Here is a 56,198-nt window from a genome sequence, read left to right on the forward strand (position 1 = left end):
GGGCAAGCCCATCTCGCAGTAATAGCCTGACACGTCGCAGCCGGGATGTGAACAGCCACGGTCCTTGGCGTACAAGATAATTCGTTGACCCGGCGACGCGAGGCGCTTGGTGTGGTACAGCGCCAACGCCTTGCCCTTGTCGAAGATCGCGAGGTAATGGTGGGCATGACGGGCCAGGCGGATAACGTCCGACATCGGCAGGATGGTGCCGCCGCCGGTCAAACCCCTTCCGGCGGCGGCCTCGAGCTCGGTGAGTGTGGTGGTCACGATGATGCTGGCCGGTAATCCGTTGTGCTGCCCCAAGTCTCCACTGGCCAGCGTCGCCCGCAGCGCCGCGTTGAGCCCGTCATGGTTGCGCTGGCCCGGCGTGCGGGTATCGCGTTGCACCGCCTCCTCCGAGGGGGCACCGTCGACGACCGGCGTGCCATCGTCAGGGTTGCACATGCCGGGGGCGGCGAGCTTGGCCAGCACCGCCTCGAGGGTGGCTCTGGCTTCGGGGGTCAGCCATCCGCTCAGGCGTGACATGCCGTCGGCCTGCTGATTGCCCAGCACCAGCCCGCGCAACCGCGCCCGGTCGGCGTCGGTGTAGCTGCCGTCGGGATTGAGGCAGTCCATCAGGCGGCGGGCCAGTTTGGCGAGCTGATCGGGCCGGAACTCGGCGGCCCTGGCCGCCAGTTGTCTCTCGGCGTGCACAGAGGTCTCGAGGTCGACGGACTCGGGCAGCTGGTGGAAAAACCGCCGGATCACCGCCACGTGGTCGGCCCCGATCGCCCCGTCACGCTGGGCCGCGGCGGTGGCGGGCAGCACCGGCGCCAACGGCTCGCCCGTAAGCGCGCGGCGCGGGCCCAGGTCGGCGGCCTCGCTGATCCGGCGGCCGGCCTCGGCCCGGGTGATGTGTAGCCGGTCGGCCAACACCCAGGACAGCTTGCCGCCCAACTCCGTCGAATCCCCTTGCTCACCAAGCTGATTGATGAGCTGATGACTTGGCGCCTGGAGTTTGCGTGCTACGCGTTCGAGTGTCTCCAAAATTCCGAGGCGTTCCGGGTTGGTCAGCGCAGCATAGGAATGCTCCTGGAAGCGGGACGCTACAGCGCACAACGCGTCAACGTCCGCCTGAATCTGCTCGCGGTCGCTAATCGAACCCATGTTCGAATACTAGGGCGGGCTACCGACAAAACCCGTCCCCCCGAAACCACTGAAACAAAAGTGGCACAAGTGATTTGGGTTTGCCGATTCAACGCGTCAAATCGCGGAGCAATGTGGCTCTTGCGCTGCCGAGAACAATGGGTCCAAGTGGCGACTGCGCTGCGGCGCGGTGGCCCGGATGGATCAGAGGTGGGTGAGAGCCATGGCCCCGTTGCTCATGGCCTGCGGCGGGTTCCTGTTCGCCGTCTTGTGGATGGACTTGATCTTCGACGTCCAAGTTCTCCGCTACCGGAAGTCACCGGCCGAACTGCCCGAGGCCGTGCTCGCGTCCATCGCCGCCTACTACCACCGCGCGACGACCACGTCGCGCCCGATGAACCGCCTGATCGCGCTCGTCATGCTCACGTTGCTGGGAACGCTTGTGCTGCAGGCCGCGCGCGGACACGACCCAGGCTGGCTGCTGGTGACCTCGACGCCGATTGCCGGCGTCCCGACCATGTTGGCGTTGACGCACACCGTTCCCGATGCGGTACAACTCGGGCGCCGCGCGGACAGCCCATCCGAGCAGACGCGACTGGCGCGATCGATCTGCCGCGACCATCTGCTCTCCGCGGTCTGCATGCTCGCGTTTCTCGTCCTGTGGGTGGCGAACAGCGTTGCGATCTGAGCCACACGACGGGCCGTAGTAATAACGCGCAGGTCAGGACCCGCTGGCCACGTCAGTGCGCCACGTACTAAACTAGAACACGTTCCAATTCGGCGAGCTCCCAGGAGTTGTAATGCACACCCCTATCTGCGACGAACTCGGGATCGAGTTTCCGATTTTCGCCTTCACCCACTGCCGCGACGTTGTCGTGGCGGTCAGCAAGGCCGGGGGGTTCGGCGTGCTCGGAGCGGTCGGCTTCACGCCCGAGCAGCTCGAGATCGAGCTGAAGTGGATCGACGAGAACATCGGCGACCACCCGTACGGGGTCGACATCGTCATCCCGAACAAGTACGAGGGCATGGACTCCCACCTGTCGGCGGAAGAGCTGGCCGAGACGCTGCGCAAGATGGTGCCGCAGGAGCACCTGGACTTCGGGAAGAAGATCCTCGCCGACCACGGCGTGCCGGTCGAGGACAGCGATGGCGACACCCTGCAGCTGCTCGGCTGGACTGAGGCCACGGCCACGCCCCAGGTCGAGGTGGCGCTCCAGCATCCGAAGGTGAAGATGATCGCCAACGCGCTGGGCACCCCGCCGGCCGAGATGATCAAGCACATCCACGACGCCGGGCTCAAAGTGGCGGCGTTATGCGGCTCCCCCTCGCAGGCTCGCAAGCATGCCGACGCGGGCGTCGACATCATCATCGCCCAGGGCGGTGAGGCCGGCGGGCACTGCGGCGAGGTGGGCTCGATCGTGCTGTGGCCACAGGTCGTCAAGGAGGTCGCCCCGGTTCCGGTGCTGGCGGCGGGCGGCATCGGCAGCGGTGAACAGATCGCGGCCGCGCTGGCGCTCGGTGCGCAGGGCGCGTGGACCGGATCGCAGTGGCTGATGGTCGAGGAGTCTTCGAACACCCCGGTCCAGCAGGAGGCCTACGTCAAGGCGGGCAGCCGCGACACCGTCCGCAGCCGCTCGTTCACCGGCAAGCCGGCCCGCATGCTGCGCAACGACTGGACCGAGGCATGGGAGGCGCCGGACAACCCCAAGCCGCTCGGAATGCCGTTGCAGTACATGGTGTCTGGCATGGCCGTCCGCGCCACCAACAGGTACCCCAACGAATCCGTCGACGTGGCGTTCAACCCCGTCGGTCAGGTGGTCGGGCAGTTCACCAAGGTGGAGAAGACCTCGACGGTCATCGAGCGCTGGGTGCAGGAGTACCTGGAAGCCACCAACCGGCTCGATGAGCTCAACGAGGCCGCCTCCGTATAACGCGCGCCTAGACCTCGTCGACGTCGTCGCGGCCGGTGAACACTTCCTTCGTCCGGTCAAACGCGTAGGTGCCGATGTCGATCGAATTCTGAACGATGCCGCTGGCGCCGCCGGCGAGGTCGCCGCGGATGATGTCGCTGGCGTGTTCGACGATGTCGGAGGCTTTCTCGACGGCGTTGGTCGCGATGTCCCTCGCCGCGTCGACTGCATCTTTGGGATTGAAGGCCATCTCGAGTCTCCTTTTGTTACCGGGCGGTCGCTCTGACTCTAGACGGCGTCACGCACCATTTCTCGTCGGCGTCGCGGCCTGGTAGTGCACCAAGGAACGCCAGTAGTCTTCGGGAATCTCGGCCCCCGAGCGCATGATTCGGGCCAGCCCGATGGCCATCGCGATGCCCAGCAGTCCCAGCCACAGCCCGGCCAGTGCGATGACGCCCCACAGCACGGCGGTGACCGTGGGCCAGGGCGAGAGCACCGCGAGCACCGGCGCGAAGAAGAAGCCCGTGCCGATGTACCACGCCGATCCGGCGCGATCGGAGGCCAGCACGAAACGCAGCCAGCGCGGAATCGGATCTTGGGCCTGCGGGTGCTCGCGCATCGTCGTTATCCCGACGGCGGGAAGAACCCTGCCCCGGTGAACCAGCCTTCTTGCCACCCTTGGTCTCCCAGGCAGAGCATCGGAAGCCCGCGGTCCGACTGTGCCGCCGACTGCGGGCCGGGGCATTTCGCGCCGGCCTGCTGAACCCCGTAGAGCGGGTAGGAGATCACCCAGTAACCCGTGGTGGCTGCCGGGAACTGATTCGGCGGCGGGAAATGACACGCCTCGGCCTGACCGCTGGGCCCCCGCCCGAAGATGAAGCTTTCGTAGTTGTCGCACGGCGCGCCCAACGAGGCCTGATAGTTCATCCCCGGCACGTCGCCGTCATATCCGGCGGCCGCGCACGGCGCCAAGCCGATCGTGATGCCCGCTATCGAAGCGGCGCTGAGCAGTTCCCGAATCATGTCCTACCCCGCCTGTCGTCGCCGATGACCTGCACCAAAGCATATCGGTCGGACTGTCGGCCACAAGACCGTTTCGGCGTGCGACCGCGATCGCCGGCCCCGACCCGCTCCTCGGTGCAAAACCGCCGGTGAAGAACACGTTCCAATTCGCACCCGGGGATCTTGAGGCAATGCTTCCCAACCAAGGTGCGGCAGTGGTTTCCTTGCACAAGGACGACTAGACCACTTCGTCATCGAGGAGCGGGCCATGCCAAGCGTCGAGCCAACCGCCGAGCCAACCGCCAAGCCGGTCCCCAATCTGCCTCCCGGCTTCGACTTCACCGACCCGGACATCCACGCCGAGCGACTCCCGGTGGAAGAACTGGCCGAGCTGCGCCGCACCGCGCCGATCTGGTGGAACGAACAGCCGGACGGGGTGGGCGGATTCGACGACGGCGGCTTTTGGGTGGTGTCCAAGCACAAGGACGTCAAAGAGATTTCGCGGCGCAGCGACGTCTTCTCCAGCCTGGAGAACACCGCCCTGCCCCGCTACAGAGAGGGCACGGTGCGCGAGCAGCGCGAGACCGGCAAGTTCGTGTTGCTCAACATGGACGCCCCGCAACACACCCACCTCCGCAAAATCATTTCCCGCGGGTTCACCCCCCGCGCCGTCGAGCTCCTGCGCGATGACCTGAACGAGCGCGCCCGGCGCATCGTCGCGGCCGCGGCCGCCGAGGGTTCCGGCGACTTCGTCGAGCAGGTGTCCTGCGAGCTGCCGCTGCAGGCGATCGCCGGGCTGATGGGGGTGCCGCAAGAGGACCGCATGAAGCTGTTCCACTGGTCGAACGAAATGGTGGGCGATCAGGATCCCGAGTTTGCCCGCAACGACGCGATGGGCGCCTCGGTCGAACTGATCACCTACGCCATGCAGATGGCCGCCGACCGTAAGCAACACCCCGGAGACGACATCGTCACCAAGCTGATCGAGGCCGACGTCGACGGGCACAAGCTCTCCGACGACGAGTTCGGCTTCTTCGTGATCCTGCTGGCCGTCGCGGGCAACGAGACCACCCGCAACTCGATCACCCAGGGCATGATGGCCTTCACCGACTTCCCGGATCAGTGGGAGCTGTACAAGCGAGAGCGCCCCGCCACCACCGCCGACGAGATCGTGCGCTGGGCGACGCCGGTCACCTCATTCCAGCGGACCGCGTGCGAGGACTACGAGCTGTCCGGCGTGCAGATCAAGAAGGGCCAGCGGGTCGTAATGGTCTATCGCTCAGCCAATTTCGACGAGGACGTGTTCGAGGACCCGTTCACCTTCAACATCCTGCGGGATCCCAACCCGCACGTGGGCTTCGGTGGCACCGGTGCGCACTACTGTCTCGGGGCCAACCTGGCGCGGATGACCATCGACCTGATGTTCAACGCGATCGCCGACGCCATGCCCGATCTGGAATCGGCCGGCAAGCCCGAGCGACTGCGGTCGGGCTGGCTCAACGGAATCAAGCACTGGCAGGTCGACTATCACACCAGCGGTGCCGAGAAATGTCCTGTCGCGCATTAGGCGCAGGGGTGACAAGCTAGGGACATGCCCACTCATCGAGCCGTCCATGTCTCGTCCGCAGGTGCAGCTTTGGAGCTGGTCGACGCCGAAACCAAACCACCGGGTCGCGACGAGGTACGGCTGACGGTCGCTGCGTGCGGCATCTGCGGCACCGACGCCCACTTCGTCAATGGCGGGTTCCCCGGCATGTCGTGGCCGCTGACCCCCGGGCATGAAATCGCCGGCAAGATCGCCGAGATCGGCGATGGCGTACAGGATTTCGCGATCGGTGATCGCGTCGCGGTCGGCTGGTTCGGCGGCTGTTGCCAACGCTGCAACCAATGCCGTAAGGGCCTGTTCATCCACTGCGAGAACGGCAAGGTGCCGAGTTGGCAGTATCCCGGTGGATACGCGGAGTCGGTGACCGTGCCGGTCAGCGCGCTGGCCCGGATCCCGGACGAACTCTCCGACGCCGAGGCCGCCCCGATGGGGTGTGCGGGCGTGACCACCTACAACGCCTTGCGCCACACCAAGGCCCTGCCCGGCGATCGGGTAGCGATTCTCGGTGTCGGCGGACTGGGCCATCTCGGCGTGCAGTTCGCCCGGGCGATGGGCTTCGAAACCATCGCGATCAACCGGGGTACCGGCAAGGCCGACGATGCCCGCAAGCTGGGCGCCCACCACTACATCGACTCGACCGCCACCGATCCCGCGGAGGCGTTGAAGGACCTCGGCGGCGCGACCGTCGTGTTGGCCACCGCCGGCAATTCAAAAGCCATGGCCGCCACGGTCGGTGGCATACTCCCCCAAGGCGAACTGGTCACCATCGGGGTCACGCCCGAGCCGCTGCCGATCAGCCCGGTGCAACTGATCACCCCCGGCATCAGCGTCGTCGGCCATCCCTCCGGGACGGCGAAGGACGTCGAAGACACCATGCATTTCGCTGTCTTGTCCGGCGTGCGGGCGTGGATCGAGGAACTTCCGCTGTCGCAGGCCAAGGAGGGCTATGCGGCCCTGGAAGAGGGCCGGGCGCACTATCGCACCGTTTTGACCATGTGACACAGTCGGTCCGTGACCTCCCACGAAAACTCGGTGTGGACGATCAGTCCGGCCGACGGTGAATTGTTGTTGCACACCGGTGTTGCCGGCAGGGCGGCACGGATGGGTCATCGCCTCACCATCGCGATGACGCGCTGGCACGCCACCGTAAGCTGGTCCGATTCTCGGCCCGTCGGCGCAGAACTCGTCGTCGAGACCGAGTCATTCGAGGTGCTGCGGGGCGACGGCGGAGTCAAGGGGCTGTCCGGGGCCGAGAAGGCGGTGGTGCGGTCGAACGCGCTGAAGTCTTTGTCCGCCAGTCGATTCCCCGAGATCCGCTACACCGCGGGCGTCATCGAGGAGGCCGGTGACGGCTACCGGCTGAGCGGCACGCTCGCGATCCGGGGAAAGTCGCGAGACCACGTGATCGAGGTGCGCACAGAGGATCTCGGGGGCTCATGGCGGATGTCGGTCGAATCCACCATTCGTCAGTCCGACTACGGCATCAAGCCCTACTCGCTGCTGATGGGTTCGGTCCAGGTCGCAGACGAGGTTGCGTTGACTTTCTCCGCGGTTCGCGCCCAAGACAATTGAGTGCTACCGGCGCGGCGTCGGAAGGAAGATCAGGGCTGCGGGTCGGTCGCCGCGCGCGGGGTTGAATCGGCCGCCGGTTCGCCGGTGTCGCCGGGAATGTGCTCCAGCACCCGCGTCAGGTAGGGCTGTCGGTCACCGGTGCTCGGCTGCTCTTCCGGGGCGCTCGGCTCCGAAACCGGTTCCCCGGCAGGGGGCTTGGCCTGCGGGGCTGCCGGCTTGGTCGGTGGCGCCGCCGGGAGCGGCGCGACGGCCGTGACCGCCTCGGCGACCTGCGGTGTCGGGGGGTGCGTGGCGTGCTTCGGCGTGGGCGCCGCGCTGGCGGGGCCGACGTGGATCCCCACCGCGAGTGACACCGAGCCGACGAAGGTGATGGCGCCGGCGGCCAGCGCGGTCACCGCCCCGGCGTAGGACAACTGCCGCTTCTGGGCGGGTGCCGGAACGGGCTCGCCGACCTCCTCCACCAACTGCTCGTCGGTGAACTCGGTGCTGCGGGCCGCGGACAGCGCGGCGCCGCGCGCGATGGTCACCTGGGCCATCGACTGCACGAAAACCGGTACCGGCAAAGTCTTTTCGAGTTGCCAGGAGAATCCGTCGATGTCGTCGTGGGCGCCGACGACCACAACGCCGCCCGGCTGCCATCCGTTGCGCTCGAACATGCCGGCCAGCCAGCGGGTCAGGCCGTCGAAGCCGCCGCGCACGTGCTTGGTCGCCGTCTGGGTCTCCCCGTCATGGGTGTCGACCATGACGACGGTCGTCGCGTCGTGATCGAGAATGCAGACCGCCGTCTGCTCGTAGCCGATGACGGGCGAAATGGCCTCAGCCAACGTCTCGACGGCGTCCAGGAACCGGATGGGCACGACGTTGTCGAATCCCGCGTCGGTCAACGCCTCCAGCACCAGCGCGGCCTGTGCGGATGCTTCGTCGTTCCAGGTCACTCCGATGACACGCAAGCGGCGATCGCTTGCCGCCGCCGCCGTGTCGACCCGCAATACCTCGTCTACTACCTGCTCTGCGGTACCCACGGCGCGAACGCCGTGGCCTGTGTGCAGCGTCAACTCCTGGTGATCCAGGATCGTGCCGTCCGCGCCGTGTCCTTCAGCGAGGACCCAACCGACGGTGGTCGGCGTCACTGACAGGCCAAGAACCGTGTCCAAATCTATGCCCCAATCGGTCCCGCGCCCGACGCCCTCCGCCGCACCGACGCGCACCATGAAGCCGCAGGTGCGGTGATTCGTGAGAGCCGGAACAGACACGGGATAGCGTGGTCTTCATCGGCTTGCTCCGAGAGAGCCTACGCGGTCGGCGCAAGTCCGGCTGCCCCGGTCAGGCCTCGCCCGGGAATCGCCAGATCAACGGGCGGCGCCGGGAACGGCCAAACCGCCGGACGACGCGCCACCGATGGGGCGGCGCGTTGTCCGGCGGCAAAAGCCGCATCGTTTTATCGGCAAAGAAAATATTTATCGGCTGTCGCTGCGCGAGGCGACGCGCCTTCAAAGGGTCAAAGATGCGTCGCGCAGCTGTCCGGTCGCGACGCGCGCTCGAAAATCCGCAGTCGCCTTCATTTCGGGTGCTTTCTATTAGGTGGCGTATCGCGGGGTGCTCGTCTACACGCGCCCGCGGGACGGTGCTGCCTGGCATTTTCGCCCCGACGGGTTGGACCGTCGTCGAGCGGGTACGCGTCGCCTGTCGCCGCTCGGGTGTTCCGGGTGGCGAATTCATGAGGTGAAAAGAGATGCCGAAACGAGACGCGTTCGCGTCCCAATCGACATTTCGCGGACTCACACGGTAAATTCCTGTGAGACCACGATCACACTGACCACATCGACAAGGGGCAGGTATGACAGATCTGAGCGAGAAGGTCCGGGCCTGGGGGCGCCGGCTTTTGGTCGGCACAGCGGCGGCGGCCACACTGCCGGGCCTGATCGGTCTTGCCGGCGGTGCCCCGACAGCCAACGCGTTTTCGCGTCCGGGTCTGCCCGTCGAGTACCTGCAGGTGCCGTCCGCCGGCATGGGCCGCAACATCAAGGTCCAGTTCCAGAGCGGCGGCAACGGTTCTCCCGCGGTGTATCTGCTGGATGGTCTGCGGGCCCAAGACGACTACAACGGCTGGGACATCAATACCCCGGCGTTCGAGTGGTACTACAAGTCGGGCCTCTCGATCGTCATGCCGGTCGGCGGTCAGTCCAGCTTCTACGCCGACTGGTACGGCCCGGCGTGCGGTAAGGCCGGCTGCCAGACGTACAAGTGGGAGACCTTCCTGACCAGCGAACTGCCCGGATATCTGGCCTCGAACAAGAGCGTCAAGTCCAACGGCAGCGCCGTGGTCGGTATCTCGATGTCCGGCTCCTCAGCGCTGATCTTGGCAGTGAACCACCCGGGACAGTTCATCTACGCCGGCTCGCTGTCGGCCCTGATGGACCCCTCCCAGGGGATGGGGCCCTCGCTGATCGGTCTGGCCATGGGCGACGCCGGCGGCTACAAGCCCGACGCCATGTGGGGGCCGTCGAGCGATCCGGCGTGGGCGCGCAACGACCCGACCCTTCAGGTCGGGGCGCTGGCCGGTAACAACACCCGCCTCTGGGTCTACTGCGGTAACGGGACGCCGTCCGAGCTGGGTGGGGCGAACATGCCCGCCGAGTTCCTGGAGAACTTCGTCCGCAGCAGCAACCTGAAGTTCCGGGATGCCTACAACGCGGCCGGCGGCCACAACGCCGTGTTCAACTTCGACGCCAATGGGACGCACAGCTGGGAGTACTGGGGAGCCCAGCTCAACGCCATGAAGCCCGACCTGCAGGGCGCCCTCGGCGCCACCCAGGGCGGCGGCGGATAACCCCTCGCCCGGCTCGTTCACTACTGCGCCTGACAACCTCGTCGGGCGCAGTAGTGCGTTAAGGGGCCGACGGCCGGCGGTTTTTCTCGTTCGGCGACAAAAGATCACTGTGACGGCATCCCGTCGGAGCGTCCCGGCCGGCGGGGCGCCACCGACACGCCAGAATCATCATCATGCGCCGCAGCGTTCGCCCGCCCCGCCTGGCCGCGGCCGCGCGCTGTGGCGCCGTGCTCGGCGGCCTGGCGATGCTTGTGGCGCCGGTTCGGGCCGACCCGGCGAGCCCGCTGACGCCCTTGGTCGACGCCGCCGCGCAACGGCTGCAGGTTGCCGAGCCCGTCGCCGCCTACAAATGGAACCAGCACGGCGCCATCGAAGACCCGGCCCGCGTCGAGCAGGAGCTGGCCAGGCTGGGCGACGAGGCCGACGCCGAACACGTCGACCGCGACTACGTCACGCGGGTCTTCGGTGACCAGATCGGCGCGACCGAGGCCATCGAATACACCCGGTTCGCCGACTGGAAGCTGAACCCGGCGGGCGCTCCGGCCGACGCGCCGGACCTGTCGGCGTCGCGGTCGACGATCGACGCCTTCAATCGGGCGATGCTGGGCCAGATTTCGGCCAACTGGAACCTGCTGCACTCGCCGGAATGCGCCGCGCAACGCGACGCTGCGCGCAGCGTCGTCATCCGGGATCGTCAGCTCGACAGCCTGTACCAAAAGGCCCTGTCATCAGCGACGCAGTCGTATTGCCAGCGATAACTTAATTTTTCCTCACCGATTTCTAACGGTCCGATTTGGCCTGCCGATAAGGCGGTTTCCGCAGATAGATGGCATATCTCGCGCCATTTTCGAATAGGTAACGCTTTGGCCACACGCGCCGAAATCCTGGACATGAAATATCTCTGCAAGCTTCTCGTCAAGTCCGTAGCGGTCGGCGGGTTCGTTGCAGCGTCGATGGCTTCGTCCACGGGTGTGGTGAGCGCGGAACCCGCTCCCAACTGGGACGCGATCGCTCAGTGCGAATCCGGTGGCAACTGGCACGCCAACACCGGCAACGGCGAATACGGTGGGCTGCAATTCAAACCGAGCACCTGGGCCCGCTACGGCGGCGTCGGTAACCCCGCTGCCGCATCCAGGGAGCAGCAAATCGCCGTGGCCAACCGGGTTTTCGCCGAAGAGGGCGTGGAGGCCTGGCCAAAATGCGGTGCGCAGTCCGGCCTGCCGATCGGCTGGTACTCGCACCCGGCCCAGGGCATCAAGCAGATCATCAACGGGCTGATCCAGGCGGCCGTCCCGCACTGATGAAACGCACCTGCGGTCTATGTCCCAGCGGCTAGCTGTGTTTGGATCAGCCCATGGAAGGTTCGGCGACTGTTCATATGGCGGCGCCTGCGGCCAAGATCTGGGATCTCATCGCAGACGTCCGCAACACCGGAAAGTTCTCCCCGGAAGTTTTCGAAGCCGAGTGGCTGGGCGACGCGACCGGCCCGGCCCTCGGCGCGAAATTCCGCGGCCACGTCAAGCGCAACGAGATGGGCCCGGTCTATTGGACGACGTGCAAGGTCACCGCGTGCGAACCGGGCCGCGAATTCGGCTTCACGGTGCTGCTCGGTGACCGGCCGGTCAACAATTGGCACTACCGCCTGGCGCCCAGTGACGGCGGGACGGACGTCACCGAGTCGTTTCGGCTCAACCCGGCGCCATGGCTCGGCGTGTACTGGTTGTTCGGCGGATTTCTGCGCAAGCGCCGCAACATCCGCGACATGACCAAGACGCTGAACCGCATCAAAAACGTGGTCGAGGCGGACTGACGCTGGTGAAATCGGTCTTCATCACCGGCGCGGGCAGCGGCATGGGGCGCGAGGGGGCAAAGCTGTTCCACGCCAAGGGCTGGCGGGTGGGCGCGGTCGACCGCAACGACGCCGGCCTGGCGACCCTGACCGACGAACTCGGCGGCGATCGGCTGTGGACCCGCGCCGTCGATGTGACGGACAAGGCGGCTCTCGACGGCGCCCTGGCCGACTTCTGCGCCGGCAACACCGGCGGCGGCCTGGACATGATGTGGAACAACGCCGGCATCGGCGAATCCGGATGGTTCGAGGACGTGCCCTATGACGCCGCGATGCGCGTCGTCGACGTGAACTTCAAGGCGGTATTGACGGGCGCGTACGCCTCGCTGCCGTACCTCAAGAAGGCCCCCGGCAGCCTGATGTTCTCGACGTCGTCGTCGTCGGGCACCTACGGCATGCCGCGCCTGGCCGTCTACTCGTCCACCAAGCACGCGGTCAAAGGCCTGACCGAGGCCCTGAGCGTGGAGTGGCTGCGCCACGGGGTGCGCGTCGCCGACGTGCTGCCCGGTCTGATCGACACCGCCATCCTCACGACGACGACCAACCACTCCGACGATGGCCGCGCGCCCATGACGGCCGAGCAACTGCGGGCCACCGCGCCCAAGAGGGGCATGCTTCGGTTGATGCCGGCCAGCAGCGTGGCCGAGACGGCGTGGCAGGCCTACCACAATCAGAAGCGGTTGCACTGGTACGTGCCGAAGAGCATTCGCCTGATTGACTTTTTCAAAGGCCTGAGTCCGGAATTCGTGCGACGCAGCATCGTCAAGTCCCTACCCAGGCTTGCGCCGAAGCAACAATAAGGAGGTCGGCTGTGCAAAACCGGGTGCTCACAGTCGCTTTGGTCCTGGCGGCGGTCGTCGGCGTGGCCGGCTGCAGCGCGGCCCAGACGACGCCGCGCCGGGCCGCCCGCCTGACCATCGACGGCGCGACGCACACCACGCGTCCCCCCGCGTGCCGGCAGGATCAGATGTACCGGACCATCAACATCGGCGACCACGATGGCGGGGTCGAAGCGGTGGTGTTGCTCAGCGGATACCGGGTGATGCCGCAGTGGGTGAAGATCCGCAACGTCGACGGCTTCACCGGCAGCTTCTGGCAGGGCGGGGTCGGAGACGCGCACGTCGACCTCACCAACGACGCGTACACCATCACGGGCAGCGCGTATGGCATCAACAGCAGCAACCCCAACAAAGTGGTGACCACCGACTTCAAAATCGTCGCGCAGTGCTGACTCTCGAGGTGGTCGGAGCCTAGGCTCGAACCGACACCCGGACGAGGGAGGGGCCAGTGAAGGAACGGTTGCACTGGTTCGCGATGCACGGCTTCATCCGCGGAGCCGCTGCGGTCGGGGCGCGACGCGGCGATGTTCAGGCCCGGCTGATCGCCGATCCGGCGGTGTCCGCCGACCCGGTGCGCTACTACGACGAGGTCCGCGCCCGGGGCACGTTGGTGAAGGGCCGCGTCGCCTATCTGACGGCGGATCACGCGCTCGCTCACGAGCTGCTGCGGTCCGATGATTTCCGGGTGCTGATCTTCGGATCGAACCTGCCGGCGCCGTTGCGATGGCTGGAGCGCCGCACCCGCGACGACCTCCTGCATCCACTGCGGGCACCGTCACTGCTTGCGGTCGAGCCGCCCGACCACACCCGCTACCGCAAGACCGTATCGGCGGTGTTCACCCCCAGGGCGGTTGCCGCGCTGCGGGATCGGGTGGAGCAGACCGCCACCGAGCTGTTGGATCGGTTGGCCGGGGAATCGGGTGTCGTGGATATCGTCCGGCGGTACTGCGCGCAACTTCCGGTGTCGATCATCAGCGACATCCTCGGCGTGCCGGAGTCCGAGCGGCGGCGCGTGCTGGAATTCGGCGAACTGGCCGCGCCGAGCCTGGACATCGGACTGCCGTGGCGGCAGTACCGCAGCGTGCAGGAAGGCATCGCCGGCTTCAGCTCCTGGCTTGACGAGCACCTGCGGCAACTCCGCCTCGACCCCAGCGACAATTTGATGAGTCAGCTGATCCAGACCGCCGAAAGCGGCTCTGCCGAAACGTATCTCAACGAGAAAGAGTTGCAGGCGATCGCCGGTCTGGTGTTGGCCGCCGGATTCGAGACCACCGTGAATCTGCTCGGCAACGGGATCCGCATGCTGCTGGACGCGCCCGAGCACCTCGACACCCTGCGACGGCGCCCCGAGCTGTGGCCCAACGCCGTCGAAGAGATCCTGCGGCTGGAATCGCCGGTGCAGCTCACCGCCCGGTTAGCGCTCAACGATGTCGAGATCGCCGGCCGGCGCCTAGAACGCGGCGACTTGGTGATCCTGTATCTGGCCGCCGCCAACCGGGATCCGGCCGTGTTCGATGACCCGCATCGCTTCGACATCGAAAGGGAGAACGCCGGAAGGCATCTCGCCTTCTCCGGTGGCCGGCACTTCTGCCTTGGCGCCGCCCTTGCGCGTGCCGAGGGCGAAGTCGGCCTGCGCACGTTTTTCGACCGCTTCCCCGAGGTACGCGCGGCCGGCGCCGGAAGCCGGCGCGAAACCCGCGTCCTGCGGGGATGGTCGTCGCTGCCGGTGAACCTGGGGCCGGCCCGGTCGATGGCCGCGGTGGACGGCTAGCGGCACTCGCCGGGAGTATCGCCCACCTTATTGACACCGGGGCGGCAACAGAGTTTCATGTGCCGTTATGACAGAGGTTTCTATGATCGCGGTCGAGGATGTCGTACGTGGGCTGTGGCAAGCACTTTCGCGGCGCGACTGGGAAGCGCTCAAGACCTTCCTGTCCGACGACTGCCTCTATGTCGACATGCCGGTTCCCGCGTTGTCGGCCCGCGGCCCGGAAGACATCGTCAAACGCCTCAGGATGGGCCTCGAGCAGCTGGCCGGCTATGAGAACCACACCGGCGTGCTGGTGTCCAACGGCTCCGATGTGCTCTACGAGCACTCCGAGACCTGGACATTCGCCACCGGTGAGCAGGGCGTGCTGCGATTCGTCACGGTGCACAAGGTCGTCGACGGCAAAGTGACTGTCTGGAAAGACTATTGGGACTTCAACAGCCTGGTGGCCTTCGCTCCCCCGAACCACTTCGAGGGACTGGCAACCGGCGACGTGAGTTGGGTGTTCGACGCGTCAGCGCTGGTCTGACAACATCTTTCGCAGGCAAGCCCACGCCGCGTCACTGGGGCGTAAGTCTGAAATAGCCGTAGAGATGGACCGGGCCCCCGGTTGCCGTCGGAAGCGTGTGGTTGACCAGGCCGGCGACCACAATGATGTCGTCGTTGAACCATCGCCGCAGCGAGCCATCGTGTCGGTACACGGTGTAGGTGACCTGGTTGTCGGAGGACAAGCCGTTGGCGTCCAACGCGTATCCCGCCGATTTGAGGTCGGGGCCGACACGATGCCGCAGGAGATCCCAGGTGAATTGCGCATTGGTGGCAGAGAATTGCTCACTGGCGATGCGGTATCCCGGCAGTGCGGCGGAGACGAGAGTCCGTATCTTCTCCTGGGCTGCCGTCCTTTGCGGTTCCGGGATATCGGTGATGGCAACCGGCGAAGGATAACTCGGAAGACCGCTGAGCGCGCGCGGTTGGGCAGTGCGGTACTGCCAGAAGACATATCCGCCCGCAATGACTACTACGACAGCGATAGCGATGGCTGCTATCCAAAGCATCTTGTTGCGCCTCATCCCAGTGAACCGATGTTGACGTTGGACATCGGGTGGTGACCGAACGGTCCGTTAGGCAGATTGCCCGTCGGTAGGCCCGATCCAATGAGGTCACCAAGCCTTACCGTCACTAGCGGCTCTGCGGTGTTCTCGGGTGTTCCCAAGTTGTGCTCCCATGGATTGCGCAACGTCACCCGGGCGTCGCTGCCGGTGCCGGTGATGCCTTCCACCACATAGACATGGCTCTGCTCCAACGGGACGCCTTGCGCGGTGGTCGTGATCGTGACGGGTTGATGATTGGCCAGTGCGGTGGCGATGCTCTGGTCGATGTGTTGGTTCGTCAACCAGACGGTTTGCGGATTGATGGTGGTCCCTCGGTTCCCTGTCAATGCCCCCAGTGCATCCTGTGGGTAGCCGCCTTTGCCAATGACGTTTTCGAGCGCATCGCCGAGATTATCGTTGGGCGCCTTGAGTTTCGCATAGGCCGACTCCAAAACCGCCGGCCATAGCGGGGCGTCCGGCTTGTTGTTGTCCAGCCAACTGGCGCCATGGTGCTGGATGTTGGTGTCAATGTCGCCCTGAGTGACCGGGACGTGTCTCCATTCGTGGCCATCCCAAAGCGTCACGTCGAAGGTTCCCGTCTTGTCGTCGTAGCGGATCCGGTCTTTGATCCACTGCGGGTTGGCATTGGCTATCGCTCCCATTGTGGAGTCCAGGTAGCAGTCACCGATGCTGTCTTGGTGCACATCCGCGGCCGTCGGATCATGCGGGTACAGGTCCTTGTCGGTGTACCGGCGCGGTTGTGTGCCGTCAGAGTCCTGGGGAAAGGGTCCGTCTTGCGGTGCCGGGGCGAACGCGGGATCTCCCAGCCCGGCGGTTGCCGTCGCGAGTTTGGCGGCGACGGTCTGGTCGATGCTCGTCAACGTGGCGGCGTCGACGCGGATGTCGGCCGCCATCTGGTCGGCCAAGACCTCGAGGGTCATGACATCGGCAAGCGAGCCGCCGTGCACGTACGCGGTGACCGAGAGGTCTTCTGCCACATTGAAACCCGCGTTCTCGGCGGTTGCGACGGCGAACAGGACGCGTTGTTGTGCCGCGCTGACATCGCCGGCGCCATTGCGCGCGATCGCGGCCGCCTCCCGCAACTGGTCGGCGTGCCTGCTGACGATGGGGAGATCGGCGCCGGTTCGTTGCCGCAACGCTTCTCCCCCGGCGCCCCGCCACGGAAGAGAAACCGACTGATTCCTCACCTGGAGGAACACGTCCTCCCAGTGGTCCGCGATCTTATTCCAGTACGCCGCCGCATCGACCAGGTGCTGAGTGTCCCAAGCCTGAATCTGCGACAACGTGGCAGTCATTGGGAGCCTATCGCCCGCGGCACGGCGGCCATCTCGCCCGTCGCGGCCGCCTCCTGATTGCGGTAGCCGGCGACAGCCGCGTCCACTCCCGCGGCCGTGGCTTGCGTCCGGGCGGCGAGTGCTGCCGCGGCGATGCCAACCTTCGTGTTGACACCTGCCACCGCCGCGGAAGTGGCCTGAAAAGACGGCCCTGCGGCCGGGGACGTTGCGGCGGTCAGGTCGGCGCTGCGACCACGCCATTGAGCGGCCGTGACTCTGAGCTGATCGAGCGTGACCTGCAACGTATCGGGTCCCACCTGCGGGATTCTAAGTCGAGGTTTGCTTCTGCGGTATTCACCGGATGATCGGCGCAGAATCGTTGGATCATTGAGATGGTCACCCCTCGTACCCTGACCATCCCGATGCCTCGCGGCGGCTCAGCGTTCTACCGTCGGCTACAACTACTGCGGGACGGCCGGCGTGGCCGTGAGATGACTGCGATGACGAACGCAGAACGGGACGACACGCGCCCAAACCTCCTTCTACTCTCTACAGTTTGGTGACGTTTGCCCGATTCGTCACTCGAAGCTTATGCGTCCGGGCGGCGGACTACAGGGGAATTCGTGAAATCCTTCGGCCGGCGAGCTCAGCCCAGGTCGTAGATGCGCGCGGCGTTCTCGCGGGCGATGAGATCGACCACCCGGATGGCATCCGCCTCGCTCCAGTCGCCGCGGTCCACGAACTCGCGCAGCACCCGCTCAATGCCCGTGCGCCACAAGACCGCGCCGAGGAAGTGCAGTTCCGCAGGGCCGAATCCGTCGGACGAATACAGGATCTTGGAAAAGGGCGCCATCTCCAGCAATCGGGCAAGGAACGCCGGGGACCGCGCCCCCAGGTGGTTGACGCTCAGACCGCCGTCGACATAGACATTGTTGAACGCCTGGGCCAGATAGCCGGCCTCGCGCTCGTAGGGATAGCAGTGCAGCAGGACGACCGGGACGTCGGCCGTGTCCCGCAGAAAGTCAACCAGCAGCAGCGGATTGGCCTTGTGGAGGTCGCAATCACGATCGCCGAACCCGACGTGGAACTGTAGCGGCTTTCCCAGCCGCAGGGCCTGGTGCAACCCGAACCGTAGCAGGACCCTGTCCTGCAGCCGGGTGCCGCAACGTTCGCGCCAGCGGCCGGCGGCCTCGGCGACCTCCGCCCTCGAGGGTTCGCTCAGGTCGCCGTCGAACCCACCGCGGTAGGCCAGAATCGATTTGGTGCCGACCGCGCCGGCGGCGCGCCGATGCAGGATCTCCTCGAAGGCCGTGGCGTAGTCACCCGTAGCCCGCGCGGCTTGCTCGGCCACCTCCTCGAGACGCACGACCTCGCGCGCGCGATCACCGGACAGCTGGGCCATGTCCGCGACCCCGGCGACACCACCGCTGCCGATCCCGGTGTCGACCAGCCAGTCACTGACGCCGGCAGCCGCCAGGAAGAGCCGCGCCAGCTCCGCCTCCCCGAATCGGCTGCGCCGCTCCCAATACACTTGCGGATCGGCGTGTTTGGGCAGCCCCAGCACAGGGGCGCAATGCGCGCGCACCGCGAATCCGAGTTGTGAGTCGAAGCCCGAGTAATTGATGGGTTCGCTGTTGGCCTCGTTGAGCGCGTTCTCGAATCGCTGCCGGTCTCCCGGCGACAACCAGCAACCGTGCACGTGCTGGTCGACCAGCGCCACTTCGGCGATGTGCTGGGCCAGGGCGCGGGTGTCGGAGACCATAACCGGTCACAGGCTCCAGGCCATGCGAAATTTGTCCGCCAGCTGATCGGGCGCCAGGTCGCCGTACCGGTCGTGCTCCAGGCGACGAACCGCGACCACCATGTCGACTGCCGGATCGCCCAGGATGCGACGCATCGCCTCTGAACCATCAAGTGCTGCAATCGCTTCGGCCTGGGAGCCGGTGAGGCGCACGATGCCGTCGCGGGCCCGGTCGGAATCGGGCAGGACTGCCGGGTCGACCGTGATCTCCGGTGGCAGCGCCGCCTGGCACTTGATGCCGTCCAGGGCCAAGCCGAGGATGGCGGCCGAGGCGAGGTACGGATTTGCCGACGGGTCAACGATCTTCACCTCGACGTTGCCGCCGCGCGGGCTTGCCGGCCCCCCGACGACGAAGCGCACCGCGGCCTCACGATTTTCGGTGCCCCAGCAAGCGTAGGCGCCGGCCCAGTTGCCGGGACGCATCCGCAACCCGGAGACGATGGACCCGCACAATACGCCCTGGGCCTCCGGCAGGCCGCGGACCACGCCCGCTATCGCGCTCTCCCCCGCGTCCGTCATGCCGTGGGTTTCGGGGCCGTCGGAGAACAGCGGGCCTTCCGACGTAGCTAGCGAAAAGTGTTGGTGGGCACCGGATCCGACGCCATCAGCGAAGGGCGCGGGTGACAGGCTGATGCGCAGCCCGTGGCGGCGGGCCACGCGACCGATGATGAGCCGCATCAGGATCAGCTGATCGGCGGCGGCCACCGGGGTCTGGGGTGCCAGCGAGATCTCGAACTGGTTGGCGCCGTATTCGGGGTGAAACTGTTCGATCGCGATGCCGGCACTCGTCGCCGTACCGATCACGTCGCGTACGAACGCTTCGTGCTCCAGCACGCCGGCCAGGCCGTACTGCGCCCACAACGTCGACGGCAGCCGGTCGCCGTCGGGTCCGACCAGCAAGAATTCGATCTCGTGCCCGATCGCGGCCTCGATCCCGGCCTCGCTGAGTGCGGCCTCGAGCCGACGCAACGCTCCCCGGCTGCAGGTGGGAACGGGCGTGCCGTCCTGAGCGAAAAACGCGGCGGGCGCCCACGCCAGACCGTCACCGACGATGCGCAACGCGGACAGGTCGATACGAAGACGTTGGTCCCCCACCACGCCCACGTCGGCGGTGAACGCGATGCCGGTCTGGTCGATGGCGAACGCGTGCCAGGACGGGCTGGCCCCCAAGCCGGGATCCGCGAAGGTGTTGGTGCGCCGGATCGGCACCGTCTTGGCCAGGGTGAGCCCGGCGGGATTCACCACGGTGCCGATGACCGTGTCGACGCCCTCGGCCTCCAGCTGGGCAATGGCCGCGGCGGCAAGCGGTGTGCCGGTCATGGCAGTCATTCTCCCCATCTCGGATCGCGCCGTAGGCGTAAACGGCGCTCAGTTCTGCCGAGCGACCAATTCGGTGATGAACCGATCGAGGAAGCCCTGCAGTGGCGCCTTGCCCGCCGCCCGGATGACGAATTTCGTCAGGCCGGCCTCGATGTAGGCGTCGAGTTGCCGGTGCAGCCGGTCCCACCCGACGGCGATCAGCTCGCCGGGGTCGCGGTCCGGGCGACGCCGGCGCACCGCCGCGGCCAGCTCGGCGGGCAATTCCCCGTCGGCGACCGCCAACGAGATGCCGAAGTGGTCGGGTTCGATGCTGCGGCCGGCATCCGCGGCGGCCCGCTCGATCGCCTCGCGCCCGGCCCGCGCCTCCGCCGGGGTGAGGAAGCTGCCCAGCCAGCCATCGCCCAGCTCGCCGATGCGCCGAAACGCCGCCGGTGCCGAACCGCCCACCCAAATGTCCAGCGGCGGTGTCGGTCTCGGAGCGACGGCCACATCCGTGACGCTGAAATACCGGCCGGTGAACGTCGCCGACTCCTTGACCAGCGCCGCGCGCAGCAGCCGCAGCGACTCGTCGAATACCGCCGCGCGCTCGCCGTCGGGCACCACGAACACCTCGCGCTCGGCCGGTATCGCCGAGCGCAGGCCGAAAACCGGTAACACCCGCTTCGGCGCGACGGCCGCCAGGGACGCCAACTGCTTTGCCACCAGCACCGGATGCCGGCCCGGAAGCACGGCCACCGACGTCCCCACCTTCAGCCGGGACGTCCGCGCGAGGGCGTACGCCATACCGACCACCGGATCGACCGCCGGCGAGTACACCAGTTCGGAAAACCACAGCGAGTCCACCCCGCCGGCCTCGAGGTGATCGGCGATGGCGCCCAGCCGGTCCGGCGCGGTGTCGGCGCCCAGGCCGACCCCGAAGCGGATCTTCATCAGCGCCTCCCGCTGAGTTCTCTCATCCACACCGCAACATCACCGCGGCGCCATTTGTGCCCGGGCATGCGTCATCGCCGGTTGCCCGGGACCTCAGGGCGGGAAGCTAGCCGCGGCTGGGGATCGTGAGCTTGCAGGCCTGGCCGATGTCGAGGGTCCGCAGCACTCGTCCCATGCCGACCCACAGCGCGCAGGACAGGGCCAGGTCGGCCAGCAGCTCGTCCGAGAAGTGTTCCGCGCAACGGCTCCAGAAGTCTTCATCGTCGCGCAGGGCGGTGTGGTCGGTGGCGAATCGGTCCGCGAACTCGGCGGCCAGCCGCTCCTGGTCGCTGTAACCGGGCCAGCTGCGCCATTCGTGGACGTGGTCGTACAACTCCTCGTCGACGCCGGCGGCGGGACCGTCTTCGTCCCGGGTGTTGACGCAGACGACGCATTCGTTGCGGTGGGCGATCACGGCGCGGGCCAATTCGCGGGTGCGCAACGGCAACCGGTTCTTGGTGTAGACCGCCTGGCTGAAATTGCCCAGCGCGCCGCCGATATCCGGAGACTTCACAAACCAGCCGGCCAGGTCGTCGTCGGCAAATGTTCCGATTCGGCTCATGGCGTGATGGTACGCCCGCGTCCGGACCCCGGTCGCGGATGCCGGCGAATGCGGAGGCGTGGCCGCTAGCGAGCGGCCGACGGGATCGCCATGGTGGGCTGCTCGTCGTGCCAATCACGTTGGGCCAGAACGCGATGCGCGACACGTTCCAGCGCGGCCTCGACCGCGCGGCGGTCTGGGCGCCCCTCGAAACCCGGTGAGCGGGCGAGCTTGTCGACGAGCCACGCCAACAGCAGCGACTGGACGTAGGCGACTTGCTGTCCCCCGGCCGGGGTGAGCCACAACTGTTCGCCGTCGCGCTGCACGTAACCGCCGGAGACCAGGCGGGCGAAGGTGGGCTCGAGAACCTCGAACGGTACCCGTAGGTAGTCGGCGATGTCGGTGAGCCGAGCGGTGCCGTACATCTGTGTGTAGCGGTTGATCCGCAGCACACCCCACAGGCCGGCGACGTCGAGCCGGCAATCGGGTCGCATCGCGATGCTGCGCAGCCGCATGCCGGTTTCACCCCGCATCATCCGTGCGATCGCGTTCTCCAGCATCTGGTCCGGTGTCTCGCTGGTCGGCATCCCGAACGCATCGCCGAGATCGACTGTGCTGTCGTGGAATTCCTGGAGCGGAACCTCGCGCAGGAACAACGCCAGCACGAACCCCACCAGCGCGACCGGAACCGCCCACAGGAAAACCTGGGTGAGCGAGTCGGCGTAGGCGGCGACGATCGGGGCGGCCGCCTCGCGGGGCAGCCGGTGCAACGCCTCCGGCGACGCGGCGGCCGCGGCCGGCGCGCGGCTGGCCAGCAACGCCGGGCCGATCCGGCTGTGCAGGAAGTTCGTGAACAGCGAGCCGAAGATGGCGGCTCCGAACGAGCTGCCGATCGTGCGGAAGAAGGTGACACCGGAGGTCGCGACGCCGAGGTCGTCGAAGCTCGATGTGTTCTGCACGATCAGGACCAGGGTCTGCATGCACATCCCGATCCCGGCGCCGAGGATGACCAAAAACAACGATTGCACGACAGCGGATGTCGACGGGTCCATCCGCGACATCAGAAAGAACGCCACCGCCATGACGGCGGTGCCGGCGATGGGGAAGACTTTGTATCTGCCCGTGCGGCCGACGATGACACCGCTGCCCATCGAGGTGGTGAGCATCCCGAGCACCATCGGCAACGTGCGCAGGCCCGACGTGGTGGCCGAGACACCGTCGACGAATTGCATGTAGGTGGGCAGGAACGTCAGGGCGCCCAGCATCGCGAACCCGACCACGAACGACAGCACACAGCAGACGGTGAACACCGAACTGCGAAACAGCCGGATCGGCAGGATCGGCTCGGCGGCGCGGGTCTCCACCCACGCGAAGAGGCACAACGCGATCACCGAGCCGACGAACAGCCCGATGATCATGGGCGACCGCCAGGGATAGGTGGTGCCGCCCCAACTGGTGGCCAGTGTCAGGCCGGCGGCGCCCAGGCCGACGAACAGGATCCCGGTGTAGTCGATGACCGGTTTGGTGCGGTCGGTCAGCGCCGGGATGGCCGCGGCCGCCACGAAGAAGACCACGACCGAGATCGGCACGTTGATCCAGAAGGCCCACCGCCAGGTGAAGTGGTCGGTGAAGTAGCCGCCGAGCAAGGGACCGATCACGGTGGTGACACCGAACACCGCTCCCATCGCCCCTTGGTAGCGGCCGCGGTCCCGCAGCGGAATCACCTCGCCGATCAGGGCCATCGCGGTCACCATGAGCCCGCCGCCGCCGACGCCCTGCAGTGCGCGGGACGCGACCAGCATGCTCATCGAACTCGACAGCCCGCACAGCACCGATCCGGCGACGAAGAACACGACGGCCGCCTGGAACACCCGCTTGCGGCCGAACAGGTCTCCGAACTTGCCGACGAGGGCGGTGATGATGGTCGAGGCGAGGAGGTAGCTGGTGACCACCCACGATTGATGGCCTGCGCCACCGAGATTGGCGACGATGGTCGGCAACGCGGTCGCCACGATCGTCTGGTCGAGTGCGGCCATCAGCATGCCGAGCAGGATCGCCACGAAAATGAAATTGCGTCGCTGCGAATCGACCGCGACAGTGCCGGGTTGCGACTCCGCAGCGTGGCCGGCCGGAGCCGCTGGTGTCGCCCTCGTCATGCCTGCCTTCCCACGGCGTTCGATGGTAATGAGTGCCCACCGTCAACCGGTGGCAACCAAAACCCCCGCGGGTCGGCGCCGGAGCGTCAGCTGGGCGGCCGCGACACGCACTGCGCCGAGTACAGTTCCACGCCCAGCTTGTCCATCAACTCGAGCTGCGTCTCGAGGTAATCGATGTGCTTTTCCTCGTCGGCAACGATCTCCTCGAAGAGGTTCGCGGTGGTGGAGTCCTGCTTTTCGCGGCACAGGATGATCGCCGGCTTGAGCCGGTCCATCACCTCGTACTCGATGGCCAGGTCGGCCTCGAACTGCTCGCGCAGCGTCTGGCCGATCCGCAGCGAGAACAGGCGCTGGTAGTTCGGCAACCCGTCGAGTATCAGGATGCGGTCGGTGATCGACTCGGCGTGTCGCATCTCGTCGAAGGACTCGGCCCGGGTGTGCTCAGCTAACTCGGTGAAACCCCAGTTGTCCTGCATCTTGGAGTGCAGGAAGTATTGGTTGATCGCGGTGAGCTCGCTGGTCAACTGCTCGTTGAGCAGACGCAAAACTTCCGGATCCCCTTGCATTGTCACTCCTATGGTGTGAGCGGCTGTCGTATGTGGCCGCGGCGGGCGCGCTGGGCTGGAGCACGCAAACCTGGGCTGTAGCAGCACTTTGCCACGGCCGCTGGGAATGTTCCAGCAAGGTTTGGCTGCGCTCAGTGACGTGAAGAGTGAGGTAAGTCGCCCCTTGGTTAGGTTAGACTGGGCTTACGAACTTAGGTTAGACTCCGCTAATAAGCGGCATGCGAATCGCAGACGCTGGACCGAGATCTCGACGAAGGAGATTCCGACGTGCAGGAGGTGCGCTGATGTACGTGTGCCTCTGTGTTGGGGCAACCAACCAGACCGTGTGCGACGTCGTCGCGCAAGGCGCATCGACCTCCAAAGAGATCGCCGCCGCGTGCGGCGCCGGCGGTGACTGCGGCCGCTGCCGGCGCACCCTGCGCGCGATCCTCGCCGCCCAGGCGAAGCTGGAAACGGCGTCGTCGATCTAGCGTTTGTTGAAGTCGGCCAGCGCCGCCGCATTGGCCTGCGCGCCCATCAATTCGGCGAAGTGCGCGTTTTCCCGGGCGGTGGCCGCCAGGATCTCCGGTCGGACGGGTTCCATCATGGTGTGCTTGACGGCCATCAGGCTCGAAATCGGCCGGGAGGCAAGGATTTCCGCATGCTTACGGGCCTGCGCCAGCAGCTCGTCCGGTTCGCAGACCCGCCAGACCAGGCCCATCCGCAACGCCTCGTCCGCGCCGACCCATTCCGACGACATCAACAGCCAGGCCGCGTTCTGCCGGCCCACCAGCTGGGGCAGCAGATATGACGACGCCGCTTCGGGCGCCACGCCCAGGCTGGTGAAGGGGCACTTCAGCCGGGCGGTCGCCGACATGAACGCCAGATCGGCATAGCCGAGGATGGTGGCGCCGATTCCGACGCCCACGCCGTTCACCGCGCAGATCAGGGGCTTCGGAAAGGCGCTGAGCGCAGTGATCAGCCCGATGAAGCCGTGCTTGCCGGGGGTGAAATCGGGGTCGGTGATGCGGGCCTGCATCTCGGCCAGGTCGGTGCCGGCGGAAAAGCCGCGCCCCGCGCCGGTCAGCAGCACGACCGCCACCTCGGGGTCCTCGGCGGCGGCCAGCAGCGCCTCGGCGGTGGCGTCGTAGAGGGCTTCGTTGAATGCGTTGAGCGCCTCGGGCCGGTTCAGCGTGAGGGTGCGTACCCGGTTCTCGTCATCGATCTGCAGCGTCACGCGAGCAGCCTAGCGAGGCTAGCCGTTGCTGTAGACGCGGGTTGGGGCGATGAGCACCACGGCGCGGCCCTCGGCTGCCATCACCCGGTCGTACTCGTCCCAGTCGTCGTGGGTGCCGCCCGCCGCGGTGAACACGTCGCGCAGCAGCAGTCGCAACTGATCGGCGTCCGTCAGCCAGGGCCGGGAATCCTCGGGGCCGGCCAGCTCCGCGCGCCCCTCCACGGTCGCCCACTGCCACCCGTTGCGGAAGGTCACCGCCAGCTGCGGCCGGACGCGCAGGTTGGCCAGCTTGACCCTGCCGTAGGTGGTGAAGCCCAGCACGGGTTGGCCATTCGCCGGGTGCGCCAGCAGGCCCACGTTGACCAGCGACGCCTGCACGGTTCCGTCGGCGCGAACCGTCGAGATCACCGCCAGTCCGCTTTCTCCCTTGGCCAGCGCCACTGCCTCGTCGAGCGTTGTCATGGGCGATCCTCACTCCCGGAACGGTGTCTCGAACACGTAGCGGCTGGTCGGCACAGTGTCGATGTTCTCGTTGGCGCCGAATGCGGTTGTGCTGGCGACCATTCGGCCCAGCCGGTCCTGCAGGTCCTCGTCATCGGCGGCTCCGAAGAACGCGTGCATATCGGTAACCGCCTCGATCGGGAACAACTCCTCGACGATGCCCGCGATTCCCGGCGCGTCCGGGGTGAGCGCTCGCACCACCCAATTCTGGGTGTAGCCGAACGTCGACTGCGTGTCGATGGCCACCGACGTGTGGTCACGCTGCCAACGGTCCAGCCACGTCGCCTGTTCCATGTCGGCGGGCCGGCGCAGCAGTGCGATGTTGGCCAAACCCGGTGTGCGAGAACCGGGTTCGACGGCGAGCGCGATCAACGGGACCGACTCGGTCACCAGGTACGCGGCCAGCTGTTCACATTCCTGGGCAAGGAATTTGAATGCCGCCGTCATCTGGTCGCCGTAGCACTGCTGGGTCCACATGCTCACCACCGCGGCCACGGGCGGGTCCAGGGTCGTCAACGTCATCAGCGAGTGGCGCACGGCGCCGTCACGAACGTTCACCTGCAGCCCGGCGACGCCCAATTGCAGCAGCGCGTCGGCGACATGACCCCGTTGCCGGGCGCACCACGCGTCATCCGGCTCGGGACGCCTCAGCACGGCGATGACCTTCTCCATAGGCAGAACTTACCGTCGCCGGCCGGCTATTTGACCAGCCGCACCTGGTGCTGGCTGCTGATCAGCGTGCCGATCAGCCCGGCCAGCTCGCGATAGGACTCGTCGCGCCCGCTCGACGAGCGGAAAACCAAACCGATCCGCCGGCCCGGGCGCGGCGCGGCGAACTGCGCGAGGCCCAGGCGGCTTCGGGACGCCTCGACCGGCACCGCGCTCTGGGGAATGAGAGTGACGCCCAGGCCGCCGGTCACGCATTGGACGGCGGTCGCCAGTGACGCGGCCCGGGTGTTGGCCAGCTCCGCCCGCACACCCGCCTTGTGGCAGACGTCGAGTGCCTGATCGCGCAGGCAGTGTCCCTCGTCCAGCAACAGCAGCGGCAGGTCGGCCAGGGCGGTCGCCGGAACCCGGCGCTTGCCCGCCAGCGGATGCCCCGGAGGCAGCGCGAGCACGAAATCCTCGTCGTAGATCGGGATCGCGGTGACGCCGGCGCCCTCGGCGGGCAGGGCGATCAGCGCCGCGTCCAACGCGCCCTCCCGCAGCACCGACAACAGTCGCTCGGTCTGGTCTTCGGTCACCCGCAGCGTGAGCCCCGGCAGTTGCTCGGCGACGCCGGCCAGCACCGTGGGCAGCACATAGGGCGCCACGGTGGGTATCAGCCCCAGCCGAATGCCTGCCCGCAACGGGTCCGACGAGCCCGCGGCCGCGGCGCTGAATGCGTCCGCCGCCTCGACGACGGCCTGGGCGCGCGGCAGCAGCTGGGCGCCCTCCGCTGTCAAGAAGACACGCCGGGTCGAACGCTCAACCAGCTGGGTGCCCAGGCCCGCTTCCAGCGCCGCCAGCGCCTGCGACAATGTCGACTGGCTCACGCCGAGAGACGTTGCGGCGCTACTGAATTGGCGCTTCTCTGCGACGGCGACGAAGGCGCGCAGGCCAGCGATAGTGGGCTGATAACTCTTATCGGACATACCTATAAGTCTAGTGGGAAATATCACCTTTACTTCAACTAGGGTACGCGGCAACATGGTGGGCGAAAGCTAATCTTGAGTAAATCCAGACAAAGTAAATCCAGACAAGGAGCGACATGCCTCTGCTGACCATCGGCGACCAGTTCCCCGCCTACGAGCTCACTGCGTTGATCGCGGGCGATCTGTCCAAGGTCGACGCCAAGCAGCCTGGGGACTACTTCACCACCATCACCAACGAGGACCACGCCGGCAAGTGGCGCGTGGTGTTCTTCTGGCCGAAGGACTTCACCTTCGTGTGCCCGACCGAGATTGCCGCGTTCGGCAAGCTCAACGACGAGTTCGAAGACCGCGACGCGCAGGTGCTGGGCGTCTCGATCGACAGCGAGTTCGTGCACTTCAACTGGCGTGCGCAGCACGAGGACCTGAAGAAGCTGCCCTTCCCGATGCTCTCGGACATCAAGCGGGAGCTCAGCCTGGGCACCGGTGTGCTCAACGCCGAGGGCGTGGCCGACCGGGCGACCTTCCTGGTGGACCCCAACAACGAGATCCAGTTCGTGTCGGTCACCGCGGGTTCCGTGGGCCGCAACGTCGAAGAGGTGCTGCGAGTGCTGGACGCCCTGCAGTCCGACGAGCTGTGCGCGTGCAACTGGCGCAAGGGTGACCCGACGCTGGACGCCACCGAGTTGCTCAAGCAGTCGGCTTAAGTCGGGCCCGGACGGGTACAAGGCCTGATTAGGAGGCGAGATGAGCATCGAAAACCTCAAGGAAGCGCTGCCGGAGTACGCCAAGGACCTCAAGCTCAACCTGGGCTCGATCACCCGCACCACCGAGCTCAACGAGGAGCAGCTGTGGGGCACGTTGCTGGCCAGCGCCGCAGCGACCCGGAACACACAGGTGCTCACCGAGATTGGGGCCGAGGCGGCCGACATCCTGTCCGCCGAGGCGTACAACGCGGCGCTGGGAGCCGCCTCGATCATGGGTATGAACAACGTGTTCTACCGTGGCCGCGGCTTCCTCGATGGCAAGTACGACGACCTGCGCGCGGGATTGCGGATGAACATCATCGCCAATCCCGGCGTGGAGAAGGTCAACTTCGAACTGTGGTCGTTCGCGGTGTCGTCGATCAACGGATGCCCGGACTGCGTGGCGGCGCACGAGCACACGCTGCGCGAAGCCGGTGCCAGCCGGGAGACCATCCAAGAGGCGTTGAAGGCCGCGGCGATCGTTTCCGGCGTGGCACAAGCGATCATCGCCTCCCAGACGCTGGCAACCGTCGGCTGATAGCGCCGCCGTGTCCAGTGCCGTGACGGGACCCTCCTGGGTCCAGCACGCCATCTGGTGGCAGGTCTACCCGCTGGGGTTCGTGGGGGCATACCCCACACCGCAGTCACACGAGCCGCCGCAACCGCAGGAACACCGGTTGCGGCGGCTCGTCGACTGGTTGGACCATGCCATCGAACTCGGGGCCTCCGGCGTCGCGCTGGGGCCCATTTTCGCCTCGCGCACACACGGTTACGACACCACCGACCACTACCGCATCGATCCCCGGCTCGGCGATGACGCCGACTTCGACCACCTGGTGGCCGAGGCGCACCGGCGCGGCCTGCGCGTGCTGCTCGACGGCGTGTTCAATCACGTCGGCGAGGATTTCGAACGCCATCGTGCGGCGGCCGACGACGACGCGGCCGCGCGCTGGTTTCGCGGACGCCCCGGCCGCTTCCACACCTTCGAAGGCCACTCCGGGCTGATCACCCTCAACCACGCGAACCCCGAGGTCGCCGACTACACCGTCGACGTGATGGCGCACTGGCTGGGGCGTGGCGCCGACGGCTGGCGACTCGACGCGGCTTACGCTGTGCCGCAACATTTCTGGGCCTCGACGCTGCCTCGGGTGCGCGAGCGCTACCCGGATGCCTGGTTCGTCGGCGAACTCATCCACGGCGACTACGCCGCAGTCGTGCAAGCGGCCACCTTCGATTCGGCCACCCAATACGAGCTGTGGAAGGCGATCTGGAGCAGCCTCAACGACGGCAACTTCTTCGAACTCGATTGGGCGCTGCAGCGCCACAACGATTTTCTGACCGGCTTCTCGCCGCTGACGTTCATCGGCAACCACGACGTCACCCGCATCGTCAGCCGGCTGGAGGCCCCCGAACACGTGGCCCACGCGCTGGTGCTGCTGCTGACCATCGGCGGCGTGCCCAGCGTGTACGCCGGCGACGAGCTCGGCTTCCGCGGCGTCAAGGAGGAACGGTACGGCGGCGACGACGCGGTACGACCCGAGTTCGGCTCTCCCCCAATGCAACTGGATGACTTCGGCGTTGACATCTGGCGGCTGCACCAGTATCTGATCGGGCTGCGTCGCCGCTACCCGTGGCTGCACGCGGCGTGCACCACCGCACGGCTGCTGGAAAATCGGCACTACTTGTACGAAACCCGCAACGGCGACGAGGCGCTGCTGGTGGTGCTCAACATCGACGACGAGCCGCTGCGCGTTTCCCTGCCGAAGCTGGGCACGGCGCGCGCGCAGGTGATCGGTGGATCGGCGGCACCGCCGCCCGACGTCGTCGACACCGTCGTCGTCGAGGCCCGGGGCTGGCGGATTCTGAGCCCGGCCTAGGGTTTCGGCAGCCGCTCTAGGGTCAGCCGGTCCTGGCGGCCGTCGTAATACTTGTCCAGCACCGCCACGAAGTCCTGGTTGTCGTCGGTGGCGCGGGCGAACAGCGTCATGGACGAGCACAGTTTGAGGTCGTCCGGGGACCCGAAAATCTGGCCGATCGATCGGCCCTGCACCGCGGTGACCAGCCGGGCGCACTCGCGCAACCGCGGCCCCAGCAGCTCGTGGCGCAGGTATGCGCCCGCCTCGTCGAGTGAGGCGATGCCGAACCGCGCCGCCATCGCGCTGCCGCCCAGGCCGCGCAGTTGCGGGAAGACGAACCACATCCAGTGACTGCGTTTTCGGCCGGCCCGCAGCTCGTCGACGACATCGCCGTACACCGGTTCCTGCGCGTCCACGAAGCGTTTGAGATCGAAGGGGTCGCCTGCCGATTCCATACGACTACGGTTGCACATATGGCAGTCCAACGGCGAGTGCCCAAGGTGCGCGACCTGGCGCCGCTGCTGCACTTCAAGCGGCCCCGGTTCAGCGCGACCAGGCGCCGCCTCGAGGCCGCCTACACCATCGAGGATCTGCGCGCCATCGCCAAGCGGCGCACCCCGAAGGCGGCATTCGACTACGCCGACGGCGCCGCCGAGGACGAGCTGTCCATCGCGCGTGCGCGACAAGCGTTCCGCGACATCGAATTTCATCCGACGATCCTGCGTGACGTGAGCAACGTGACCGCCGGCTGGAACGTGCTGGGCCAGCCGGTGGTGTCGCCGTTCGCGATCGCGCCCACCGGCTTCACCCGATTGATGCACACCGAGGGCGAGATCGCCGGCGCGCAATCGGCCGCGCGGGCGGGCATCCCGTTTTCCCTGTCCACGCTGGGCACCTGCGCGATCGAAGATCTGGTCACCGCCGTCCCCCAGGGCCGAAAGTGGTTTCAGCTCTATATGTGGCGCGATCGCGAGCGCTCGATGGCACTGGTGAAACGCGCCGCCGCGGCGGGATTCGACACGCTGCTGGCCACCGTCGACGTTCCCGTCTCCGGCGCCCGGCTGCGGGATAACCGCAACGGCATGACGATCCCGCCGACGCTGACGCTGCGCACCGTGCTCGACGCCGTGCCGCACCCGAAATGGTGGTTCGATCTGCTGACCACCGAACCGCTGGCGTTCGCCTCGCTGGATCGCTGGCCGGGCACGGTCGCCGAATACCTCAGCACGATGTTCGATCCCAGCCTCACCTTCGACGACCTGGAGTGGATCAAGGCACAGTGGCCCGGCAAGCTCGTCGTGAAAGGGATTCAGACACTCGAGGATGCGCGCGCCGTCGTCGACCGCGGTGTCGACGGGATCGTGCTGTCCAATCATGGTGGGCGCCAACTGGACCGGGCCCCGGTCCCCTTTCACCTGCTGCCCACGGTCGCGCGAGAACTCGGCAAGCACACCGAGATCCTGGTCGACACGGGCATCATGTCCGGCGCGGACATCGTCGCCGCGGTCGCGCTGGGGGCCCGTTGCACGCTGGTCGGACGCGCCTACCTGTACGGCCTGATGGCCGGCGGCGAGGCGGGGGTGAGCCGCGCGATCGACATCCTTGCCAGCGGGATCCTGCGGACCATGGCACTGCTGGGCGTCACCTGCCTGGAAGAGCTGACGCCCCAGCACGTCACGCAGCTCCGGCGGCTGGGCCCCCTTCCGCCGGTGTGAGGCCGGTCGCACACCCGTGACGGCCCGATCTGTTCGGGAACAAACCGCCGCCCGGCTGGGTTAAGCGCATCAGACTCAACTTTTGGAGGATTTGATGGCTGAAGCCAAGTCGGTGCCGGTGCTGTTTGTCACTGACACCATCGTGCTGCCCGGAATGGTGGTGCCGATCGCGCTGGACGACGCCGCCCGCGCGGCGATCGACGCCGCTCAGGCCAGTGAATCAGGGCAGCTGCTGATCGCCCCCCGGCTCGAGGACCGTTATCCCTCACACGGCGTGATCGCCAAGATTCTGCAGGTCGGCCGCATCGCGGGCGGTGGCACCGCGGCCGTCGTGCGCGGCGAGCGCAGGGCGCAGATCGGGGCGGGTGCGTCCGGGCCCGGCGCGGCGCTGTGGGTCGAGGTGACCGAGGTCCCCGACACCGAGACCACCGACGAGATCAAGGCCATGACGGCGGAGTACAAGAAGCTGCTGCTGGCCATGCTGCAACGGCGCGAGGCCTGGGAGATCATCGACTACGTCAACAGGCTGACCGACCCGTCGGCGCTGGCGGACACCTCCGGTTACGCGTCCTACCTGACCAATGCGCAGAAGCGGCAGCTGCTGGAGACGGTCGACGTCGCCGCGCGGTTGCGCGTGCTGATCGATTGGACCAGCGACCATCTCGCCGAGGTCGAAGTCAGCGACAAGATCGCCGAGGACGTGCGCGAGGGCATGGAGAAGACGCAGAAGGAGTTCCTGCTGCGCCAACAGCTGGCCGCCATCCGCAAGGAGCTGGGCGAGGGTGAACCGGACGGCTCGGATGACTACCGGGCGCGCGTCGAGGCCGCCGAGCTGCCCGCGAAGGTGCGCGAGGCGGCGCTGCGCGAGGTCGGCAAGCTGGAACGCTCGAGCGACCAGAGCCCGGAAAGCGGCTGGATCCGCACCTGGCTGGACACGGTGCTCGACCTGCCCTGGAACGTCACGAGCGAGGACTCGACGGACCTGAAGGCCGCGCGCGAGATCCTGGATGCCGACCACCACGGGCTGGACGACGTCAAGGACCGCATCGTTGAATACCTGGCCGTGCGTGCGCGCCGCGCGCAGCGGGGTCTGCAGGTGGTCGGCGGCCGCGGCTCCGGCGCGGTGATGGTGCTGGCCGGCCCTCCCGGTGTCGGTAAGACGTCGCTGGGCGAGAGCGTGGCCCGGGCGCTGGGCCGCAAGTTCGTGCGCGTCGCCCTGGGTGGCGTGCGCGACGAGGCCGAGATCCGCGGGCACCGGCGCACCTACGTGGGCGCGCTGCCGGGCCGGATCGTGCGGGCGATCGGCGAGGCGGGTTCGATGAATCCCGTTGTGCTGCTGGACGAAATCGACAAAGTCGGTTCCGACTATCGCGGCGACCCGAGCGCGGCGCTGCTCGAGGTGCTCGACCCGGCGCAGAACCACACGTTCCGCGACCACTACCTGGATCTGGACCTGGACCTGTCCGATGTGGTGTTCCTGGCCACCGCCAACGTGATCGAGAACATCCCGTCGGCGCTGCTGGACCGCATGGAGTTGGTGCAGATCGACGGCTACACCGAGGACGACAAGGTCGCCATCGCCCGGGATTACCTGCTGCCCCGGCAGCGGGAGCGCGCGGCGCTGACCGAGGACGAGGTGGCGGTGACCGACGCCGCGTTACGCAAGATCGCAGCCGACTACACCCGCGAGCCGGGAGTGCGGCAGTTCGAGCGACTGCTGGCCAAGGCGCTGCGCAAGGCGACCACCAAGCTGGCCGCCGACCCGACGCCGCTGTCCATCGACGAGCCGGATCTCGTTGACTACCTGGGTCGTCCTCGCTTCATGCCGGAATCGGCCGAACGCACGGCGGTGCCGGGCGTGGCCACCGGCCTGGCCGTCACCGGCCTGGGCGGCGACGTGCTCTACATCGAGGCCGGCGCGACCGACGGTGAGCCGGGGCTGCAGCTGACCGGTCAGCTGGGCGACGTGATGAAGGAGTCGGCGCAGATCGCGCTGTCCTACGTGCGTTCCCACGCCGCGGAGCTGGGCGTCGACCCGAGGGCGCTGGACCGGCGCATCCACGTGCACGTGCCCGCGGGCGCGGTGCCCAAGGACGGCCCGTCGGCCGGAGTCACCATGGTGACCGCGCTGGTGTCGATGGCGACCGGACGTCAGGTTCGTTCCGACGTCGGGATGACCGGTGAGGTCACGCTGAACGGGCGGGTGCTGCCGATCGGCGGCGTCAAGCAGAAGCTGCTGGCGGCCCAACGTGGCGGTCTGTCAACGGTTTTCATCCCGGCGCGCAACGAGCCGGATCTGGACGATGTCCCGGGCGAGGTGCTCGCGGCGCTGGATGTGCGGCCCATGACCGACGTCGCCGAGATCGCGGCGCAGGCGCTGGAACCGGCGGCCAACGCCGCCACGGTGGCCGCCTGACACCGATTGAACCCGTGTTCAGCCGTCGCTGACGAGACGCCCCCGGGGGATGCCGAGAGGTTTCGGCCTCCCCCGGCGGTGGCCGTTCTCGTGCGGCAGAATCGCGGGGTATGAGTGACTTCGCGAAACTGAAACGGCAAGTCGTCCATCGCGTTCAACGGCTGGTGGTCAACCCGGTCGGCCGTCAGCTGCCGATGACCATGCTGGAAACCACCGGCCGCAAGAGCGGACAGCCCCGGCGCACCGCGGTGGGCGGGCGCGTCGTGGACAACCAGTTCTGGATGGTCTCCGAGCACGGCGAGCACTCGGACTACGTCCGCAACATCAAAGCCGACCCCGCCGTCCGCGTGCGGGTCGGCGGGCGGTGGCGCAACGGCACCGCGCACCTGCTGCCCGACGATGACGCCGTGCAGCGGCTGGGCAATCTGCCGCGACTGAACAGCGCGGTGGTGCGACTGATGGGCAGCGACCTGCTGACAATCCGCGTCGATCTGGACTGACGCGGTTTCCCGTGTTGGACCGCGGGATTAGGGTCGTCACATGGCCTACGACGAAGACCTGGCCAACCGGATTCGCGAACTGCTCGGCACCGAATCGGGCGTCGAGGAAAAGCGCATGTTCGGCGGTCTGGCGTTTCTGATCAACGGCAACATGTCGGTGGCCGCCAGCGGACAGGGCGGGCTGCTGGTGCGGGTGCCGCCGGAGCAAACCGACAAACTCGTCGAGCGTGCGCACGTCAGCCCGATGGTGATGGCCGGCCGGGAAGCGCGCGGCTGGTTGCGCGTTGACGCCGCCGGCGTGCACACCAAACGCCAGCTGAACAGTTGGGTCACCCGCGGAGTCGGTTACGCGCGCAGCCTGCCGCCCAAATAGCGCGTCCGTTTGTTCGCGCAGGGCGCGGGTACGCGGGTGCGTATGGACAACCGGGTGCGACGATTGCTCGACATGGCCGGCACGACCTATGCCGCCCAGGCGCGTATCACGATGAGCGACAAGCCGATGCCGCTGTTCCAGCTACTGGTGCTGTGCATGCTGGCCAGCAAGCCGATCGATGCGGACATCGCGATGGCCGCCGCGCGCGAACTGTTCAAAGCCGGCCTGCGGACACCGAAAGCCGTGCAGCAGGCGAACCGGCGGACCATGATCGACGCGTTCGGACGCGCGCACTACGTGCGTTACGACGAGAGCTCGGCGACTCGACTCGCCGATATGGCCCAGCGCGCTCGTGACGACTATGCCGGCGATCTGCGCCGGCTGGCCGAGCGCAGCCACCACGACCCGGCCGAGGCCAAGCGAATGCTCAAGCAATTCACGGGAATCGGCGACACCGGCGCCGACATCTACCTGCGTGAGGTTCAGGACGTGTGGACATGGGTGCGGCCGTACTTCGACGACCGCACAGCCGGCACCGCCAGGCAACTCGGATTGCCCGCCGAACCGAAGAAATTGGGATCGCTTGCGCCGCAAGATAACGCGCGACTGGCCGCCGCATTGGTCAGGGTGTCGCTGGACGATGATCTGCGCCAGCGGGTGACCGGCTGAGCGGCCCGTGACCATACGCATTGGCACCTCGGGGTGGTCGTACAACCACTGGGTGAATGTGCTGTACCCGACCGGAACGCCGTCGGGGCGCCGGCTCGCCCGCTACATCGAGGTGTTCGACACCGTCGAACTCAACGCGAGTTTCTACCGGTGGCCCCAGGATTCGACCTTCACCGGCTGGCGCCAACAGCTGCCGGAGGGCTTCACCATGTCGGTCAAGGCGCACCGCGGCCTGACGCACTACCGCCGGCTGGCCTCGCCCGACCCGTGGATCGAGCGATTCGAGCGATGTTGGAAGCTGCTGGGTGATCGGCACGGTGTGCTGCTTGTGCAGCTGCACCCCGAGCAGCAGCGCGACGACGCGCGCCTGGATTCCTTCCTGGCCCGCATGCCCGAATCGATCCGCGTCGCCGTCGAATTGCGTCATCCGTCATGGAACGATCCCGCCGTGTTCGACTTGCTGGAGCGACGGCGCGCCGCCTATGTGGTGATGAGCGGGCTCGGGCTGGAGTGCATCCCCCGGACGACGACCGACCTGGTGTACATCCGGATGCACGGCCCGGATCCGGACGCCAACTATGCCGGCTCGTATTCTCATGACGACCTCCGGCGCTGGGCCGATCGCATCGCCCAGTGGGACCGTGACGGCAGGGACGTGTGGATGTATTTCAACAACGACCTGGGTGGGCATGCGGTCCGCAACGCGCTCACCTTGCGCGACCTTTTGGGTTGAGCGCTCGCGAGTAGGCTGGAATCCTTCGAAAGAAGGGGGCGCCCCATGGCCAGCCCGACCAGCATCGTGATCGTCGGTGGCGGGCTCGCGGCGGCCAAAGCCGTAGAGGCATTGCGCGACAACAACTTCGATGGTCACATCGTGGTCTTCGCCGACGAGGAGCATCTGCCCTACGAGCGGCCCCCGCTGTCGAAGGAGTATCTGGCCGGCAAGAAGTCGCTGACCGATTTCACCGTGCGCAATTCCGACTGGTACCGGGACAATAACGTCGACCTACGGCTCAGCACCCGGGTGACCGACCTGGACACCTCCGCCCACACCGTGGGACTCGCCGACGGCACCACCGTGGGTTATGACAAGCTGCTGCTGGCGACCGGCTCGGCGTCGCGGCGCCCGCCGATACCGGGCTCGGACGCCGGCGGCGTGTATTACCTGCGCACCTATGAAGACGCGGTGGCATTGAATTCCGTTCTGACCGAAGGCGCATCGCTGGCCGTCGTGGGCGCCGGTTGGATCGGGCTGGAAGTGGCCGCCGGCGCTCGCCAGCGCGGCGTCGACGTCACCGTGGTCGAGGCGGCCAGCCAACCGCTGCTGGCCGCGCTCGGCGAAACCGTCGGCGAAGTGTTCGCCACCCTGCATCGTGAGCACGGTGTGGATCTGCGGCTGCAGACCCAGGTCGAAGAGATTACCAGGGCAGGCGGCGCGGCGACCGGTCTGCGGACCCGCGACGGGTCGACGATCGGGGCCGACGCGGTCCTGGTGGCCGTCGGCGCCAAGCCGAACACCGAACTCGCCGAACAGGCCGGGCTGTCGATGGGCGACGGCGGCGTGCTCGTCGATGCCTCGTTGCGCACCAGCGATCCGGACATCTTCGCCGTCGGCGACATCGCCGCCGCCAGCCACCCGCTCTTCGGCGCCCGGATCCGCACCGAGCACTGGGCCAACGCGCTCAAGCAGCCCGCGGTCGCGGTGGCCGGGATGCTGGGCACGCCAGGCGAATACGCGGAGCTGCCGTATTTCTTCACCGACCAATACGACCTCGGCATGGAATACGCCGGGCATGCCCCCGACTCCAAGCGGGTGGTGTTCCGGGGTGATGTCGCCGGCCGCGAGTTCGTCGCGTTCTGGCTCGACGGCGAGGACCGGGTGCTGGCCGGGATGAACGTCAATGTCTGGGACGTGCTCGACGACGTCAAAGCTCTGATTCGGGCCCAGGCCCCGGTCGACGTCGACAGCTTGTGCGATCCGCAGTCGTCGCTGGCAGGCCTGCTCGGCTGATCGCTACGCGCGGTCCGTCAATCGGGCACCCCGATCTCGTCGCAGATCGGGGGGATGATGATCAGGTTGCCACGAGGTGTGCAGAAGGGATGCGGAGGCGGCGGTGGCGGCGACGGTGGAGCTGTAAACACGGGGGCCGGAGTGTCCGCCGACACGAAGCTGTTCACCGGATTTCCGTGCGTGTCGACCATCCGCACATTGCCCTGGCCGAACGGAACCTCGTACCAGGTGTGGCACACACCCATGTCCCATTGGATGCCCCGGAACGGCAACCCTTGGCCGGGACACCAGTTGTGCGGCTGCGGAGAAAACGTATCGGCATGGGCCGAACCAGGTGACAACCCGAATAGGACCGCCGCGCCGCCCGATGCAAGCGCGCCGGCAATGGCCCTCGTTATTGAGTGGTGGTGTGACATGGCGTCGCGTCTTTTCCTAGACGGTTGGGGGCTTTCTCGGATCACTACACACGGCCGGGCGCGCTACCGATCCCAACAACCGCGACGGCGTCCAAGCGAATCAGACTGTCAGACAATGCGAGTCACTTCCCAAGGGACGCTGATCACGGCGTTCCCGAACACATGAAGGGAAACCCGCACGGCGGCTTCTGTGTCGCCTCCGGCGGGGGCGGATCATTCCCCTCCCAAACACTGGCGTCAACGTTTCCATGCCCCCAGAGGACGCCCCACCATGTGTGGCACTGTGACCTGTCCCAGTTAACGCCAAGCCCCTGTGACCCGCCCGGGCAGCCGTGACCGGTGGCCCCGCGAATTCCCATTCCATCTCCGGGGCAACACTTGTACGGCCCGGATGCGCCCGGCGGTACCGGCCCGTCTTCTGGCAAAAGGTCATGGATCGATGGCATGAATCCGCGGTCGGCTTGGGCGGTGCCCGCGGCCAGGCCTAAACCGGCCAGCGCGACGCCACCGGACAGCAGCGTCCCCGCGATGATCCTCTTCAGGTTGTGCTCGGTGTGCATCATGCGTGTCCTTCGTCATCCGGTGCTGGACCCGGCTGGAACAAATGCGGTCTTCGGGTGGCAGAACGGAACTCATCCCGGGCGGCCCGCCCGCGGCGCGTGGGTATTTGCAAGTGTGCGTCGGCGCGCGGGCGTGGTTGATGGGCAATCAGGCCCATCTTTTGGGCGCTCGGCGCCGACGGCGCCTGAAGTCTTGTCAGAGCCGCGATGCAGTTTGGCGCTGCAGCGCGCGGGCGGCCGCTTGGATGCGGTTGTCTACGCCAAGTTTGGCGAGGATCGCCGCGACATGGTGGGCGACGGTTCTGCGGCTGATGGTCAGTTCGGTGGCGATGTCGGCGTTGCTGTGGCCAGCGGCGATCAGGGTCAGTATTTCTCTTTCGCGGCGGGTTAGCCCGTCGGGGTCGGCGAGGATGTCGGCGCGGCGGCTGCGGCGGGTGGGCCCACGCAACTCGGCGAGGCGTTGCTGGGCGCGCCGTGCTGCAGCCCTGGCGCCGAGGCGGCTAAAGGTGGCCAGCGCCGATTGCACGGCGGCGATATCGCCGCCAAGTAGGGCGATGGCCGCCTCGTAGGGGCAGCCGCGCCGCAGCCATTCCTGGGCGGCGGCCTGCCAGTCGCCGCGGATCTCAAACTCGAACGGTGTGCGTGGGTCGCCGCCGCCGGCCACGGACCGGCCGCCGGCCAGATAAAGCCAGCGGTGCAGAGCTCCGACCAGCCAGGGGTCGCCGTGGGCATTGGTGGCGGCCAGCCCTGCGTGGGCTTCGCCGCGGCAGGCATCGTCATTACCTGCCAGCCAGGCCGCCTCGGCGCGCGCTGCCCACACCGAGAAGAATCGAAGGTGCTCCGTTTCGGCGCCGGCCAGGGCGTCATCAAGCAATCTGACGGCGGAGTCCTGGCCGCGCCGCGCATGGATCAGGGCGAGGATGAGCTGCGGCAGAATCCGGTTCACTGCGGCGAGGCCTGGCCGGGTGAGCAGATCTTCGGCAGCCGTGCGGGCGTGGTCCCAGTCGCCGCGATGCAGTCGCACCATCGCGTCGACCCCGACGACTAAGGCCTCGAAGGTGAACACGTTATGGTCACGGCAGTAGGCGAGCGAGTCGGTGATGTAGCGATCGGCGCGATCGATGTCGTGGTGCATCGCCGCCAGCAAGCAAACGAGAGTCGCCAGCAATCCGGCATGTTCGCCGCGAGTCTCGGTCGCCATCGCGTCACGCCACGCCGCTTCCAGCTGCTCCCAGCCGGTGTTGGTGGTGAGGATCTGAGCCGTCGCGGCAGCGGCGCGGGCCCGGATAACCAAGGCGTTATCACCGATGCGCGTTCCTAAGGCGATGGCTCGGGCGGCGTAGTCAACGGCGGCCGGGTCGAAACCCCAGCTCGCGAACTCGGCCAAGTTGGCCAGCGCCCAGCCCAGCTGCGGACTCGGTCCGGCGTCGTGCGCCAGCTCTAACGCGGCTCGTGCAGCATCGAAGGCCTCGCTGACGCGGCCCATCCCCCATAGCTCATGGGACATCCAGCGCAGATTCTCGCTTTGGCCGAGCGGATCGCCCAACGCGAGACGCCAGTGGATCGCCTCGCGCCACGACGACACCGCTGCCTCGGCGAGCCCGCACAGATAGCAGGTCAACGCGTGCTGCTCCATCCAGAGCACTTTTTGTTCGACCGGGACGCTATCGGCGTGGCGCAGCGTCAGCTCGTACAGCTCGGCGGCTTCCCGGTTCGCGCCAAGTACTGACGCCCGCTCGGCGGCCGCGGGCCCATAACGGATGACGGCGTCGGTATCCCTGGCCTGTTCGGCGTGAAACGCCAACGCCGCCAAGGTATCCGGGTCGATTGGTGGTTCGGCCAGTACCGCCAGTGCCCGTTTATGCAAAACTCGGCGCTGGTAGGTGGGGATCTGGTCGGAGGTGGCGCGGCGGGCCAGTTCGTGGCGGAAGTCGATGACGTCGTGCCCTTCGACCAGCACCCCGGCGTCGAGGCATTCGGCCAGTCCGACCCCGGCGGCGGCGCAGACCTTTTCCACCAGGGCAACAGCGGCGCGTGGGCCGCAGACCGCTACTGCGGCAGCGGTTTCGCGCGCGGCCGGCGACAGGCGGGCCAGCCGGCCGCGCACCGCTTCGGCGATGCTGCGTGGTAAGCCCTGCCGGGTCAGCGCGGGCGGGCCGGTGGCCAGCACCTCGGTGACGAAAAACGGGTTACCCCCGGTCAGTTCGTGTAGCTGCTCGGCGTTGACCCCGCTGCCGGTGGCCAGCTGTGCCACCGCATGACGGCTCAGCGGCTCGAGCCCGATGCGGCGCACCGCCGCGCATGTGGCCACGTCCCCCAGGGCGACCGAAAGCGGGTGCTGGCGGTCAAGTTCATCTTCGCGGTAGGACACCACCAGCAGCAGCGGCAGCGACTCGGTGCGCCGAGCCAGGAAGCGCAGCAGATCCAGGGTGGCGCCGTCGGCCCAATGGGCGTCTTCGATCACCCACACCCAGCTGTGCCCGTCGCGCAACATCGCCAGCAGCCGCCGGTAGAGCATGCCGGTGTCACCAGATTGGATCGCCGCGTCCAGCGCGCCGGCCGCCGCGGGACCCACCCCGGCCAACGCGTCGATCAGCGGCCCCAGCGGGCGCGGCGCGACCAGCGGATCACACCAGCCCCGCAGCACCCGCATCGACGAATCCAGGCCGGCTCCAAAGTGATCCAGCACCGCGGTCTTTCCGACCCCGGCCTCCCCCCGCAGCAAAACCAGACGCCCGGGCCCGCCGCGGGCAACCTGCCGCGCCACGTTGCCCAGCTCGGCAAGCACCGCCGAGCGCTCAAGCAAGCCCTCCACAGGCGCCCGCCTCGTTCCGACATGACCCACGGTGCCGTCTGTGCCGGGCGCTGAAAAATGGGCCCAATTGCCCATCAACCGTGCCGCCCCGCCGGCGCACACTACACACACGCGCCCCGGGCGGGCCGCCGCGGCCGCAGCAACCGCACATCCGGACATGATGCGGCTCTCACTGTAGCCGCGACACCGCCCGGACGCGTCCCGTTGCACAGCGTTCGGCGTCGCCGGCGCCGGGTCGGCAAACAGAAAGTGGGAGGAATCGGGATGCGAGTCAACGAGAGCCCGGCCGCGTCGCGCCAGTTCGTGGCATCCCCTGCATCCGTGTCCTCCACAATGAACGAATTGGCGACCGGGAAGCGAACTCTCAACGTCGCTTACGGCTTGGCGGTCGGCGTCGGTTTGGCGGCCGGAGTGGGCGTGGGTGCCCGCGCGGGCGTGGGCACGGGCGTCGCCGTCGGCCTGGGCGCGGGGGCTGCCGTCACCATGCTGGTCGCCGTGGTCTGGTTGGTCTACGCATGGTGCCGATCGCGCCGAGAGGTCCTCGTTGGCGCCACGACCGAAGGCCTGACCATCGATCGGTGGCCGCGTGATGTCTTTTCATTCGCCGATGCGACGCTGAGCCCATGGGCGAACATGGGTGTGGCGCTTCACCTTCGATCTGGATCTCGCCGCTTTGTTCTCGGCGGACGAGATCATCGCATTGCTTCCTCGACACGCCTCGAAGCGCCGCCTGTTCAAGCGGTCGACGCTTGGTTGTGGGACCCAGAATTCGATGAGCTTCTCGCCGTGGGCGGCCGTCAAAGTGGGGTGGATGCACGCGGGCCCGCACCGGAGGAGGCGACCCGGTGCCTGTTGTTTCCCAACCCGTATCTGGCCGAGCAGATGGGGTCGTTCGCCTTCCTGAAGCAACTAAGACTACAGCGATCACTCTCGCGACCGAGCCTGGTCCTTGACGTGGACAACGACGGGATCCGGGTGATCGACCCGAACGACACCGCACCGCGTGCCTCGGCTTCGCGTCCACAGGTAACCGCGACTCCGGCGATCTACCAACCGGATAGCGTCACCAGCGGCGACGCCAGCACCTACGACTACGCCGCGGTCCCCGGCCTGATCCTGAGTATTCCCGGTGTGCAGCCGGTGACCGTCGGATGTCTCGACCTGGTGGGGTCGCAATTCCGATTTTCGTGGCGGGGCAAAGGGTCTCGCTCGAGTGAACGGCCTGCCTATGTTGTCTCGGCGGCGGACTTGCTGACGCTCGCCGAGAAGTTCGGGCTGGCCCCGCATCTGGAAGACATGCGGCGGTCGCCTACCACCGAGACACCGGCAACACCACGCCGATCTCAGCAAACCGCTATCAGGAGGGACCACGGTGATACGACCCGGCCGAAGTAGCGATCGTCCTCGACTCCTCGCGATCCTGGGCTTGTTCGCCACTTCGCTGGCGCTGTTATCCATCGCGATATTCCTGGTATGGAATCGGCACTACGGTGTTCCCGCTCGAGTGACAGTCGACATCTGTTGGGACAACGGGGCGGATAGCGTCAACGTGCCCATCAATAACTGTTCGGCGCACGCAAGCGGTGCGCCGAAGGGGTCGGTGATCATCACCGGTGCCTCGTCTCCAGATGTCGGTCACGATGTCGAGGTCCACCGAACCGGTGGCTTTGTCGTCAAAGACACGTGGTGGGAACCGCTTGTCATCGCTGGCTTGGGTTGCGCTGCCGGCGTTAGCGCGGTCAGAGCCGTCGCGCGCCGCCGACGGCTCGCCCCAACCGCACAGAGCTGCGAGGCCAGTGGGGCATGCGAGCTTGACCGCATTGGCCACTCCGACCTGCCGCGCGACTAGCCGGCAGTGCGCTCGGGGTCGGGGCCGTCGGCGCTGCGCGGCACCGGGGCCCACGCCCCGTCGATGACATCGGGTGGGCATTGCACCTGCAGCCGTTCCCGCTCGGTGCGGCGGCGCTTGATCCGCAGCCGTGCATCGCCGGGCAGGGTGACCAATTCGTTGCAGGTCAAGTAGTACATGTCGTCGACGTCGTCGATCAGATCGGCCTCGACTCGCAGGGAACCCAAGGCGCGCAGCGTCATTCGGAGTTCGTGCGTGAACCGCATCGTGGTGTCGTGGGCCAACTCCCGGGAGCCGCGGGCGCTGGCGGGATGTTGGTCCGGCGCCGGCGCCGGCGACGGTGCGGGCACGGCGGCGGCGGCCGCGGCGGCGATCAGCAGCATCGTCGGGTCGTCGGCGAACGTCGTGCCGGCCAGCTCGGCCTCGCCCGGGCCGCGATGCCCGATCCGTGCGACGGCGGCATCCACGACGGCCGCGGTCCTCGGCGACAACGCGCGAATGCTCGCGAGGTTGCCCTCCTGCGCCAGCGCACACAACGGCGGGTCGGCCCGCAGCGCGGCCGCCAACCCGGCGATCTCCGCGGCGACCAGCCCGCTGTCGGTGATCATCCCCACCCCGGGGACGCTGCGATGCGCCTGGCTACGGACCGGCGTCGCGGCGCTGATGCCGGCGTCGATCAGCCACAGCGCGTTGAGGATCCAGCCCTGATGGATGCGGTCGCGTAACAGCCGGAGCCGGACTTCCAGTGCCGCCTCCGGCAGCAGCGCGAGTTGGCCGGCATCGAGGTGCTCCGCGGCCGCCGCGGCGCCGTAGGCGCGGGTGTCGGCCCGCAGATGGCGCAGCAGGGCCACCGACCGTCCCGCGGCCACCGCCTTGGCGACCGAACCGAGGGCGCCGCTCGCCAAGGCCGGCTCACCGAACGGCAGCGGATCCCCGACGTGGGGCCGGCCGACCAGGGCGTCGCGGGCGACGGCGTCCTCGTCCCAGCCGGGCAGCTGGGAGGCGGCAACCAGGTTGACGGATACCCCGACGTAGGGGCGGTGGCCGAACACCGCGATGGCCCTGCTGCCCCACTCCTCGTCGACCGTGCCGCCAAGCGCGAGCGCTTGACCCAGCACCCGGCTCGCGGCGCGCAGCCCGCTCAGCTGGACGTCGAGCGTTATCGGCGTGAGCGGCCCAGGCAGCGCCTGGTCGAGGGCGGAGCTGCTGAACACCGGGAACCGCGGATCGATCTGGTCGTCGAATTCGCCCTCGATGCCTTCCGGCGCCGCGCTGTGCGCGTCGTCGGCCGGCCGCCGGGCGTGCGCCAACACCTCGACCGGGAGCGCGAGCCGTCCGCCGTGGTTGATCGCGCCGCCGGTGTCGAGCCGGCGGCCGACGAGCCCACGCGCGGTGTCGGCCACCGCATCGAGCGCGTGCCAGCCGAATTCGAACGACCAATCCTCCTGTGCCGCAGCGAAAGTCATGTCCGGAATCAGTTGCGACCAGCTGCGCACCCGATGCAGCCGGGACCGCGGGTCGGTGCTTCGCAACATCCGCCAGGCGGTGATCAGGTTGACGGTGTCCGGGCTGGCGAGGTCCACCACGCCGGTGCGGTCGGTGTTGAGCGCCAGCACCAGAAAGCGCATCAGGTCGTCGAGATGAAGCACCCGCATGGGCTGGGCCGAGACCTTCGCGCGCACCACGGTGGCCACGGTGCGGCACACCATCCAGTCGAGCTGGCGACCGACCGGTGGCGCGATCCGGACGACGACGGTGGGTCCCCAGCTCGAGGACACCAGGTCTTCGGCGGGCCGATACAGCTGGGGACGGCCGGCGGCCTGCGACACGAACAGCAGCCGGGAACCCGCGCGGGCGGCCGCATCGGTCACCCGCGCGAGGCCGTCCATGTCCGCGCTGCCGGGGACGGACGGGTCGATCGGGGCCAGGTGGATCACCGCATCGGCTTCGTCGGTCAGCTCGCGCAGGACGCGGTCGCGCAGCGACGCGCAAACAAGTTCGACGTTGCCGTCCAGGCACGGATGGGGAAGTTCAGCAATCCCGGTGACCGTGTGCCCGGCAGCGATCAGCTGCCCAGCGACCAGCCGCCCGAGTGCGCCGGTGGCGTCGGTAACCAGGATGTGCACCTGGGCTCACCTCCCCCAACCCTCAGCACTCAACAATAGGCAAGTAGGCACTGGCTACGCGACCGTTAGTCCGATAACGGTTCGGTGACCGGCCGTGACGCCGGAGGCCGGGGCTACCGCAGCGTGGCGCTGCCGTCGGCGGCGACGGCAACCTTGGCGCCACCGATATCTTCCCGCACCGATGCCTGCGCCGCGGCGCGATCGGTGACGACGGCCAGAGCGCGCGACCCGTCGGGTGTACGCACGGCCAGAAAGGCCTTCTCGGGCTGGCCGTCGCGGTCGAAGGGGGTCGTCCAGGCCTCGATGGTGCCGACGCCTTCCCACTCGACCACCGCGTCCGTCGTCGGCTCCCGATCGACGGACGGTTGCGTGTCTTCCCAACGGAATTCGGCCGGCGGCTCGGTGCTGTAGACCCCGAAGCTGTGCTTGGTCAGGTAGCCGCCGTTGGCGGTGATCAGGCCGCGACGGCCCGGATTGGCAACCAGCAACTCCGCCATGGTGGCAATCGAATGCATCACGTAATTGCTCCACGGTCCGCCCGCGAACGTGAGCCCCCCGGTGACCGTCAGCGGCCGGGCGGGATCGTCGGTGCTCAACCCGAGCTCGGCCGCCGCCACCTGAACCGCCGAGGGAAAGCAGGAGTACAGGTCGACATAGTCGATGTCGTCGATGCCCAGGCCGGCCAGCTCCAGCGCCCGCGTACCGGCGATCCGGATGGCCGTCGACCGGTGCAGTTCGTGGCGCTCGGCGATGGACGCGGTGTCGTGGGCGTCGGTGCCCGCGTGCGGGTACACCCAGCGCTCGGCCGGGATCTTCAGCCGGGTCGCCTCCCCGACCGACGTCAGCACCAGCGCCGCGCCCTGGTCGACCATGTTGTTCGAGTTCATCAGCTTGGTGTAGGGCCAACTGATCATCCGGTTCTGCGGGCCCGGCTGGCTGATGTCGTCGGCGCTCGCCGGCTTGCGGATCCAGGCGTTCGGGTTGTCCACGGCCACGGCGTTGAACCGTGCCCACAGCGCCCCGATGCGTTTGCGGTGATCGTCGATCGACTCGCCGTTCGCGACCCGAAGTGCCTCCTCGAACATCGGATAGACGTAGGCCGGCCGGTCCAGGGAGATCCTGATCTCGGCGTCGCCGGCCATCGCGACGTCGTCGCCGCTGATCTCGGCCATCGGGACCGAGTGGTCCTGCTCGGTCCACACCAGCTTGCCGCCCTTGGCCCGCAGTCCCCGCCTGGTGCGCCAGGTTTCGGCCCCGGCCAACAGCACGACCTTGGCGTGGCCGCGCTGGATGTCCAGGCAGGCCTGGTTGACCAGCGACTGCGGCACGTTGCCGCCGACGGGGCTGTACAGCGTGCTGAAGCCCGACGCGCCGATCCGCTGGCCGAGCAGCAGGCCCGGGTCGCGGTACTGGGCCGACAGGATGTTCACGATGCGGATGGAGTCGACGGCCTCGATCACCGCGGCATCGGCGGCTTGCTCTGCCGCGGCCACCATCAGGTCCATCGGCTCGACCGACCGGGTTTGCGGGTCGATCTCGTCGCGATGGTTGACCTGGCCGAAGCCGATCAACACCGGGGTCCTCGGGTCGACGCTCATGGGAACGAATTTAGCGTGGCTATGGATTCACGTCGTCGGCCGGGACGGACAGCACGCCGTCGTCGATCAGCCGCTCGATGTCCGCCGGGTTCATGCCCAGCACGCTTCGGCAGATCTCGACGGTGTCCTGGCCGGGCAGCGGCGCCGGGGCCTGCCGCGCCGCCGGGATGTGGCGGTACGGCGCCGGGCCCGTCTCGGCCGGCAACGGGCTTTCGATCAGCGGATGCGTCATGGGGCTGTACACGTTTCGCGCGATCAGCTGTGGGTCCTCGAGCACGTCCGGCGGGCGGTTCATCGGCCCGGCCGGCACCCCGGCCGACTGCAGCAGCTCGGCCGCCCGCAGCGGCGTGCGCGTGCGGGTCCAGCCGGACACCAGCTCCACCAGCTCGCCGCGATGGTTCAGCCGCGCCTCTCCGGTGGCGAAGCGCGGATCGTCGGCCCATCCGATATGGTCGAAAACCGAAGCGGCGCGGCGCCATTCGTCATCGGAGCGGATCGAGATGACGCACCATTCGTCGTCGCCCGCGCAGGGGTAGACCGCATGCAGGCTGGTGTCCTCGCGGATCTGCGCGACACCGGCGGCCAGCGCGGCCTGAGTGACGTACAGCGTGTCGAGCTGATTGACCACGACTTCGGCCTGCGAGATGTGCACGTGGGCGCCCCGGCCGGCCCGGTTGCGGTGGATCAGCGCGGCCAGCGCGCCGACCGCCGTGACCCTCCCCACCACGTGGTCGGGGAAGACCGTCGTCGCGTCGTAGAACCCGTGCCTGCCGGTCGCGGCGTCGTCCTGCGCGCCGTCGGACGTCCACAGCCGGGTGACCCCGGTGGTGGCTCGGACCAGCGGGCCGTAGCCCAACCGCGCGCTCCACGGCCCGGTGTCGCCGAACGCGCTGCTTTCGGCCAGCACGATCCGCGGGTTGATCGCGCGCAGCCGATCGTAGGAAAAGCCCAGTGCCGTAAGGGTTCCCGGCTTGAAGTTGGCGAACACCGCGTCGGCCTCGGCCACCAGCCGGGCGAAGATCTTCTTGCCCTCGGGGCTGCGCAGATCCAGTCCCAGGCCCCGGTTGTTGCGGTGCGTCCAGGCGAACGACTCGCTCATGGCGTCGCCGGCCCGGGCCTGCCGCAACCCGTCCGGGTATTCGACGCTTTCGACCTTGATGACATCGGCGCCCAGGTCGCCGAACAGCCGGCTCAGCTCACCGCCGGCGACGATGATGCCCAGATCGAGGATCCGCAGCCCGGCAAACGGATAGTCGCCGAGCCGGCCCGACGACGACGGCACCACCGACGGATTGCCCCGCCAGTACGGTTCGTCGTGGCCGGCGGCCGGCACCGGCGTGCGGAAACCTTCGCGCCGGCCGTCGACGACGAAATATCCGGTCGGCACGCTGGTCCGCACGCCGGGCACGAGTTCGGCGTCGTTGATGGCACCCACCGCCTGAAAGTGTTCGGACCCCAGGATCCGCGCGGGCGTCAGCACCGCGGCGATCGGCACCCCGTTCGCCTGGCCGGCGGCCACCAGGTCCTTCATCGTCTGCCCGGCGAACAGCTCCCGGATGAGCTCGCTGATCTGCGGCCAGGCCGCGAACCGCGCACCGATCGCGTCGTATTTCGGGTCCTGGAACTCGTCGGGCTCCCCCAGCCAGCGCCGCAGGCCGCGCCACTGCCGCGGCGCCATCACGCACAGCCGGACGTAACCGTCCCGGCACGGGTAGATCGGGTAGGCGTCCTGGTTCTTCGGCCGGCCGCGCCACCGGCCGCTGCGACGGACCCCGGCGGCGGCCTGGCCGTGCGCGCCGAAGGCGGGATCGAGGGCCATGACGACGGCGTCGAACCAGGAGAAGTCTATGTAATCACCTGTGCCGCAGCGCAATCGGTTGTAATACGCCGCGAGTGCGGCCCAGGCCGCCTGAACCGCGGCGGTCGCGGACGCGATACCGTCCGGTGGCAGCACCGGGGTGCCGGTGGTGGGGCCGGACCGCGACAACGCGCCACACATCGCGTACAACACGGGATCGGTGGCACGCCACGATGACCGCGAGCCGGTCGCACCGAAGTCGGTGATCGACAGCACCACCAGGTGGGGATAGCGGGCCGCCAGCTCCTCGCCCGAGGTCCCGAACATGGCTCCGCGTTCGTCGGCGCCGGTGTCCACGACGATGTCGGCCTCGGCGGCCAGCCCCTGGAAGCGGTCGCAGTCCTCGTCGTCGAACGGGTCGAGCACCGCGCTGCGCTTGTTCGCATTGTGCATCGCGAACGCAATGCCGGCTCCGCGCAGCGTGGGCAGCGCATCGCGTCCCGGGGAACCGCCCGGCGGCTCCACCTTGAGGACGTCGGCGCCCAAGTCGGCGAACAGCCGGGTGACCGCGTCCGCGACGCCGCTCGACAAGTCGAGGACGCGCACGGCATCGAGCAATCCGTCGGCCATCTGGACACCGTACCTGCCTGGTCAGGCCGTTGCGCGGCGGGCGTTGTCGACGCAGGCCGGCCACCGCGGCGGCCAAAGTGCCGGGCGGGCAAGCTGATTCGGCGGGCGCGCCGGCGGCACCGGCGCAAGGTTCTCCCCGAACGTCGGCGTCGGCTATCGTCACAGGCCGATCCGCCCGGCCCTGTCCGTCGTCGCATGGAGGCATCACTATGACCGCGCACCTGAGCTACGTGGAGGCGGTGGTGGTCGGCGCGTTCCAAGGCGTCACCGAGCTGTTCCCGGTGTCCAGCCTGGGGCACGCGGTGCTGGTACCGGCACTGGTCGGCGGGCGATGGGCCCAGGACCTCAGCGTGTCCGCCCCCAAATCGCCGTACCTCGCGTTCATCGTGGGCCTGCATGTGGCCACCGCCGCCGCGCTGCTGGTCTTCTTCTGGCGCGACTGGGTGCGCATCCTGACTGGGTTCTTCACCTCGCTGCGGCATCGGCGGATCCAGACGCCCGACGAACGGCTCGCCTGGCTGATCGTGGCGGGCACCATCCCGGTGGGCCTGGCCGGGCTCTTGCTGGAACAGCTGTTCCGCACCACGCTCGGCAAGCCCGTCCCCGCGGCGGGCTTCCTGTTGGTCAACGGCATCGCACTGTATGTGGGCGAGGTGCTGCGCCGGCGCGTCGCGCCCGCACCGGATGAGGCCGCGCTGGCCGGCGGGGAGCTCGCACACGGCGACGAGGCCTCCGATCACCGGCTGGCCCAACTCCCGCTGCCCCGCGGCGTGGTGATCGGTGCGGCGCAGATCCTCGCGCTGCTACCCGGCATCAGCCGCTCGGGAATCACCATCGTGGCCGGACTGTGGCGGGGCCTGTCGCACGAAGACGCCGCCCGGTTCTCCTTTTTGCTCGCGACCCCGATCATCCTGGCCGCGGGCGTGTACAAGATCCCGGAACTCTTCGGCCCCCTCGGCGCGGGCATCGGCGGCCAGGTGCTGGCCGGCAGCGTCGCCTCATTCGTCTGCGCCTATCTCGCCGTGCGTTTCCTGACGCGGTATTTCGAGACCCGCACGCTGACGCCGTTCGCGATCTACTGCGCCCTGGCCGGCGGCGCCAGCCTGGTCTGGTTCGCCCTGAGCTGACCCGTCAAGCCGCCGGTCACCGGGGATTGTTGCGCGGGGCGACTTCGAGTGCTGTGCTTAGCCCGTTGTTGAGTTGACACCCGTCAAGAAACTGGAGGGGGCCGGAATGGCAGATACGGCGTCGATCGGCCTGAAGGGTGGCGGCCGGCTGAAAGGCAAGGTCGTCGTGATCACCGGAGGCGCCCGGGGCATCGGGCTGGCCACCGCCACCGCGCTGCACGGTCTGGGCGCCAAGGTCGCCATCGGCGACGTCGACGAGGTGCGGGTGAAGGAGTCGGGCGCCGACCTGGGACTCGACGTCTACGGCAAGCTCGACGTCACCGATCCGCACTCGTTCGCCGATTTCCTGGACGAGGTCGAGCGCCAGCTCGGCCCGATCGACGTGCTGATCAACAACGCCGGCATCATGCCCGTCGGCAAGATCGTCGACGAGCCGGACGCCGTCACCCGCCGGATCCTCGACATCAACGTCTACGGCGTCATCGTCGGCAGCAAGCTGGCGGCCCAGCGCATGGCGCCGCGCGGCAAGGGGCACGTCATCAACGTCGCCTCGCTGGCCGGTGAGCTCAACATCGTCGGGCTGTCCACCTACTGCGCCAGTAAGCACGCGGTGATCGGATTCACCGACTCGGCCCGGCTGGAGTACCACGACGCCGGCGTGAAGTTCTCGCTGGTCTTGCCGACGTTCGTCAACACCGAGCTGGTCGCCGGGACTCCCGGCATGAAGGGCTTCCGCAACGCCGAACCCGCCGAGATCGCTGACGCGATCGTCAACCTGGTGGCCCACCCCAAGCCGCGAGTGCGGATCACCAAGGCGGCCGGCGCCATGGTGGTGTCCCAGAGGTTCTGGCCGCGCCGAATCGCCGAGGGGCTCAACCGGATGCTGGGCGGCGATCACGTCTTCACCGACGACGTCGACGTCGCCAGGCGCCGGGCGTACGAGGCCCGCGCCCGCGGCGAAGAGTGATCGCGCGCGAGCATTCTTCACCGAAGGCGCGGACAATCGGGCGGGTGAGCCTAGAAACCCGAACCTCCGCGCCCACCGAAACTCCGCTCTCCGACGACGAACTCGCTCTGCTCGACAAGTATTGGCGCGCCGCCAACTATTTGTCCGTCGGGCAGATCTACCTCCTGGACAACCCGCTGCTCACCGAGCCGCTGACCACCGAGCACGTCAAACCGCGGTTGCTGGGGCACTGGGGCACGACGCCCGGGCTCAACCTGGTCTACGCCCACCTGAACCGGATCATCCGCAACCGCGACGCGGACGTCATCTACGTGACCGGGCCGGGTCACGGCGGCCCCGGCCTGGTCGCCAACGCCTACCTGGAAGGCACCTACAGCGAGGTGTACACCGGCATCGAGGAGGACGCCGAGGGGCTGCGCAAGCTGTTCCGTCAGTTCTCCTTCCCCGGCGGCATCCCCAGCCACGTCGCGGCGCAGACGCCGGGTTCCATCCACGAGGGCGGTGAACTCGGCTACGCGCTGGTGCACGCCTACGGCGCGGCCCTGGACAACCCGTACCTGGTGGTGGCCTGCGTCGTCGGCGACGGCGAGGCCGAAACCGGGCCGCTGGCCGCCAGCTGGCACTCCAACAAGTTCCTCAACCCGGTGACCGACGGCGCCGTGCTGCCCATCCTGGCGCTCAACGGCTACAAGATCGCCAACCCGACGGTGCTGGCCCGCATCCCGCACGACGAGCTGGAGTCGTTGTTGCGCGGCTACGGCTACCGGCCGATCACGGTCGCCGCGCATGAAGACCAGGACCCGGCCGACGTGCACCGGCAACTGGCCGCCGCGCTCGACGACGCCTTCGACGACATCGCGGCCATCCAGAGCGCGGCCCGCGGCGGCGGGCAGGCGCAGCGACCGGTGTGGCCGATGATCGTGCTGCGCACGCCCAAGGGTTGGACCGGGCCCAAGGTGGTGGACGGCAAGAAGGTCGAGGGCACCTGGCGCTCGCATCAGGTGCCGCTGTCCGAGACGCACACCAATCCCGAGCACCGCGCCCAGCTGGAGGACTGGTTGCGCAGCTACGCGCCCGAGCAGCTATTCGACGACAGCGGCAGGCTGCGTGACGAATTGCGGGCGCTGGCACCCCAAGGGGGCCGCCGGATGAGTGCCAACCCGCACGCCAACGGCGGGTTGTTGCTGCACGACCTGGATCTGCCGGACTTCCGCGACTACGCGGTGGCCGTCGAGCGGCCCGCGGCGGCCACACACGAGGCCACCCGCGTGTTGGGCGCGTTCCTGCGCGACGTGATCGCCCGCAACCGGGACCGCTTCCGCCTGATGGGGCCCGACGAGACGGCCTCCAATCGGCTCGACGCGGTCTACGGGTCGACCGACAAGGTGTGGCTTTCCCAGGTCGAGCCCGAGGACGAACACCTCGCCCCCGACGGCCGGGTGATGGAGGTGCTCTCCGAGCACCTGTGCCAGGGCTGGCTGGAGGGCTACCTGTTGACCGGGCGGCACGGGCTGTTCAACTGCTACGAAGCCTTCGTACACATCGTCGACTCGATGCTCAATCAGCACGCGAAATGGCTTGCCACCAGCCGGGAATTGCCGTGGCGCCGGCCGATCGCGTCGCTCAACTATTTGCTCAGCTCGCACGTGTGGCGCCAGGACCACAACGGCGCGTCCCACCAGGACCCGGGCTTCATCGACCTCGTCGCCAACAAGCGACCGGAGCTGACCCGCGTCTACCTGCCGCCGGACGGCAACACGCTGCTCTCGGTCGCCGATCACTGCCTGCGCAGCCGCGACTACATCAACGTCATCGTCGCCGGCAAGCAGCCCGCGCTGGCCTACCTCGACATGGACGCCGCGATCGCGCACTGCACCCGGGGCCTGGGCATCTGGCCGTGGGCGAGCACGGCCACCGAGGAGCCCGACGTGGTGCTGGCCTGCGCCGGCGACATCCCCACGCTGGAGACGCTGGCCGCCGCAGACATCCTGCGCCGCGAGCTGCCGGAGCTGGGCGTCCGGGTGATCAACGTCGTCGACCTGATGCGGCTGCAGCCGGACTCCGAGCACCCGCACGGCCTGCCAGACCGCGAGTTCGACGCGCTGTTCACCCGCGACAAACCGGTCATCTTCGCCTACCACGGGTATCCCTGGCTGATCCACCGGCTCACCTACAGCCGCACCAACCACGCCCACCTGCACGTACGCGGCTTCAAGGAGCGCGGCACCACGACGACGCCGTTCGACATGGTGATGCTCAACGATCTGGACCGCTTCCACCTGGTCATGGACGTCATCGATCGGGTGGACGGACTGGCCAGTCGGGCCGCCATGCTGCGGCAGCGGATGGTCGACGCCCGCCTCGCGGCGCGGATGTACACCCGCGAGCACGGCGAGGACGACCCGAAGATCGCCGGCTGGACCTGGACGGCTGAGTGACCTGACGCTGAGATTGCCGTGATGGCTGTGCTCAAGCGCGCATAACGACCGTGATGGCAATCTCGTCGGACTGTCGGGCCGTCGGGCGCCGGACCGTCGGGCGCCGGTAAACTGGTCGGATGCTTGACGCCACCGGGACAGCCGATCTCCATCCCGCGGTGTCCCAGCTCTCGGCGCTGCACCGATTCCGGATCCATCTCGACATCGCCGTCGTCGTCGTGGTGCTGGTGCTGACCAACCTGATCGCGCACTTCACCACCCCGTGGGCGAGCATCGCCACCGTCCCGGCCGCGGCCGTGGGGCTGGTCATATTGATGCGCTGGCGGGGCCTGGGCTGGGCGGATCTCGGCCTGGGCCGCGAGCACTGGAAGCCCGGCATGGGTTACGCGCTGGCGGCCGTGACCGTCGTCGCGTCGGTGATCGCGCTGGGCGTGCTGCTGCCGGAGACTCGGCCGCTGTTCATGAACAACCGCTACGCCACGATCTCCGGGGCGATGATCGCCTCGATGGTCGTCATCCCGCTACAGACCGTCATCCCCGAGGAACTGGCATTCCGGGGCGTCCTGCACGGCACGCTCAATCGGGCCTGGGGCTTTCGCGGCGTGGCGCTCGCGGGTTCGCTGTTGTTCGGGCTGTGGCACGTCGCGACGTCCTTCGGCTTGACCAGCAGCAACGTCGGCTTCACCCGGCTTTTCGGTGGCGGAATCGTGGGCATGATGGCCGGGGTGACCGGCGCTGTCCTTGCGACCGGGGCCGCCGGTTTCGTGTTCAGCTGGCTGCGCCGGCGCAGCGGCAGCCTGATCGCCCCCATCGCGTTGCACTGGTCGTTGAACGGGCTCGGCGCGCTGGCCGCCGCGCTGGTGTGGCACCTGTCCACCTGACGCCGGATCAGACCAGCAGCACCGCCGCCCCGGCGATGCGCCCCGCGCTCAGGTCGGCCAGCGCCCGATCCGCTTGCCCGAGCGAATATTCCGGCGTCGTCACCTGGATGTGGTGCTTACCCGCGAAGTCCAGGAAGGCCCGGGCGTCCGCCCGGGTGTTCGACGTGACCGACCGGACCTGGCGTTCCTGGAACAGGTGACGCTGGTAGTTCAGGGTCGGGATGTCGGACAGGTGAATCCCGGCGATGGACAAGGTGCCGCCGCGGTCCAGGGCTTCCAGTGCGGGCAGCACCAGTTCGCCCACCGGGGCAAACAGAATCGCGGCGTCCAGCGGCACCGGGGGCGGGTCGGCCGCACCCTGTGCCGACGCCGCGCCGAGCTCCAACGCCAGTTGCTGAGCCTGGGATCCGCGGGTCATCACGTGCACCTCGGCGCCCTGCGCCAGCGCCACCTGGGCGGTGATGTGCGCGCTGCCGCCGAAGCCGTAGAGGCCCAGGCGGCCACCCGGCGGCAGCTCGGCGCGCTGCAGCGAGCGGTAGCCGATGATGCCCGCACACAGCAAGGGGGCCAGCTCGCTGTCGCTGTAGCCACTCGGCAGCGGGTGGGCGAAAGCGGCAGGGACCGTGGCGAATTCGGCGTAGCCGCCGTCGGCGTCCCAGCCGGTATAGCGGGAGTCGGGGCACAGGTTTTCGTCGCCGCGACGGCAGTAGGTGCACACGCCGCAGGTGTGGCGCAGCCAGGCGATGCCCACCCGGTCCCCCACCCGGAATTCGTCGCCGGCCTGCTCACCCATCTTGATGACCTCGCCGACCACCTCGTGACCGGGAGTGACCCGCTCGCGATGCACGGGTAAGTCGCCTTCGGTGACGTGCAGGTCGGTGCGGCAGACGCCGCAGGCGCGCACCGCCACCAGCAGTTCGGCGGGCCCGGGTTGTGGCACCTGTGCGGTGACCTGCTCCAGCGGGCCGGTGTTCATCGGCCCGGGCCGGCGCACCCGCCAAGCGCGCATTGCCGTGGTGGTCACCGGTGGAAGCATCAATCCATCATGCCGCTAACCACCACGGCCGCAACGGGTTCAGCCGATTACGTCCTGCGCACCATGCCGACGACCCAGAGCAG

Annotated in this window: 55 protein-coding genes (1 of these 55 running past the window's edge); 29 read left to right on the forward strand and 26 right to left on the reverse strand. The window is 67.8% G+C overall.

The window, feature by feature from the left end:
• Positions 1-1,146: 13E12 repeat family protein (locus ACYQ8K_RS20155; RefSeq protein ID WP_459971737.1), on the reverse strand; the 1,146-nt coding region annotated here is incomplete at its 3' end.
• Between the two features lie 202 nt (positions 1,147-1,348).
• Between ACYQ8K_RS20155 and ACYQ8K_RS20160 the strand changes: the two genes are divergently transcribed.
• Positions 1,349-1,813 (forward strand): hypothetical protein, encoded by a 465-nt coding sequence (locus ACYQ8K_RS20160; protein ID WP_459971739.1) that lies wholly within the window; start codon positions 1,349-1,351, stop codon positions 1,811-1,813.
• 112 nt (positions 1,814-1,925) lie between these two features.
• The gene (locus ACYQ8K_RS20165; protein ID WP_221042877.1) at positions 1,926-3,056 is read left to right on the forward strand and encodes a nitronate monooxygenase; all 1,131 of its coding nucleotides are present in this window, start codon (positions 1,926-1,928) and stop codon (positions 3,054-3,056) included.
• A 7-nt stretch (positions 3,057-3,063) separates the two neighbouring features.
• Here ACYQ8K_RS20165 and ACYQ8K_RS20170 read toward each other — a convergent pair whose 3' ends face one another.
• From ACYQ8K_RS20170 to ACYQ8K_RS20180, 3 genes are read right to left on the reverse strand one after another with little or no spacing between them, the layout of a single operon-like run.
• Positions 3,064-3,285 (reverse strand): Rv1893 family protein, encoded by a 222-nt coding sequence (locus tag ACYQ8K_RS20170; protein ID WP_459971740.1) that lies wholly within the window; start codon positions 3,283-3,285, stop codon positions 3,064-3,066.
• A gap of 48 nt (positions 3,286-3,333) precedes the next feature.
• Positions 3,334-3,654, reverse strand: coding sequence for a hypothetical protein (locus ACYQ8K_RS20175; protein WP_459971742.1), 321 nt, complete (start codon positions 3,652-3,654; stop codon positions 3,334-3,336).
• Between the two features lie 5 nt (positions 3,655-3,659).
• On the reverse strand, positions 3,660-4,058 hold the full coding sequence (locus ACYQ8K_RS20180) for a hypothetical protein (RefSeq protein WP_459971743.1): 399 nt from the start codon (positions 4,056-4,058) through the stop codon (positions 3,660-3,662).
• 247 nt (positions 4,059-4,305) lie between these two features.
• On the opposite strand from ACYQ8K_RS20180, the gene ACYQ8K_RS20185 reads away from it, so the two are divergent.
• From ACYQ8K_RS20185 to ACYQ8K_RS20195, 3 genes are read left to right on the forward strand one after another with little or no spacing between them, the layout of a single operon-like run.
• Positions 4,306-5,604: a cytochrome P450 gene (locus tag ACYQ8K_RS20185; RefSeq protein WP_459971745.1), complete on the forward strand. Its 1,299-nt coding sequence runs from the start codon at positions 4,306-4,308 to the stop codon at positions 5,602-5,604.
• 24 nt (positions 5,605-5,628) lie between these two features.
• Positions 5,629-6,642: an alcohol dehydrogenase gene (locus ACYQ8K_RS20190; RefSeq protein WP_459971747.1), complete on the forward strand. Its 1,014-nt coding sequence runs from the start codon at positions 5,629-5,631 to the stop codon at positions 6,640-6,642.
• A 12-nt stretch (positions 6,643-6,654) separates the two neighbouring features.
• On the forward strand, positions 6,655-7,215 hold the full coding sequence (locus tag ACYQ8K_RS20195) for a YceI family protein (protein ID WP_459971748.1): 561 nt from the start codon (positions 6,655-6,657) through the stop codon (positions 7,213-7,215).
• 29 nt (positions 7,216-7,244) lie between these two features.
• Here the strand turns inward: ACYQ8K_RS20195 and ACYQ8K_RS20200 are convergent, their stop codons facing one another.
• Positions 7,245-8,369: a DUF7159 family protein gene (locus tag ACYQ8K_RS20200; protein WP_459971831.1), complete on the reverse strand. Its 1,125-nt coding sequence runs from the start codon at positions 8,367-8,369 to the stop codon at positions 7,245-7,247.
• Positions 8,370-9,052: 683 nt separating this feature from the next.
• Between ACYQ8K_RS20200 and ag85B the strand changes: the two genes are divergently transcribed.
• The 8 genes from ag85B to ACYQ8K_RS20240 all read left to right on the forward strand — a co-directional run bounded on the left by ag85B (position 9,053) and on the right by ACYQ8K_RS20240 (position 15,030).
• Positions 9,053-10,045 (forward strand): diacylglycerol acyltransferase/mycolyltransferase Ag85B, encoded by a 993-nt coding sequence (gene ag85B / locus ACYQ8K_RS20205; RefSeq protein ID WP_459971749.1) that lies wholly within the window; start codon positions 9,053-9,055, stop codon positions 10,043-10,045.
• Between the two features lie 173 nt (positions 10,046-10,218).
• On the forward strand, positions 10,219-10,803 hold the full coding sequence (locus ACYQ8K_RS20210; protein ID WP_459971751.1) for a chorismate mutase: 585 nt from the start codon (positions 10,219-10,221) through the stop codon (positions 10,801-10,803).
• 105 nt (positions 10,804-10,908) lie between these two features.
• Positions 10,909-11,346 (forward strand): resuscitation-promoting factor RpfC, encoded by a 438-nt coding sequence (gene rpfC / locus ACYQ8K_RS20215; RefSeq protein ID WP_459971753.1) that lies wholly within the window; start codon positions 10,909-10,911, stop codon positions 11,344-11,346.
• A 35-nt stretch (positions 11,347-11,381) separates the two neighbouring features.
• Positions 11,382-11,855, forward strand: coding sequence for an SRPBCC family protein (locus tag ACYQ8K_RS20220; RefSeq protein ID WP_459971833.1), 474 nt, complete (start codon positions 11,382-11,384; stop codon positions 11,853-11,855).
• A gap of 5 nt (positions 11,856-11,860) precedes the next feature.
• The gene (locus tag ACYQ8K_RS20225; RefSeq protein WP_459971755.1) at positions 11,861-12,694 is read left to right on the forward strand and encodes an SDR family oxidoreductase; all 834 of its coding nucleotides are present in this window, start codon (positions 11,861-11,863) and stop codon (positions 12,692-12,694) included.
• Between the two features lie 11 nt (positions 12,695-12,705).
• Positions 12,706-13,125 (forward strand): lipoprotein LpqH, encoded by a 420-nt coding sequence (locus ACYQ8K_RS20230; RefSeq protein WP_459971757.1) that lies wholly within the window; start codon positions 12,706-12,708, stop codon positions 13,123-13,125.
• Between the two features lie 56 nt (positions 13,126-13,181).
• Positions 13,182-14,504, forward strand: a complete 1,323-nt coding sequence (locus ACYQ8K_RS20235) for a cytochrome P450 (protein ID WP_459971759.1) — start codon at positions 13,182-13,184, stop codon at positions 14,502-14,504.
• Positions 14,505-14,586: 82 nt separating this feature from the next.
• The gene (locus ACYQ8K_RS20240; protein ID WP_459971835.1) at positions 14,587-15,030 is read left to right on the forward strand and encodes a nuclear transport factor 2 family protein; all 444 of its coding nucleotides are present in this window, start codon (positions 14,587-14,589) and stop codon (positions 15,028-15,030) included.
• A 31-nt stretch (positions 15,031-15,061) separates the two neighbouring features.
• Here ACYQ8K_RS20240 and ACYQ8K_RS20245 read toward each other — a convergent pair whose 3' ends face one another.
• The 9 genes from ACYQ8K_RS20245 to bfr form a co-directional block, all read right to left on the reverse strand.
• Positions 15,062-15,571 (reverse strand): hypothetical protein, encoded by a 510-nt coding sequence (locus ACYQ8K_RS20245; RefSeq protein WP_459971761.1) that lies wholly within the window; start codon positions 15,569-15,571, stop codon positions 15,062-15,064.
• Positions 15,568-16,896, reverse strand: a complete 1,329-nt coding sequence (locus tag ACYQ8K_RS20250) for a C2 family cysteine protease (RefSeq protein ID WP_459971763.1) — start codon at positions 16,894-16,896, stop codon at positions 15,568-15,570. The genes ACYQ8K_RS20245 and ACYQ8K_RS20250 overlap by 4 nt, the downstream gene beginning before the upstream one ends.
• A gap of 8 nt (positions 16,897-16,904) precedes the next feature.
• On the reverse strand, positions 16,905-17,204 hold the full coding sequence (locus ACYQ8K_RS20255; protein ID WP_459971765.1) for a hypothetical protein: 300 nt from the start codon (positions 17,202-17,204) through the stop codon (positions 16,905-16,907).
• 329 nt (positions 17,205-17,533) lie between these two features.
• Positions 17,534-18,649: an amidohydrolase family protein gene (locus tag ACYQ8K_RS20260; RefSeq protein ID WP_459971767.1), complete on the reverse strand. Its 1,116-nt coding sequence runs from the start codon at positions 18,647-18,649 to the stop codon at positions 17,534-17,536.
• Positions 18,650-18,655: 6 nt separating this feature from the next.
• Positions 18,656-20,008, reverse strand: coding sequence for a type I glutamate--ammonia ligase (locus ACYQ8K_RS20265; RefSeq protein WP_459971768.1), 1,353 nt, complete (start codon positions 20,006-20,008; stop codon positions 18,656-18,658).
• 48 nt (positions 20,009-20,056) lie between these two features.
• The gene (locus ACYQ8K_RS20270) at positions 20,057-20,938 is read right to left on the reverse strand and encodes a TIGR03854 family LLM class F420-dependent oxidoreductase (RefSeq protein WP_459971837.1); all 882 of its coding nucleotides are present in this window, start codon (positions 20,936-20,938) and stop codon (positions 20,057-20,059) included.
• A gap of 106 nt (positions 20,939-21,044) precedes the next feature.
• On the reverse strand, positions 21,045-21,539 hold the full coding sequence (locus tag ACYQ8K_RS20275; protein ID WP_459971770.1) for a carboxymuconolactone decarboxylase family protein: 495 nt from the start codon (positions 21,537-21,539) through the stop codon (positions 21,045-21,047).
• Positions 21,540-21,604: 65 nt separating this feature from the next.
• The gene (locus ACYQ8K_RS20280) at positions 21,605-23,674 is read right to left on the reverse strand and encodes an MDR family MFS transporter (RefSeq protein WP_459971772.1); all 2,070 of its coding nucleotides are present in this window, start codon (positions 23,672-23,674) and stop codon (positions 21,605-21,607) included.
• Between the two features lie 86 nt (positions 23,675-23,760).
• The gene (bfr, locus tag ACYQ8K_RS20285) at positions 23,761-24,240 is read right to left on the reverse strand and encodes a bacterioferritin (RefSeq protein WP_064951406.1); all 480 of its coding nucleotides are present in this window, start codon (positions 24,238-24,240) and stop codon (positions 23,761-23,763) included.
• A 284-nt stretch (positions 24,241-24,524) separates the two neighbouring features.
• Between bfr and ACYQ8K_RS20290 the strand changes: the two genes are divergently transcribed.
• The gene (locus ACYQ8K_RS20290) at positions 24,525-24,710 is read left to right on the forward strand and encodes a (2Fe-2S)-binding protein (protein WP_459971774.1); all 186 of its coding nucleotides are present in this window, start codon (positions 24,525-24,527) and stop codon (positions 24,708-24,710) included.
• On the opposite strand, the gene ACYQ8K_RS20295 is transcribed toward ACYQ8K_RS20290, so the two are convergent.
• Genes ACYQ8K_RS20295 through ACYQ8K_RS20310 form a run of 4 tightly spaced genes read right to left on the reverse strand, consistent with a single transcriptional unit; the run spans position 24,707 to position 27,591 of the window.
• Positions 24,707-25,456: an enoyl-CoA hydratase/isomerase family protein gene (locus tag ACYQ8K_RS20295; protein WP_459971776.1), complete on the reverse strand. Its 750-nt coding sequence runs from the start codon at positions 25,454-25,456 to the stop codon at positions 24,707-24,709. The two genes, ACYQ8K_RS20290 and ACYQ8K_RS20295, sit on opposite strands and share 4 nt — an antisense overlap.
• Before the next feature lie 18 nt (positions 25,457-25,474).
• Positions 25,475-25,918, reverse strand: coding sequence for a TIGR03618 family F420-dependent PPOX class oxidoreductase (locus tag ACYQ8K_RS20300; protein ID WP_459971778.1), 444 nt, complete (start codon positions 25,916-25,918; stop codon positions 25,475-25,477).
• Positions 25,919-25,927: 9 nt separating this feature from the next.
• Entirely contained in the window at positions 25,928-26,629 is a 702-nt protein-coding gene (locus ACYQ8K_RS20305; protein WP_459971780.1) for an EthD domain-containing protein, read from the reverse strand.
• A 26-nt stretch (positions 26,630-26,655) separates the two neighbouring features.
• Positions 26,656-27,591 (reverse strand): hydrogen peroxide-inducible genes activator, encoded by a 936-nt coding sequence (locus tag ACYQ8K_RS20310; RefSeq protein ID WP_459971781.1) that lies wholly within the window; start codon positions 27,589-27,591, stop codon positions 26,656-26,658.
• Between the two features lie 116 nt (positions 27,592-27,707).
• On the opposite strand from ACYQ8K_RS20310, the gene ACYQ8K_RS20315 reads away from it, so the two are divergent.
• From ACYQ8K_RS20315 to ACYQ8K_RS20325, 3 genes are read left to right on the forward strand one after another with little or no spacing between them, the layout of a single operon-like run.
• Positions 27,708-28,295, forward strand: coding sequence for a peroxiredoxin (locus tag ACYQ8K_RS20315; RefSeq protein ID WP_459971783.1), 588 nt, complete (start codon positions 27,708-27,710; stop codon positions 28,293-28,295).
• A gap of 40 nt (positions 28,296-28,335) precedes the next feature.
• Positions 28,336-28,872 carry an alkyl hydroperoxide reductase gene (locus ACYQ8K_RS20320; RefSeq protein ID WP_459971785.1) on the forward strand — a complete coding sequence of 179 codons (537 nt, stop codon included), beginning with the start codon at positions 28,336-28,338 and terminating at the stop codon, positions 28,870-28,872.
• Positions 28,873-28,882: 10 nt separating this feature from the next.
• Positions 28,883-30,211, forward strand: a complete 1,329-nt coding sequence (locus tag ACYQ8K_RS20325) for an alpha-amylase family protein (protein WP_459971787.1) — start codon at positions 28,883-28,885, stop codon at positions 30,209-30,211.
• On the opposite strand, the gene ACYQ8K_RS20330 is transcribed toward ACYQ8K_RS20325, so the two are convergent.
• Positions 30,208-30,645, reverse strand: a complete 438-nt coding sequence (locus ACYQ8K_RS20330) for a DUF1810 domain-containing protein (protein ID WP_459971788.1) — start codon at positions 30,643-30,645, stop codon at positions 30,208-30,210. The two genes, ACYQ8K_RS20325 and ACYQ8K_RS20330, sit on opposite strands and share 4 nt — an antisense overlap.
• A gap of 18 nt (positions 30,646-30,663) precedes the next feature.
• On the opposite strand from ACYQ8K_RS20330, the gene ACYQ8K_RS20335 reads away from it, so the two are divergent.
• The 7 genes from ACYQ8K_RS20335 to ACYQ8K_RS20365 all read left to right on the forward strand — a co-directional run bounded on the left by ACYQ8K_RS20335 (position 30,664) and on the right by ACYQ8K_RS20365 (position 37,874).
• Positions 30,664-31,905, forward strand: a complete 1,242-nt coding sequence (locus tag ACYQ8K_RS20335) for an alpha-hydroxy acid oxidase (RefSeq protein WP_459971790.1) — start codon at positions 30,664-30,666, stop codon at positions 31,903-31,905.
• A gap of 94 nt (positions 31,906-31,999) precedes the next feature.
• Positions 32,000-34,321: an endopeptidase La gene (gene lon / locus ACYQ8K_RS20340; RefSeq protein WP_459971792.1), complete on the forward strand. Its 2,322-nt coding sequence runs from the start codon at positions 32,000-32,002 to the stop codon at positions 34,319-34,321.
• 110 nt (positions 34,322-34,431) lie between these two features.
• The gene (locus tag ACYQ8K_RS20345; protein WP_448293165.1) at positions 34,432-34,821 is read left to right on the forward strand and encodes a nitroreductase family deazaflavin-dependent oxidoreductase; all 390 of its coding nucleotides are present in this window, start codon (positions 34,432-34,434) and stop codon (positions 34,819-34,821) included.
• A gap of 40 nt (positions 34,822-34,861) precedes the next feature.
• Positions 34,862-35,194 carry a TfoX/Sxy family protein gene (locus ACYQ8K_RS20350; RefSeq protein ID WP_459971793.1) on the forward strand — a complete coding sequence of 111 codons (333 nt, stop codon included), beginning with the start codon at positions 34,862-34,864 and terminating at the stop codon, positions 35,192-35,194.
• A gap of 42 nt (positions 35,195-35,236) precedes the next feature.
• Positions 35,237-35,863 carry an endonuclease gene (locus ACYQ8K_RS20355; RefSeq protein ID WP_459971795.1) on the forward strand — a complete coding sequence of 209 codons (627 nt, stop codon included), beginning with the start codon at positions 35,237-35,239 and terminating at the stop codon, positions 35,861-35,863.
• Between the two features lie 7 nt (positions 35,864-35,870).
• Positions 35,871-36,596, forward strand: a complete 726-nt coding sequence (locus ACYQ8K_RS20360) for a DUF72 domain-containing protein (RefSeq protein ID WP_459971797.1) — start codon at positions 35,871-35,873, stop codon at positions 36,594-36,596.
• Positions 36,597-36,641: 45 nt separating this feature from the next.
• Positions 36,642-37,874 carry an NAD(P)/FAD-dependent oxidoreductase gene (locus ACYQ8K_RS20365; protein WP_459971799.1) on the forward strand — a complete coding sequence of 411 codons (1,233 nt, stop codon included), beginning with the start codon at positions 36,642-36,644 and terminating at the stop codon, positions 37,872-37,874.
• A gap of 17 nt (positions 37,875-37,891) precedes the next feature.
• Here the strand turns inward: ACYQ8K_RS20365 and ACYQ8K_RS20370 are convergent, their stop codons facing one another.
• Together ACYQ8K_RS20370 and ACYQ8K_RS20375 are read right to left on the reverse strand one after the other, a co-directional pair.
• Positions 37,892-38,119 (reverse strand): hypothetical protein, encoded by a 228-nt coding sequence (locus ACYQ8K_RS20370; RefSeq protein ID WP_459971800.1) that lies wholly within the window; start codon positions 38,117-38,119, stop codon positions 37,892-37,894.
• Positions 38,120-39,046: 927 nt separating this feature from the next.
• The gene (locus ACYQ8K_RS20375; RefSeq protein WP_459971802.1) at positions 39,047-41,665 is read right to left on the reverse strand and encodes an ATP-binding protein; all 2,619 of its coding nucleotides are present in this window, start codon (positions 41,663-41,665) and stop codon (positions 39,047-39,049) included.
• A gap of 264 nt (positions 41,666-41,929) precedes the next feature.
• Here ACYQ8K_RS20375 and ACYQ8K_RS20380 point away from each other — a divergent pair, with 264 nt between their 5' ends.
• On the forward strand, positions 41,930-43,060 hold the full coding sequence (locus ACYQ8K_RS20380; protein WP_459971803.1) for a hypothetical protein: 1,131 nt from the start codon (positions 41,930-41,932) through the stop codon (positions 43,058-43,060).
• A gap of 450 nt (positions 43,061-43,510) precedes the next feature.
• Here ACYQ8K_RS20380 and ACYQ8K_RS20385 read toward each other — a convergent pair whose 3' ends face one another.
• From ACYQ8K_RS20385 to ACYQ8K_RS20395, 3 genes are all read right to left on the reverse strand, one after another.
• Positions 43,511-45,640, reverse strand: coding sequence for an NAD-dependent epimerase/dehydratase family protein (locus ACYQ8K_RS20385; RefSeq protein ID WP_459971805.1), 2,130 nt, complete (start codon positions 45,638-45,640; stop codon positions 43,511-43,513).
• Positions 45,641-45,753: 113 nt separating this feature from the next.
• Positions 45,754-47,238, reverse strand: a complete 1,485-nt coding sequence (locus ACYQ8K_RS20390) for an acetyl-CoA acetyltransferase (protein ID WP_459971807.1) — start codon at positions 47,236-47,238, stop codon at positions 45,754-45,756.
• A 19-nt stretch (positions 47,239-47,257) separates the two neighbouring features.
• Positions 47,258-49,666, reverse strand: coding sequence for a CaiB/BaiF CoA-transferase family protein (locus tag ACYQ8K_RS20395; protein WP_459971809.1), 2,409 nt, complete (start codon positions 49,664-49,666; stop codon positions 47,258-47,260).
• 209 nt (positions 49,667-49,875) lie between these two features.
• Here ACYQ8K_RS20395 and ACYQ8K_RS20400 point away from each other — a divergent pair, with 209 nt between their 5' ends.
• From ACYQ8K_RS20400 to ACYQ8K_RS20415, 4 genes are all read left to right on the forward strand, one after another.
• Complete coding sequence (locus tag ACYQ8K_RS20400; RefSeq protein WP_459971811.1) at positions 49,876-50,793, forward strand: undecaprenyl-diphosphate phosphatase; 918 nt, start codon at positions 49,876-49,878, stop codon at positions 50,791-50,793.
• A gap of 106 nt (positions 50,794-50,899) precedes the next feature.
• On the forward strand, positions 50,900-51,760 hold the full coding sequence (locus tag ACYQ8K_RS20405) for an SDR family oxidoreductase (RefSeq protein WP_459971814.1): 861 nt from the start codon (positions 50,900-50,902) through the stop codon (positions 51,758-51,760).
• A gap of 44 nt (positions 51,761-51,804) precedes the next feature.
• Entirely contained in the window at positions 51,805-54,198 is a 2,394-nt protein-coding gene (locus ACYQ8K_RS20410; protein ID WP_459971816.1) for a phosphoketolase family protein, read from the forward strand.
• 119 nt (positions 54,199-54,317) lie between these two features.
• Positions 54,318-55,079, forward strand: coding sequence for a CPBP family intramembrane glutamic endopeptidase (locus ACYQ8K_RS20415; protein ID WP_459971818.1), 762 nt, complete (start codon positions 54,318-54,320; stop codon positions 55,077-55,079).
• A gap of 7 nt (positions 55,080-55,086) precedes the next feature.
• On the opposite strand, the gene ACYQ8K_RS20420 is transcribed toward ACYQ8K_RS20415, so the two are convergent.
• Both ACYQ8K_RS20420 and ACYQ8K_RS20425 read right to left on the reverse strand, forming a co-directional pair.
• A complete protein-coding gene (locus ACYQ8K_RS20420) occupies positions 55,087-56,115 on the reverse strand; it encodes a zinc-binding alcohol dehydrogenase family protein (protein WP_459971820.1) in 1,029 nt (342 codons plus the stop codon).
• 47 nt (positions 56,116-56,162) lie between these two features.
• Positions 56,163-56,198, reverse strand: the end of a protein-coding gene (locus ACYQ8K_RS20425; protein WP_459971822.1) for a GlsB/YeaQ/YmgE family stress response membrane protein. Its footprint extends 264 nt past the window's final position; the window shows 36 of its 300 coding nt (coding positions 265-300); its start codon lies off the right edge, out of view; the stop codon is at positions 56,163-56,165.

The sequence above is a fragment of the Mycobacterium sp. MUNTM1 genome (genome assembly GCF_054660795.1).

Excerpts from the sequence above, each read along its gene's own strand:
- ACYQ8K_RS20275 (WP_459971770.1), bottom strand. The coding sequence starts at position 21,539 with ATGAGCCGAATCGGAACATTTGCCGACGACGACCTGGCCGGCTGGTTT.
- ACYQ8K_RS20350 (WP_459971793.1), top strand. The coding sequence starts at position 34,862 with ATGGCCTACGACGAAGACCTGGCCAACCGGATTCGCGAACTGCTCGGC.
- ACYQ8K_RS20355 (WP_459971795.1), top strand. The coding sequence starts at position 35,237 with ATGGACAACCGGGTGCGACGATTGCTCGACATGGCCGGCACGACCTAT.
- ACYQ8K_RS20210 (WP_459971751.1), top strand. The coding sequence starts at position 10,219 with ATGCGCCGCAGCGTTCGCCCGCCCCGCCTGGCCGCGGCCGCGCGCTGT.
- ACYQ8K_RS20305 (WP_459971780.1), bottom strand. The coding sequence starts at position 26,629 with ATGGAGAAGGTCATCGCCGTGCTGAGGCGTCCCGAGCCGGATGACGCG.
- lon (WP_459971792.1), top strand. The coding sequence starts at position 32,000 with ATGGCTGAAGCCAAGTCGGTGCCGGTGCTGTTTGTCACTGACACCATC.
- ACYQ8K_RS20400 (WP_459971811.1), top strand. The coding sequence starts at position 49,876 with ATGACCGCGCACCTGAGCTACGTGGAGGCGGTGGTGGTCGGCGCGTTC.
- ACYQ8K_RS20420 (WP_459971820.1), bottom strand. The coding sequence starts at position 56,115 with ATGCTTCCACCGGTGACCACCACGGCAATGCGCGCTTGGCGGGTGCGC.
- ACYQ8K_RS20310 (WP_459971781.1), bottom strand. The coding sequence starts at position 27,591 with ATGTCCGATAAGAGTTATCAGCCCACTATCGCTGGCCTGCGCGCCTTC.
- ACYQ8K_RS20265 (WP_459971768.1), bottom strand. The coding sequence starts at position 20,008 with ATGACCGGCACACCGCTTGCCGCCGCGGCCATTGCCCAGCTGGAGGCC.
- ACYQ8K_RS20270 (WP_459971837.1), bottom strand. The coding sequence starts at position 20,938 with ATGAAGATCCGCTTCGGGGTCGGCCTGGGCGCCGACACCGCGCCGGAC.
- ACYQ8K_RS20245 (WP_459971761.1), bottom strand. The coding sequence starts at position 15,571 with ATGAGGCGCAACAAGATGCTTTGGATAGCAGCCATCGCTATCGCTGTC.
- ACYQ8K_RS20180 (WP_459971743.1), bottom strand. The coding sequence starts at position 4,058 with ATGATTCGGGAACTGCTCAGCGCCGCTTCGATAGCGGGCATCACGATC.
- ACYQ8K_RS20370 (WP_459971800.1), bottom strand. The coding sequence starts at position 38,119 with ATGGGTGTGTGCCACACCTGGTACGAGGTTCCGTTCGGCCAGGGCAAT.
- ag85B (WP_459971749.1), top strand. The coding sequence starts at position 9,053 with ATGACAGATCTGAGCGAGAAGGTCCGGGCCTGGGGGCGCCGGCTTTTG.
- ACYQ8K_RS20165 (WP_221042877.1), top strand. The coding sequence starts at position 1,926 with ATGCACACCCCTATCTGCGACGAACTCGGGATCGAGTTTCCGATTTTC.
- ACYQ8K_RS20330 (WP_459971788.1), bottom strand. The coding sequence starts at position 30,645 with ATGGAATCGGCAGGCGACCCCTTCGATCTCAAACGCTTCGTGGACGCG.
- ACYQ8K_RS20185 (WP_459971745.1), top strand. The coding sequence starts at position 4,306 with ATGCCAAGCGTCGAGCCAACCGCCGAGCCAACCGCCAAGCCGGTCCCC.
- ACYQ8K_RS20415 (WP_459971818.1), top strand. The coding sequence starts at position 54,318 with ATGCTTGACGCCACCGGGACAGCCGATCTCCATCCCGCGGTGTCCCAG.
- ACYQ8K_RS20320 (WP_459971785.1), top strand. The coding sequence starts at position 28,336 with ATGAGCATCGAAAACCTCAAGGAAGCGCTGCCGGAGTACGCCAAGGAC.
- ACYQ8K_RS20365 (WP_459971799.1), top strand. The coding sequence starts at position 36,642 with ATGGCCAGCCCGACCAGCATCGTGATCGTCGGTGGCGGGCTCGCGGCG.
- ACYQ8K_RS20260 (WP_459971767.1), bottom strand. The coding sequence starts at position 18,649 with ATGGTCTCCGACACCCGCGCCCTGGCCCAGCACATCGCCGAAGTGGCG.
- ACYQ8K_RS20405 (WP_459971814.1), top strand. The coding sequence starts at position 50,900 with ATGGCAGATACGGCGTCGATCGGCCTGAAGGGTGGCGGCCGGCTGAAA.
- bfr (WP_064951406.1), bottom strand. The coding sequence starts at position 24,240 with ATGCAAGGGGATCCGGAAGTTTTGCGTCTGCTCAACGAGCAGTTGACC.
- ACYQ8K_RS20240 (WP_459971835.1), top strand. The coding sequence starts at position 14,587 with ATGATCGCGGTCGAGGATGTCGTACGTGGGCTGTGGCAAGCACTTTCG.
- ACYQ8K_RS20160 (WP_459971739.1), top strand. The coding sequence starts at position 1,349 with ATGGCCCCGTTGCTCATGGCCTGCGGCGGGTTCCTGTTCGCCGTCTTG.
- ACYQ8K_RS20170 (WP_459971740.1), bottom strand. The coding sequence starts at position 3,285 with ATGGCCTTCAATCCCAAAGATGCAGTCGACGCGGCGAGGGACATCGCG.
- ACYQ8K_RS20290 (WP_459971774.1), top strand. The coding sequence starts at position 24,525 with ATGTACGTGTGCCTCTGTGTTGGGGCAACCAACCAGACCGTGTGCGAC.
- ACYQ8K_RS20300 (WP_459971778.1), bottom strand. The coding sequence starts at position 25,918 with ATGACAACGCTCGACGAGGCAGTGGCGCTGGCCAAGGGAGAAAGCGGA.
- ACYQ8K_RS20345 (WP_448293165.1), top strand. The coding sequence starts at position 34,432 with ATGAGTGACTTCGCGAAACTGAAACGGCAAGTCGTCCATCGCGTTCAA.
- ACYQ8K_RS20335 (WP_459971790.1), top strand. The coding sequence starts at position 30,664 with ATGGCAGTCCAACGGCGAGTGCCCAAGGTGCGCGACCTGGCGCCGCTG.
- ACYQ8K_RS20395 (WP_459971809.1), bottom strand. The coding sequence starts at position 49,666 with ATGGCCGACGGATTGCTCGATGCCGTGCGCGTCCTCGACTTGTCGAGC.
- ACYQ8K_RS20390 (WP_459971807.1), bottom strand. The coding sequence starts at position 47,238 with ATGAGCGTCGACCCGAGGACCCCGGTGTTGATCGGCTTCGGCCAGGTC.
- ACYQ8K_RS20280 (WP_459971772.1), bottom strand. The coding sequence starts at position 23,674 with ATGACGAGGGCGACACCAGCGGCTCCGGCCGGCCACGCTGCGGAGTCG.
- ACYQ8K_RS20175 (WP_459971742.1), bottom strand. The coding sequence starts at position 3,654 with ATGCGCGAGCACCCGCAGGCCCAAGATCCGATTCCGCGCTGGCTGCGT.
- ACYQ8K_RS20380 (WP_459971803.1), top strand. The coding sequence starts at position 41,930 with ATGCGAGTCAACGAGAGCCCGGCCGCGTCGCGCCAGTTCGTGGCATCC.
- ACYQ8K_RS20315 (WP_459971783.1), top strand. The coding sequence starts at position 27,708 with ATGCCTCTGCTGACCATCGGCGACCAGTTCCCCGCCTACGAGCTCACT.
- ACYQ8K_RS20190 (WP_459971747.1), top strand. The coding sequence starts at position 5,629 with ATGCCCACTCATCGAGCCGTCCATGTCTCGTCCGCAGGTGCAGCTTTG.